The sequence below is a fragment of the Cellulomonas sp. HD19AZ1 genome, assembly GCF_004535805.1.
Taxonomy (GTDB): Bacteria; Actinomycetota; Actinomycetes; order Actinomycetales; family Cellulomonadaceae; genus Cellulomonas; species Cellulomonas iranensis.
Genome location: NZ_SPHX01000001.1, coordinates 228,114 through 285,784, shown reverse-complemented (window position 1 = coordinate 285,784; position 57,671 = coordinate 228,114). Strand labels below are relative to the sequence as shown.

Annotated in this window: 47 protein-coding genes (2 of these 47 cut by a window edge); 26 read left to right on the top strand and 21 right to left on the bottom strand. The window is 77.0% G+C overall.

The genetic code is table 11. The features are described from left to right. Positions 1-715, top strand: partial view of a LacI family DNA-binding transcriptional regulator gene (locus E4A51_RS01325; RefSeq protein WP_046528798.1) — the 3' portion only. 326 nt of this gene lie to the left of the window's left edge; the window shows 715 of its 1,041 coding nt (coding positions 327-1,041); the start codon falls outside the window, past its left edge; the stop codon is at positions 713-715. A 93-nt stretch (positions 716-808) separates the two neighbouring features. Then, complete coding sequence (locus E4A51_RS01320) at positions 809-2,095, top strand: Glu/Leu/Phe/Val dehydrogenase (protein ID WP_070320277.1); 1,287 nt, start codon at positions 809-811, stop codon at positions 2,093-2,095. Positions 2,096-2,224: 129 nt separating this feature from the next. Here E4A51_RS01320 and hemQ read toward each other — a convergent pair whose 3' ends face one another. Further along, entirely contained in the window at positions 2,225-2,938 is a 714-nt protein-coding gene (gene hemQ / locus E4A51_RS01310; protein ID WP_070320276.1) for a hydrogen peroxide-dependent heme synthase, read from the bottom strand. Positions 2,939-2,987: 49 nt separating this feature from the next. Then, positions 2,988-4,157, bottom strand: coding sequence for a ferrochelatase (locus tag E4A51_RS01305; protein ID WP_240696333.1), 1,170 nt, complete (start codon positions 4,155-4,157; stop codon positions 2,988-2,990). Positions 4,158-4,490: 333 nt separating this feature from the next. On the opposite strand from E4A51_RS01305, the gene E4A51_RS01300 reads away from it, so the two are divergent. Beyond that, positions 4,491-5,372, top strand: coding sequence for a serine/threonine-protein kinase (locus tag E4A51_RS01300; protein WP_070320275.1), 882 nt, complete (start codon positions 4,491-4,493; stop codon positions 5,370-5,372). A gap of 72 nt (positions 5,373-5,444) precedes the next feature. Here the strand turns inward: E4A51_RS01300 and E4A51_RS01295 are convergent, their stop codons facing one another. After that, complete coding sequence (locus E4A51_RS01295; RefSeq protein WP_070320274.1) at positions 5,445-5,972, bottom strand: flavodoxin domain-containing protein; 528 nt, start codon at positions 5,970-5,972, stop codon at positions 5,445-5,447. A 119-nt stretch (positions 5,973-6,091) separates the two neighbouring features. Next, positions 6,092-6,625: a MarR family winged helix-turn-helix transcriptional regulator gene (locus tag E4A51_RS01290; protein WP_134850678.1), complete on the bottom strand. Its 534-nt coding sequence runs from the start codon at positions 6,623-6,625 to the stop codon at positions 6,092-6,094. 137 nt (positions 6,626-6,762) lie between these two features. On the opposite strand from E4A51_RS01290, the gene E4A51_RS01285 reads away from it, so the two are divergent. Further along, the gene (locus E4A51_RS01285) at positions 6,763-7,326 is read left to right on the top strand and encodes an NYN domain-containing protein (RefSeq protein ID WP_046528804.1); all 564 of its coding nucleotides are present in this window, start codon (positions 6,763-6,765) and stop codon (positions 7,324-7,326) included. Between the two features lie 43 nt (positions 7,327-7,369). Here E4A51_RS01285 and E4A51_RS01280 read toward each other — a convergent pair whose 3' ends face one another. After that, positions 7,370-8,179 (bottom strand): hypothetical protein, encoded by an 810-nt coding sequence (locus E4A51_RS01280; protein ID WP_070320273.1) that lies wholly within the window; start codon positions 8,177-8,179, stop codon positions 7,370-7,372. Between the two features lie 148 nt (positions 8,180-8,327). Between E4A51_RS01280 and E4A51_RS01275 the strand changes: the two genes are divergently transcribed. Together E4A51_RS01275 and nhaA are read left to right on the top strand one after the other, a co-directional pair. Then, the gene (locus E4A51_RS01275; protein WP_134850677.1) at positions 8,328-8,774 is read left to right on the top strand and encodes an HIT family protein; all 447 of its coding nucleotides are present in this window, start codon (positions 8,328-8,330) and stop codon (positions 8,772-8,774) included. Positions 8,775-8,862: 88 nt separating this feature from the next. After that, on the top strand, positions 8,863-10,245 hold the full coding sequence (gene nhaA, locus E4A51_RS01270) for a Na+/H+ antiporter NhaA (RefSeq protein WP_240696332.1): 1,383 nt from the start codon (positions 8,863-8,865) through the stop codon (positions 10,243-10,245). A gap of 45 nt (positions 10,246-10,290) precedes the next feature. On the opposite strand, the gene E4A51_RS01265 is transcribed toward nhaA, so the two are convergent. From E4A51_RS01265 to E4A51_RS01240, 6 genes are all read right to left on the bottom strand, one after another. Next, positions 10,291-11,178 (bottom strand): SDR family oxidoreductase, encoded by an 888-nt coding sequence (locus E4A51_RS01265; RefSeq protein WP_134850676.1) that lies wholly within the window; start codon positions 11,176-11,178, stop codon positions 10,291-10,293. Positions 11,179-11,236: 58 nt separating this feature from the next. Continuing rightward, positions 11,237-11,767 (bottom strand): thioredoxin domain-containing protein, encoded by a 531-nt coding sequence (locus E4A51_RS01260; protein WP_240696331.1) that lies wholly within the window; start codon positions 11,765-11,767, stop codon positions 11,237-11,239. A gap of 74 nt (positions 11,768-11,841) precedes the next feature. Beyond that, on the bottom strand, positions 11,842-12,873 hold the full coding sequence (locus E4A51_RS01255; RefSeq protein WP_134850675.1) for an NAD-dependent epimerase/dehydratase family protein: 1,032 nt from the start codon (positions 12,871-12,873) through the stop codon (positions 11,842-11,844). A gap of 23 nt (positions 12,874-12,896) precedes the next feature. Further along, a complete protein-coding gene (locus E4A51_RS01250) occupies positions 12,897-14,093 on the bottom strand; it encodes an alcohol dehydrogenase catalytic domain-containing protein (protein WP_134850674.1) in 1,197 nt (398 codons plus the stop codon). 123 nt (positions 14,094-14,216) lie between these two features. Further along, entirely contained in the window at positions 14,217-14,765 is a 549-nt protein-coding gene (locus E4A51_RS01245; RefSeq protein WP_046528810.1) for a DUF1697 domain-containing protein, read from the bottom strand. A 40-nt stretch (positions 14,766-14,805) separates the two neighbouring features. Then, on the bottom strand, positions 14,806-15,324 hold the full coding sequence (locus E4A51_RS01240) for a methylated-DNA--[protein]-cysteine S-methyltransferase (RefSeq protein ID WP_134850673.1): 519 nt from the start codon (positions 15,322-15,324) through the stop codon (positions 14,806-14,808). Positions 15,325-15,533: 209 nt separating this feature from the next. Between E4A51_RS01240 and E4A51_RS01235 the strand changes: the two genes are divergently transcribed. Then, on the top strand, positions 15,534-16,142 hold the full coding sequence (locus E4A51_RS01235; RefSeq protein ID WP_070320855.1) for a hypothetical protein: 609 nt from the start codon (positions 15,534-15,536) through the stop codon (positions 16,140-16,142). Positions 16,143-16,167: 25 nt separating this feature from the next. Here E4A51_RS01235 and E4A51_RS01230 read toward each other — a convergent pair whose 3' ends face one another. Further along, positions 16,168-17,460, bottom strand: a complete 1,293-nt coding sequence (locus E4A51_RS01230; protein WP_370297449.1) for a mechanosensitive ion channel family protein — start codon at positions 17,458-17,460, stop codon at positions 16,168-16,170. A 506-nt stretch (positions 17,461-17,966) separates the two neighbouring features. Here E4A51_RS01230 and E4A51_RS01225 point away from each other — a divergent pair. From E4A51_RS01225 to E4A51_RS01210, 4 genes are all read left to right on the top strand, one after another. Beyond that, positions 17,967-18,899, top strand: a complete 933-nt coding sequence (locus E4A51_RS01225; protein ID WP_233421242.1) for a DNA-3-methyladenine glycosylase — start codon at positions 17,967-17,969, stop codon at positions 18,897-18,899. Between the two features lie 118 nt (positions 18,900-19,017). Further along, entirely contained in the window at positions 19,018-20,007 is a 990-nt protein-coding gene (locus E4A51_RS01220) for a DUF4349 domain-containing protein (RefSeq protein ID WP_134850672.1), read from the top strand. 158 nt (positions 20,008-20,165) lie between these two features. Beyond that, the gene (locus tag E4A51_RS01215; RefSeq protein WP_046528812.1) at positions 20,166-22,076 is read left to right on the top strand and encodes a DUF4914 family protein; all 1,911 of its coding nucleotides are present in this window, start codon (positions 20,166-20,168) and stop codon (positions 22,074-22,076) included. Between the two features lie 186 nt (positions 22,077-22,262). After that, positions 22,263-24,992: an HAD-IC family P-type ATPase gene (locus tag E4A51_RS01210; RefSeq protein WP_134850671.1), complete on the top strand. Its 2,730-nt coding sequence runs from the start codon at positions 22,263-22,265 to the stop codon at positions 24,990-24,992. A gap of 38 nt (positions 24,993-25,030) precedes the next feature. Here the strand turns inward: E4A51_RS01210 and E4A51_RS01205 are convergent, their stop codons facing one another. From E4A51_RS01205 to E4A51_RS01195, 3 genes are all read right to left on the bottom strand, one after another. Next, a complete protein-coding gene (locus E4A51_RS01205; protein WP_134850670.1) occupies positions 25,031-25,345 on the bottom strand; it encodes a hypothetical protein in 315 nt (104 codons plus the stop codon). Between the two features lie 89 nt (positions 25,346-25,434). After that, the gene (locus tag E4A51_RS01200) at positions 25,435-25,845 is read right to left on the bottom strand and encodes a VOC family protein (RefSeq protein ID WP_070319887.1); all 411 of its coding nucleotides are present in this window, start codon (positions 25,843-25,845) and stop codon (positions 25,435-25,437) included. Positions 25,846-25,855: 10 nt separating this feature from the next. Continuing rightward, positions 25,856-26,305, bottom strand: a complete 450-nt coding sequence (locus E4A51_RS01195) for a helix-turn-helix transcriptional regulator (RefSeq protein ID WP_087510413.1) — start codon at positions 26,303-26,305, stop codon at positions 25,856-25,858. A gap of 118 nt (positions 26,306-26,423) precedes the next feature. Between E4A51_RS01195 and E4A51_RS01190 the strand changes: the two genes are divergently transcribed. The 3 genes from E4A51_RS01190 to E4A51_RS01180 all read left to right on the top strand — a co-directional run bounded on the left by E4A51_RS01190 (position 26,424) and on the right by E4A51_RS01180 (position 30,631). After that, positions 26,424-28,001, top strand: a complete 1,578-nt coding sequence (locus tag E4A51_RS01190) for a bifunctional phosphatase PAP2/diacylglycerol kinase family protein (protein WP_134850669.1) — start codon at positions 26,424-26,426, stop codon at positions 27,999-28,001. A gap of 201 nt (positions 28,002-28,202) precedes the next feature. Continuing rightward, a complete protein-coding gene (locus tag E4A51_RS01185) occupies positions 28,203-29,612 on the top strand; it encodes a hemolysin family protein (RefSeq protein ID WP_134850668.1) in 1,410 nt (469 codons plus the stop codon). After that, entirely contained in the window at positions 29,609-30,631 is a 1,023-nt protein-coding gene (locus E4A51_RS01180) for a hemolysin family protein (RefSeq protein ID WP_134850667.1), read from the top strand. The genes E4A51_RS01185 and E4A51_RS01180 overlap by 4 nt, the downstream gene beginning before the upstream one ends. Before the next feature lie 65 nt (positions 30,632-30,696). Here the strand turns inward: E4A51_RS01180 and E4A51_RS01175 are convergent, their stop codons facing one another. Continuing rightward, positions 30,697-31,404 (bottom strand): FadR/GntR family transcriptional regulator, encoded by a 708-nt coding sequence (locus E4A51_RS01175; protein ID WP_134850666.1) that lies wholly within the window; start codon positions 31,402-31,404, stop codon positions 30,697-30,699. A 251-nt stretch (positions 31,405-31,655) separates the two neighbouring features. Here E4A51_RS01175 and E4A51_RS01170 point away from each other — a divergent pair, with 251 nt between their 5' ends. From E4A51_RS01170 to E4A51_RS01155, 4 genes are read left to right on the top strand one after another with little or no spacing between them, the layout of a single operon-like run. After that, positions 31,656-32,570: an ABC transporter substrate-binding protein gene (locus E4A51_RS01170; RefSeq protein ID WP_046528817.1), complete on the top strand. Its 915-nt coding sequence runs from the start codon at positions 31,656-31,658 to the stop codon at positions 32,568-32,570. Positions 32,571-32,587: 17 nt separating this feature from the next. Beyond that, positions 32,588-34,159, top strand: coding sequence for an amino acid ABC transporter permease/ATP-binding protein (locus tag E4A51_RS01165; RefSeq protein ID WP_134850665.1), 1,572 nt, complete (start codon positions 32,588-32,590; stop codon positions 34,157-34,159). Between the two features lie 2 nt (positions 34,160-34,161). Further along, positions 34,162-34,632, top strand: coding sequence for a RidA family protein (locus tag E4A51_RS01160; protein WP_206119933.1), 471 nt, complete (start codon positions 34,162-34,164; stop codon positions 34,630-34,632). Continuing rightward, positions 34,629-35,768 (top strand): acetamidase/formamidase family protein, encoded by a 1,140-nt coding sequence (locus E4A51_RS01155; RefSeq protein ID WP_134850664.1) that lies wholly within the window; start codon positions 34,629-34,631, stop codon positions 35,766-35,768. Before E4A51_RS01160 ends, E4A51_RS01155 begins: the two co-directional genes overlap by 4 nt. A 101-nt stretch (positions 35,769-35,869) precedes the next feature. Here the strand turns inward: E4A51_RS01155 and E4A51_RS01150 are convergent, their stop codons facing one another. Continuing rightward, positions 35,870-37,363, bottom strand: coding sequence for a glutamate synthase subunit beta (locus E4A51_RS01150; protein WP_134850663.1), 1,494 nt, complete (start codon positions 37,361-37,363; stop codon positions 35,870-35,872). Positions 37,364-37,683: 320 nt separating this feature from the next. Between E4A51_RS01150 and E4A51_RS01145 the strand changes: the two genes are divergently transcribed. The 5 genes from E4A51_RS01145 (at position 37,684) to recD (ending at position 48,386) form a co-directional block, all read left to right on the top strand. After that, on the top strand, positions 37,684-38,430 hold the full coding sequence (locus E4A51_RS01145) for a cyclopropane-fatty-acyl-phospholipid synthase family protein (protein WP_134850662.1): 747 nt from the start codon (positions 37,684-37,686) through the stop codon (positions 38,428-38,430). Between the two features lie 110 nt (positions 38,431-38,540). Beyond that, positions 38,541-39,350 (top strand): glycerophosphodiester phosphodiesterase family protein, encoded by an 810-nt coding sequence (locus E4A51_RS01140; protein WP_070319881.1) that lies wholly within the window; start codon positions 38,541-38,543, stop codon positions 39,348-39,350. 86 nt (positions 39,351-39,436) lie between these two features. Beyond that, positions 39,437-42,871, top strand: coding sequence for an exodeoxyribonuclease V subunit gamma (recC, locus tag E4A51_RS01135; protein ID WP_240696329.1), 3,435 nt, complete (start codon positions 39,437-39,439; stop codon positions 42,869-42,871). Next, positions 42,868-46,245 (top strand): UvrD-helicase domain-containing protein, encoded by a 3,378-nt coding sequence (locus tag E4A51_RS01130; protein ID WP_307417105.1) that lies wholly within the window; start codon positions 42,868-42,870, stop codon positions 46,243-46,245. Before recC ends, E4A51_RS01130 begins: the two co-directional genes overlap by 4 nt. Before the next feature lie 86 nt (positions 46,246-46,331). Further along, on the top strand, positions 46,332-48,386 hold the full coding sequence (gene recD / locus E4A51_RS01125; RefSeq protein ID WP_240696328.1) for an exodeoxyribonuclease V subunit alpha: 2,055 nt from the start codon (positions 46,332-46,334) through the stop codon (positions 48,384-48,386). A gap of 60 nt (positions 48,387-48,446) precedes the next feature. On the opposite strand, the gene E4A51_RS01120 is transcribed toward recD, so the two are convergent. Next, entirely contained in the window at positions 48,447-50,000 is a 1,554-nt protein-coding gene (locus E4A51_RS01120; RefSeq protein WP_070319883.1) for a GAF domain-containing protein, read from the bottom strand. Positions 50,001-50,280: 280 nt separating this feature from the next. After that, entirely contained in the window at positions 50,281-50,847 is a 567-nt protein-coding gene (locus tag E4A51_RS01115; protein WP_134850661.1) for a hypothetical protein, read from the bottom strand. A 166-nt stretch (positions 50,848-51,013) separates the two neighbouring features. Between E4A51_RS01115 and E4A51_RS01110 the strand changes: the two genes are divergently transcribed. Then, the gene (locus tag E4A51_RS01110; RefSeq protein WP_070319885.1) at positions 51,014-51,409 is read left to right on the top strand and encodes a Fur family transcriptional regulator; all 396 of its coding nucleotides are present in this window, start codon (positions 51,014-51,016) and stop codon (positions 51,407-51,409) included. A gap of 22 nt (positions 51,410-51,431) precedes the next feature. Here the strand turns inward: E4A51_RS01110 and E4A51_RS01105 are convergent, their stop codons facing one another. Beyond that, positions 51,432-52,325, bottom strand: coding sequence for a LysR family transcriptional regulator (locus E4A51_RS01105; RefSeq protein ID WP_070319886.1), 894 nt, complete (start codon positions 52,323-52,325; stop codon positions 51,432-51,434). Positions 52,326-52,495: 170 nt separating this feature from the next. Between E4A51_RS01105 and E4A51_RS01100 the strand changes: the two genes are divergently transcribed. Beyond that, positions 52,496-55,957 carry a bifunctional proline dehydrogenase/L-glutamate gamma-semialdehyde dehydrogenase gene (locus E4A51_RS01100; protein WP_134850660.1) on the top strand — a complete coding sequence of 1,154 codons (3,462 nt, stop codon included), beginning with the start codon at positions 52,496-52,498 and terminating at the stop codon, positions 55,955-55,957. 40 nt (positions 55,958-55,997) lie between these two features. Here the strand turns inward: E4A51_RS01100 and E4A51_RS01095 are convergent, their stop codons facing one another. Further along, complete coding sequence (locus E4A51_RS01095; RefSeq protein ID WP_070319963.1) at positions 55,998-56,696, bottom strand: NUDIX domain-containing protein; 699 nt, start codon at positions 56,694-56,696, stop codon at positions 55,998-56,000. An 80-nt stretch (positions 56,697-56,776) separates the two neighbouring features. On the opposite strand from E4A51_RS01095, the gene E4A51_RS01090 reads away from it, so the two are divergent. Further along, positions 56,777-57,671, top strand: the 5' portion of a protein-coding gene (locus E4A51_RS01090) for an SPFH domain-containing protein (protein WP_062101469.1). 110 nt of this gene lie beyond the right edge of the window; the window shows 895 of its 1,005 coding nt (coding positions 1-895); its start codon is at positions 56,777-56,779; its stop codon lies off the right edge, out of view.

Here is a 57,671-nt window from a genome sequence, read left to right as displayed (position 1 = left end):
CATCCAGGTCGTCCTCGTCATCGCCCGCCCGGGCGAGAGCGAGCGCACCATCCGCTACCTGCGCAACGGCCACGTCGACGGCGCGATCGTGGTGTCGCACCACCGCGACGACGAGCTCGACCGCGCGCTGCTCGCGTCCGCCGTGCCGAACGTGTTCGTCGGGCGCCCGCTGTCGGCGCCGGACGAGCACGTGCAGTACGTCGACACCGACAACACCGAGGGCGGACGCCTCGCGACGCAGCACCTCGTCGACCGCGGCTGCCGTCGCATCGGCACGATCGCCGGTCCGCAGGACATGTCCGCCGGCATCGACCGCCTCGCGGGCTGGCGGCAGGCGATGTCCGCGGCCGGGCTCGACCAGTCCGCCGTGGTGCACGGCGACTTCACGATCGCCTCCGGCGCCACCGCGGCACGCGAGCTGCTGGCGGCCCACCCGGACGTCGACGGCATCTTCATCGCCTCGGACCTCATGGCGGCCGGCGCGCTCGGCGTCATCACCGAGCTCGGCCGCGACGTGCCCGGGGACGTCAAGGTCGTCGGCTACGACAACCTGGGGGTCGCGGCGTCCACGAGCCCGCCCCTCACGAGCGTCATCCAGCCGGTCATCGCCATGGCCCGCGCCGCCGGCGCGCGGCTGCTGGACCAGCTCAACGGCGCACCCGCGGGCGACCCGCTGATCTTCGCGCCCGAGCTCGTGGTGCGCGCCTCCGCCTGAGAGACGGCACCTGGGACGACGCCGGTGGCGACGGGCCGTCGCCACCGGCCACGACGACGCGACCGTGCGGCGCGCCCGTGCCAGGGTGGGCCCATGCCTCACGACTACCGCTCCCCCGAGCCCGACGACCCTCCCGCCTCGTCCGCCCCGCTCGCGACCGCGCAGCACCAGCTGGCGCGCGCGGTCGAGATCCTCTCGTACGACGAGGGCCTCCACGAGGTCCTCGCGACGCCGCGCCGCGAGATGCGCGTCGCGGTGCCGCTGCGCCGCGACGACGGCCGCGTGCAGGTCTTCACCGGCTACCGCGTGCAGCACAACATCTCGCGCGGGCCCGGCAAGGGCGGGCTGCGCTACGCGCCCGGCGTCGACATCGACGAGGTCCGGGCGCTCGCGATGTGGATGACCTGGAAGTGCGCGGTCGTCGACGTGCCGTACGGGGGCGCCAAGGGCGGCGTCACGATCGACCCGCACGCGCACTCGGCGGCCGAGCTCGAACGCGTCACGCGGCGCTACACGAGCGAGATCATGCCCATGATCGGACCCGAGCGGGACATCATGGCGCCCGACATCGGCACCGACGAGCGCACCATGGCCTGGGTCATGGACACCTACTCGGTGAACCGCGGCTTCACGATCCCCGCGGTCACGACCGGCAAGCCGCTCGCCGTCGGCGGGTCGCTGGGGCGCCCGACCGCGACGTCGCAGGGCGTCGTCCACACCGCGCGCGCGGCGCTGCGCGCGGACGGCGTGGAGCTGGCCGAGGTCAGCGCCGCCGTGCAGGGGTTCGGCAAGGTCGGCTCGCACGCCGCGCGGCTGCTGCACGAGGCAGGCACTCGCGTCGTCGCGGTGAGCGACCAGTACGGCGGCGTGCAGCGTGCCGACGGGCTCGACGTCCCGGCGCTGCTCGAGCACGTCGCTGGCACCGGCACCGTGACGGGGTTCGGCGACGCCGACGCCGTGAGCAACACCGACCTCCTCGCGCTGGACGTCGACGTCCTCGTGCCGGCGGCGGTCGAGGGCGTGATCGACGGCGACACGGCCGGGCGCGTCAAGGCGCGGTGGGTCGTCGAGGGCGCCAACGGGCCGACCACGAGCGAGGGCGACCGCGTGCTCGCCGAGCGCGGCGTCGTGGTCGTCCCCGACATCCTCGCGAACGCCGGCGGCGTGGTCGTGAGCTACTTCGAGTGGGTGCAGGCCAACCAGGCGTACTGGTGGACCGAGCAGGAGATCGCCGAGCGCCTCGAGCAGCGGATGCTCGCGAGCCACGCGTCCGTGTCCGCGCTCGCCCGCGCGGAGTCCGTGACGCTGCGCGAGGCGGCGCTCACGATCGGCGTGCGCCGGGTCGCCGAGGCGCACCAGATCCGCGGGCTCTACCCGTGAGACGGGGACGGGACGGTGCCGTCGCCGCACGCGTGCGGGTGGCACCGTCCCGTCCTGCACCGTCCCGTCCTGCACCGTCCCGTCCAGCACCGCGGCGCCCGGGACCTCCCGGCGACGGCCGGTCCGGGGTCAGACGCGCGGCAGGCGCTCGACCCACTCCCCCAGCGCGACGCGCGGACCCGTGTAGAACGGGACCTCCTCGCGCACGTGCAGACGCGCCTGCGTCGCCCGCAGCTCACGCATGAGGTCGACGATGCGGTGCAGCTCGGACGCCTCGAACGCCAGCAGCCACTCGTAGTCGCCCAGCGCGAACGACGACACCGTGTTGGCACGCACGTCGGCGTAGTCGCGTGCCGCGGCGCCGTGCTCGTGCAGCATCGCGCGACGCTCGTCGTCCGGGAGGACGTACCACTCGTAGGAGCGGACGAACGGGTAGATGCACATGTAGTCCCCCGCGGGCTCGCCCGCGAGGAACGCGGGCACGTGCGCGCGGTTGAACTCGGCGGGGCGGTGCAGCCCGACGACCGACCAGACGGGCGTGAGGTGCGCGCCGAGCGCGCTCGCACGCAGCCGGTGGTACGCCGCCTGGACCTGCTCGACGGTCTCGGCGTGCCACCAGACCATGAGGTCCGCGTCGGCGCGCAGCCCCGCGACGTCGTACCAGCCGCGGACGACCAGCTCGGCGTCCGCGCCGACCGCGCGCTCGGCGTCCGCGACGACCGCGGCGCGGACGGCCGCGTCGGCCGGCAGGGGGGCGTCCACCGCGAACACCGACCACATCGTGTAACGGATGGTCGCGTTGAGCGTCTCGGCGTCGGGCGTGGGCGTGGGCGTGCTGGTCACGGGGTCTCCGTCGGGTCGTGCGGGCGGTCGGGTGGTGGGCTCGGCGCCGTCAGGACCAGGGGTCCTCGGAGCACGCCGCGGGCAGTCCGGAGTCGACGCCCGCGCGCTGCCGGCAGCAGCCCGGCGCGCAGATCGAGCGGAACGGCGGCAGCGCGCCGACCGTCTCCTGCGCGGGGCGGGGCTCGCCGGCGTCGTCGGCGCGTGCGATCGCCGCGCGCTCGAGGAGCAGGTCGACCAGGCCGCGCACGAACGGCTCGCGCACGCCGACCGAGTCGGCACGCACGGCCGTCATGCCGAGCTCTGCGGCCGTCTCGAGCGCCTCGGTGTCGAGGTCGAACGCGACCTCCATGTGGTCGGACACGAAGCCGATGGGTGCGAGCACGACCGACGTGGTGCCGGCCGCGGACAGCGCCTCCAGGTGGTCGTTGACGTCGGGCTCGAGCCACGGCTGGCTCGGCGGGCCCGAGCGCGAGCAGTAGGCGAGGTCCCACTCGACCTCGCGCCCGAGCCGCTCGGACGCCGCGGCGGCGACGCTGCGCGCGACGTCGAGGTGCTGCTCGCGGTACGACGCGCCGGCGACGACCGACGCCTCCTCCATCGTCTCGGGGATCGAGTGCGTGACGAACACGAGACGGGGCCACGCCGCGTCGGCGTCGAACCCCGCGTAGGCCTCGACCACGGCGTCGGTGTTCGCCTGCACGAACCCGGGGTGGTTGAAGTACGAGCGGCACTTGTCGACGTCGACCAGGTGCGTGCCCTCGGGTGCGCCGACCTGCACGCTCAGCGCGTCCAGGGACGACCACAGGTTCTCGCGGTACTGGCGGCACCCGGAGTACGACGAGTAGGCGGACGTGACGAGCGCGACGGCGCGCTGCGCGCCCGCGGCGTGCAGCTCCGCGAGCGCGTCGCGCGTGTACGGCTCCCAGTTGCGGTTGCCCCACACGACCGGCACGTCGAGGCCACGACGGTCGAGCTCGGAGCGCAGCGCGGCCTGCAGCGCAAGGTTCTGCTCGTTGATCGGGCTGCGCCCGCCGAAGTGGTGGTAGTGCTCGGCGACCTCGGCGAGCCGCTCGTCGGGGATGCCCTTGCCCGCGGTCACGTTGCGCAGGAAGGGCAGCACGTCGTCGGGACCGTTGGGGCCTCCGAACGAGAACAGCAGGACGGCGTCGTAGGGCGCGAGGCCGGCCGTCGTGGTCAGGGCGGTGGCGGGGGGCGTCACGGGGGGCACGGTCCGATCATCGCACCGCGCCGCGGGCCGGTCAGGTCGACCGGGCCCGCTCACCACGTGACGTTGTCGCGACGCCGTGTCACCTCGTCGGCCCGGCCGTCGGCGGCCCGACGCCCCTCGGACGCGCCGCGTCTCACCCGCCCCTCGCCACCGCCGCGCGGGCACCTCCGGGTGCAGGGCCGCCCGGCGGGTCCTACCGTCGTTCGTGGTGCCCCGCGCACCGCGCACGACCTCGCCCCGGCACGACGCCGCCGGGCGCGACCGCACCCGGACGACCGACCGGCCGGACACCGAGAGGCAGACCCCGAGAGCGATGACCACGCCGTGACGCGCACCGGACGCCACGCGGCACCGCGCCTGGCGCGGCGCTACGTGCTCGGCACCCCGCTGGGCCAGGGGGGCTCCGCGCAGGTGTTCCGCGCGCTGGACGTGCGGCTCGACAGACCGGTCGCAGTCAAGCTGTTCCGGCTCGCCGACGCGGACCCCGACCAGGTACGGCGCTACGCGCAGGAGGCACGCGTGCTCGCCGACCTCGCGCACCCCGCGCTCGTCGCGCTGCTCGACGTGGGCGCGGACGTCCTGCCCGGCACGGGACCCGTCGCGTTCCTCGTGATGGAGCTCGTCGAGGGGCGGACGCTGCGCGAGCTGGTGACCGACGGCCCGCTGGACGTCGCGACGACCGCGGACGTCGGGCACCAGCTCGCGCAGGGCCTCGCGCACGCGCACCGCGCGGGCGTCGTGCACCGCGACGTGAAGCCGTCGAACGTGCTGGTCGCGCACACGGCGCCGACGTCGGGCCGGCGTGACGCGCCCGCGGTGCCCGTCGTGCTCGCCGACTTCGGGATCGCCGCGTCGGACGCGGGCGGCTCGCCGGACGCGACGGACGACCGCGCGACCGCGAGCTACCAGAGCCCCGAGCAGGCGCTCGGCGAGCCCGTGGGGCCCGCGAGCGACGTGTACTCCCTCGGCCTCGTGCTGCTCGAGTGCCTCACGGCACGGCGCGCCTACCCGGGCGACCCGCTCACGGCCTCGCTCGCACGGCTGCTGCACGGGCCACGGATCACGGACGACCTGGACCGCGACATGGCCGCGCTGCTGCGCGCGATGACGCGCACCGACCCCGCGCAGCGGCCGTCGACGGCCGCGGTCGCGGCGGAGCTGCGCGGCGTGCGCCGTCAGCGGGAGCACGCGGTCCGCGCGTCCTGACGGACGCCGGGCTCGGACCCCGAGCACGACGGCCGAGCACGGACGCCGAGCGCGCCCGCCGGGTGCCGGCCCTCAGACCGGGTGGCTGATCGCCTCGGGGAGGTCGACGGCGAGGGTCGCGAGCTGGTCGGCGACCTCGTCGGCCCACGCGGCCACGGCCGTCATGTCGCGGTGGTCGCCCTCGCGGGCACGCCCGCCGGCGATGATCGCGCGCTCGGTGAACGAGAGCACCGAGCGGTCCAGGCGGCCACGGAAGTGCCGGTGCCCGCGGGCGCCGACGCGGTCGCGCAGCGCGGCCACCTCGAGCGGCGAGTTCGCCGAGTTCGCGGGCTGGGTCGCCAGACCCGACGAGAACAGCCACACCGGCCGCTCGCGCAGGCCGTCCGCGCACCGCGCGGCCAGGTCCCGCGCCACGGGGAGCCAGTGCGCCGTGTAGACGGCCGACCCGAGCACGACGGCGTCGTAGCCCGTCACCGTGTCGACGTCCTCGGGTGCGCGCTGGTCCACCGCGTGCCCCCGGGCACGCAGCCGGTCGGCGATCACCTCGCCGATCTCCCACGTGCCGTGGTGACGTGACGCCACTGCCAGCAGGATGCGCATCGTCCCCTCCTTCGCCGCTCGGTTGCGGACCGGGGTCCCCTTGCGACCGGTCCGTCCACCATGCTTCCTGGCGAGAGCGGCCGCGGCGTGGGCCGGAGGTCCCCACACGCCCGCGCAGGTCAGAGGTCGGACGGCGCGTCCGGCGTCGTCGCGCCGGGGTCGGGCAGGTCCTGCTGGGCGACGCGGAGCTTGGTGCACAGGCGCTCGAGCGTCGCGAGCTCGTCCGGCTCGAGAGCGCCGCCGACGAGCGCGGCGATCGAGCGCACGTGCCGGCGCCCGACCTCGCGCTGACGGCGAGCGCCGGTCTCGGTGAGGTGCACGGCGGTCCCGCGGCGGTCGCCCTCGACGGGGCCGCGCCGCACGAGGCCGTCGGCCTCGAGCCGGTCGACGAGCCGCGACAGGCTCGGCTGGGTCAGCAGGCTGGACGCCGCGAGCTCGCGCAGACGCAGGGCCCGGCCCGGCGCACGCGACAGCGTGAACAGCACGTCGTACTCGCGCATGGACAGGTCGCCCCAGACGTCGTCGCGCGCGAACCGCCGCACGAGCGTCACCTGCGCGCGGAACAGCGCCTCCCACGCCTCGGCGGACGCGCGGACGTCGGGCCCGGCGTCCGCACCGAGGGCGGGCGCACCGTCGCGACGCTCGTCGTGCACCGTCCACCCCCTCGCACCGACCGCGCGGCGTCGGCGCCCGCGGCACGGGGGCGCTCCTCGCCGCGCGAGGAATCATGTCACCCCGGCCGCGTGCGCGGCGCGCGTGCCGGGCGGGGCGGCACGTCTACGCTGGGACGATGAGCGCGACGGGGACCACCTACCTGCTGGTGGACGGCGAGAACATCGACGCGACCCTGGGGTCGTCGATCCTCGGCGGTCGCCCGACGCCCGAGCAGCGCCCGCGCTGGGAGCGCGTGCTGACGTTCGCGCAGCAGGCGTGGGACCAGCCGGTCAAGGCGCTGTTCTTCCTCAACGCCTCGAACGGCTCGTTGCCGATGTCGTTCGTGCAGGCGCTCACGGCGATCGGGTTCGTGCCGATCCCGCTGTCGGGCGAGTCGTACGAGAAGGTCGTCGACATCGGCATCAAGCGCACGCTCGAGGCGATCGCGCTGCGCGAGGGCGACGTGCTGCTCGCGAGCCACGACGGCGACTTCGCGCCCGAGGTGACGCACCTGGTCGACGCGGGGCGGCAGGTCGGCCTGCTCGCGTTCCGCGAGTTCACGAGCCAGGCCCTCGCGGGGCTGACGGCACGCGGCCTGCAGACGTTCGACCTCGAGACCGACGTGCAGGCCTTCAACGTGCAGCTGCCGCGTCTGCGGATCATCCCCCTCGACGAGTTCGACCCGCTGCGCTACCTGTGACGCACGACCGGGCCCGGCCGCGACGCCGGGCCACGCGCGGGGGTCAGCCCGTCGCGCCCGTGGCGAAGCCCTGCTCGAGGGCGGCGTCGATCGTCGCGCGGACGTGGTCCGCGTGCGGGGCGTCGGGCGCGAGGAGCTCGATGCCGTGCGCGGTGCCGGGCACCTCGGTGACGACGGACGACGCGTCCTGCCGGGCGACCAGCGCGCTGTCGGCGGCGGCCACCTGCGGGTCGTCGGTCGACGAGAACACCTGCAGCGGACCGGTGAAGTCGTTCGAGGCCGCCCGCGCGTCGACGCCGCCGTTCTCCGACGGCGGGCTGAGCGCGACGACGGCGACCGCGTCGAGGTCGTCGGCCAGGCCGGCCGCGAGCGTGCCGCCGGCCGAGGCACCCACGAAGGCCACGTCCGGGGCGCCGGTGGTGCGCAGGACGTCGAGCGCCGCACGGAACCCGATCTCGCCCGCCTTGCCCCAGTCGAAGGTCGCGACGAGGTAGCCCTCCCCCGCGAGCCGCACGAGCTCGGCGGCCCACTGGCACACGTCGCCGCGCACCTGCGGCGCGAGCAGCACGCCGCGCGGGCCCGAGCCCGCCCAGGCGACGCGGCTCGCGGCCATGCCCGTGCCGACCTCGGCGTACGCGACGCCGTCCGGCAGGCAGTCCGGCGGCTCGGCCGCCGTCATCTCGACCGGCGGGCTCGCCAGCACGGTCGGCGTCGTCACGTCGCCCGGCGCGGGCTCGGTGCCCGCCGCGCAGGCGGTCAGCAGACCGAGCGCGAGCGCGACGGCGCCGACGAGCGCGCGGGCGCCGCGTGCGGCCGAGGGGCGGGTGGACCGGGGTGTGGGGTGGAGGCGCACACGGGATTCCTAGGGGCCGGTCGCGCGCACCACAAGGGACCGCCCACTACTGAAGCGTTTCGCACGGCGTGTCGCGGGCCCCGGAGGCCCGGCCCGACGCGTCCGCACCGCACCGGCGCACGCCAGTGGCACGCGCTAGCGTGAGCGCATGCCGACGCTGTTCACGCGCATCATCGACGGCGAGCTGCCCGGACGCCTCGTCTGGGAGGACGACCGCGCGGTCGTCCTGCTCACCATCGCCCCCATCACCGACGGCCACGCGCTGGTCGTGCCCCGCGCCGAGGTCGAGCAGCTCACCGACGCGCCCGACGACCTGCTCGCGCACCTCACGTCCGTCGCCAAGGCCGTGGGACGCGCGCAGCAGGCCTCGTGGGGCGCGCCGCGCGCGGCGCTGCTGGTCGCGGGCTTCGAGATCCCCCACCTGCACCTGCACGTGCTGCCCGCGTGGGACGAGTCGAGCCTCACGTTCGCGAACGCCCGCCAGGACGTCCCCGCCGCGGAGCTCGACGCGGCCGCGCAACGCCTGCGCGACGCGCTGCGCGCGGCCGGGCACGGCGCGCACGTCCCCGCCGACCCCGAGGTCACGGCCCCGTGACGGCCACCCGACCCGCCGCACGACCCGCACCCGCGCCGCGGCGGCGACGCTGAGCACGCCCGCGCCGCGGCCGACGCTGCGCGACCGCGTGCTGCGCCGCGCCGACGCGTCCCACCGGGCCCACCCGCCCCTGCGCGAGAAGGTCTCGACGCTCGCCCCGGCGATGCGGACGTTCCTCGCCACGGAGGCCGGCAGCGCGGTCGTGCTGCTCGCCGCCACCGTCGCGGCGCTCGTCTGGGCGAACTCGCCGTGGCGCGACGCCTACACCGCCCTGTGGCACACCCCCGCGGGCGTCGTGGTCGGCGACGGCGGCCTCGTGATGGACCTCCAGCACTGGGTCAACGACTTCGCGATGGCCGTGTTCTTCGCCGTCGTCGGGCTCGAGATCAACCGCGAGGCCACGCGCGGCGACCTGCGCGACCCCCGCGCGGTCGCCGTCCCCGCGCTCGGCGCGCTCGGCGGGCTCGTCGTGCCCGTGCTCGTGTACCTCGCGTTCAACGGCGGCACCGACGCGGCGCACGGCTGGGGCGTCGTGATGTCGACCGACACCGCGTTCCTCGTCGGCGTCCTCGCGCTGTTCGGGCCGCGCTGCCCCGACCGGCTCCGGCTGTTCCTGCTGACGCTCGCGATCGTCGACGACATCGGCGCGATCCTCGCGATGGCGGTGTTCTACACCGACGACGTCGACGTCGTGGCGCTGCTCGTCGCGGGCGCGCTCACGGCCGCGCTCGTGGTGCTGCGCGTGCGCGGCGTCTGGCGCCTCGCGCCGTACGTCGCCGTCGGGCTCGCGCTGTGGGTCGCGGTGCTCGCGTCGGGCGTGCACGCGACGATCGCGGGCGTGCTCGTCGGCCTCCTCGTGCCGACCGCCGTCCCGCACGAGAAGCGCCGCCGGGCCGTCGCGGTGCACACGCGGCGCTTCCTCACCGCGGGCGGCGCCGACCGCGAGCACGCGGCCGAGGTCGCGGGCCGCGCGGCGGTGCCGACCGGCGACCGGCTGCAGCGCGTGCTGCACCCCTGGAGCGCGTACGTCGTGGTGCCGCTGTTCGGCCTCGCGAACGCGGGGGTCCGGCTGGACCCGGCGACGCTCGCCGACGCGTTCGGGTCACGCCTGACCGTCGGCGTCGCGGTCGCCCTGGTGGTCGGCAACGCGGTCGGGATCACGGGCGCCGCGACCCTCGCGCTGCGGCTCCGCCTCGGCGACCTGCCCGGCCTCGTGCGCTGGGGCCACGTGCTGGGCGGCGCCGTGCTCGCGGGCATCGGCTTCACCATCTCGCTGTTCATCGCGCAGCTCGCGTTCGACGACCCCGTGCAGCTCGAGCGCGCCAAGATCGGCGTGCTCACGGGCTCGCTCGTCGCGGCCGTCGCCGGGTCGCTGCTGCTGCGCTGGCTCGGGGAGCGGCTGCCGCTGTGCTCGCCGCCGCGCCTGCCCCCGACGCTGCCGCCGCTGCCGTGGCGGTCGCCCGCGGCCTGACACGCCCGACGCCGGCACGCCCGCCCACAGGGACGCCGGGACGGCTCAGGCGACCGGGTCGTCCGGCCCCCACGTCGCGAGCCGCAGCGTGCGCGCGTCGGCGTCGAGGATCGCGGGCGTCGCGGCACGCAGCGACGCGACCGTGTCGACCCCCGCGCGCACGAACCGGCCCGACAGGTCGTCGAGCTCGCCGCGCGCGAACGCGAGGACGAGCGCCGCGACGTCCGCCGGGTCGGTCCACTCGCTCCGGCCGTCGTGCACCGGCATCGCCGCGGTCATGTCGGTCGCCACGACGCCGGGCGCGAGGTCGAGCACGCGCAGCCCCGCGGCGGCGTACTGGTGGTGCAGCTGGGTCGTGAACCGCGCGAGCGCGCCCTTGCTGATCGCGTAACCCGTGTACGTCGGCAGCGCGCGGTGGCCCGAGCCGGAGTTCACGTTGAGCACGCGCCCCCCGCCGCGCGCGAGCATGCCCGGCAGCACCGCGTGCGTGACCAGCAGCGGGCCGCGCACGTTGGTCTCGACGACGCGCCACACGTCCTCGACGTCGTCGGCCGCGAACGGCAGCTCGGCGCGCTCGATGACGCCGGCGTTGTTGACGAGCAGACCGAGCCCGCCGTGCGCGGTGAGCGCGTCCTCGACGCGCCCGACCGCGTCGGCGACCGCACCGGCGTCGACGAGGTCCGCGACCGCGACGGTCACGTCCGCACCCAGGGCGCGCGCCTCGTCGGCCACCTCGTCGAGCCGCGTCCGCGTGCGCCCGACGAGTCCGAGCGCCCAGCCGTCGCGCGCGAGCGCGAGGGCGAGCGCGCGGCCGATGCCGCGGCCGGCGCCCGTGACGAGCGCGGTGCGAGGGACGGGCCGGGCACCCGCGGGGGCGGACGGCTCGGCGTCGGACGTGGCGGCGGACGTGGGGGCGGGCTGCGCGTCGGTCACGCGACCATCGTCGCCCACGACGCGCCCCGGCACGGTTCCACGACCCGCCGGGCCCGGCTCACACCGCGGAGACGACCGCTCGCAGCTTCTCGAGCTCGACGCGCCCCCGGTACCGCACACCGTCCACGAGGATCGTGGGCGTGCCCGGCACGTCGAGCTCGATGCCGCTCTCGTAGTCGGCCTGCACGGGCCGCGCGTACCGGTCGGCGGCCTCCCCCACGACCTCCTCGGGGTCCAGGCCCAGCTCGCCCGCCCACCGCACGAGGTCCTCGTCGCCCAGCGCGTCCTGGTGCGCGAACAGCAGGCGCTGCATCTCCCAGAACCGGCCGTGCCCCCCGGCGGCCTCGGCCGCGAGCGCCGCCGCGAGCGCGTGCGGGTGCACCTGGAACAGCGGGAAGTGCCGCCACACGAGCCGGACCCGCCCGTCGGACTCCTCGACCAGCCGGCGCAGCACGGGCTCGGCGTCCCGGCAGTACGGGCACTCCAGGTCCCCGTACTCGACGATCGTCACGGGTGCGTCGGGGTTGCCGAGCACGTGCCGGTCGGGGTCGGTGCTCACCTCGGGCGACGGGGCCGCTGACGACATCATGCGCCCAGCGTGCCGCGCGCGCCGCCGCGACGCACGCCGACCGACGCGCCGGCCCCGGGGCGCGCGCAGGGCCGTCAGACGCGGCGCCCGCGCAGCGGCGGGCTCGCGGTGCCCGCGCCGGACGCCATGCCCCGGACGGCCTCGTGCACGGCCTCGACGCCGCTGCGGGCGGGCCGCCACGCGAGCTCGCGCTCGGCGCGCCCGGTGTCGAGCAGGGGCGCCGACATGCCCATGTCGAGCCACCCGGGACCGACCGGCGCGACGCGCGCGTGCCACGCGGACCACAGCGCGGCCCGCGCCGCCGCCGGCGGCACCTCGCGCAGCCGCGCGCGCGACACGAGCGCCGCGACGTCGGGACCGCGCACCACCCCGGGACCCGCGAGGTTGAACGCGCCGCGCACCTGCCGCACGACCGCCTCGCGCACCGCGTCCGCGAGGTCGTCGGCGTGCACGGCCTGCAGCCGCAGCCCGCGCGGCCACGGCAGCACCGGCACCTCGCCGTCCAGCAGGCGCGTCGGCACCAGCGGGCCCAGGAAGTACCGGGACTGCTCGGCGCCCGCGGCGCGCTGGAACACCAGGGCCGGCCGCAGGCGCGCCACGACGAGGTCGGTGGTGGCCTCGGCCTCGTCGAGCAGCCGCTCGACGGCCGCCTTGTCGACGCTGTACGACGACGAGCGCACGCCGTCGGTGGGCCACGACTCGTCGCGCGGCTCGTCCCCCGGCGACGGCGCGTAGGCGCCCACCGACGACATGACCACGACGTGCGGGACGCCCGCGCGACCCGTCGCGGTCAGCACGCGCCGCGAGCCGACGACGTTGGTGGCCCGCAGCCGCTGCCGGTCGTGGCTCGGCTGGATCGCCCACGCGAGGTGCACGACCGCGTCGGCGCCCGCGCACGCGTCCGCGAGGGTCGTGACGGTCGCGGCCTCGTCGTCGGCGCCGACGTCGCACGCGACCCACGTCGCCGCGTCGTACGGGGCGGGCGGCGGCCGTCGCGGCGTGCGGCGCGCGACCGCGACCAGGGAGGTCACCGTCTCGTCGGCCGCGAGCCGCCGCAGCACGGCCGTCCCGACGTTGCCGCTGGCACCGACCACCACGACCCTCATGCGTGCCTCCGTGTCCGGGCCGCTCAGGCGGCCGGGTCGAGGACGACCTTGATGCAGCCGTCCGCCTTGCGCTGGAACACGTCGTACGCCTGCGGCGCCTGCTCGAGCGGCACGCGGTGCGTGCGCAGGTCGTGCACGCCCAGCGGGTCGGACTCGTCGGCGACGAGCGGCAGCAGGTCGTCGTACCAGCGCCGCACGTTGGCCTGGCCGAACCGGAACGACAGCTGGCGGTCGAACACGTCCATCATGGGGAACGGGTCGATCGCGCCGCCGTAGACGCCCACGACCGACACGGTCGCGCCGCGGCGGGCGACGCCGATGGCGGTCTGCAGCGCGGCCATGCGGTCGACGCCGGCCCTCTCGATGAAGGGCCGCGCGAGCGCGTCGGGCAGGAACGACGCCGCCCGCTGCCCCGCCGCCGCGACGGGCGAGCCGTGCGCCTCCATGCCGACGGCCTCCACGACGGCGTCGGCGCCGCGCCCGTGCGTGCGGTCCCGCACGGCGGCCACGACGTCGGCGGTGCGTGCCGCGTCGATCACCTCGACGCCGTGGCGGGCCGCCATGAGCAGGCGCTCGGCGACGATGTCGATCCCGACGACCCGCCCGGCGCCGCGGTGCAGCGCGATGCGGGCCGCCATCTGGCCGACCGGGCCCAGCCCCACGACCACGACGGTGCCGCCCGGCGGCACGGCCGCGTACTCGACGGCCTGCCACGCGGTCGGCAGCACGTCCGACAGGTAGAGGTACGTCTCGTCGGGGCGGCCGTCGTCGGGCACGACCAGCGGGCCGTACTGCGCCTGCGGCACGCGCAGGTACTGCGCCTGACCACCGGGCACGCTGCCGTACAGCGACGTGTAGCCGAACAGCGCCGCGCCCTTGCCCTGGTCGCGCACCTGCGTGGTCTCGCACTGGCTCTGCAGGCCGAGCGCGCACATGTGGCACGTGCCGCACGCGATGCCGAACGGCACGACGACCCGGTCGCCGACCCGCAGCCGGCGCCCCGCCTCCTCGCCGACCTCCTCGACGACGCCCATGGCCTCGTGGCCGAGGACGTCACCGGGGCGCAGGTAGGCACCGAGCACCGAGTACAGGTGCAGGTCGGACCCGCACACCGCGGTCGACGTCACGCGGATCACCGCGTCGGTGGGCTCCTCGACCCGCGGGTCGGGGACGTCCTCGACCCGCACGTCCTCCCGGCCCTGCCACGTCAGCGCACGCACGCGCACCACCACCTCGTCGTCGGCTCGCGTCGCCCGGCCGGGCGCCCCGCCACCGTCGCACCGGTGCGCGCCCGCCGCATCCCGGCGGGCGCTCCGCGACGCCGGCTGACGCGCGGTCGCGCGTCAGCCGGCGCGGGTCGTGGCGTCGAGCTCGTCCGCGAGCGCGGCGAGGGCCGTCACGGTGCGCAGGTTGCGCGCCGTGCCGACGGGCCGCGCGCCGGTCGTCAGCCGCGCGGCGAGGCGGCTGCGACCGACGCCGTGCGGCAGGTGCAGGTACAGCTCGCGGCCCGCCGCGGCGAGGTCCTCGGGCGGCTCGACGGGCACGTCGGGCACCCGGGCGGGCGCGTCGCCGGGCAGGAGCACGACGTGGTGGTGCGTGGGGTCGTCGTCGCGGTCGAGGAACGGCCAGGCCGCGAGCACGGCGTGCAGCTCGTCGCGCGTGCGGACCACGACGTCGGGCTGCACGGGGAACGCCGCGGCGCACGCGTCGCGCAGCGTGCGGGCGACGCGTGCCGGGTCGTCGTCGCTCGTCAGCAGCACGTTGCCGCTGTTGAGGTGCGTGCGGACGTCGCCGTACCCGGCGTCCGCGACGACGCGCCGCAGGTCCGCCATGGGCACGCGCGTGGCACCGCCCACGTTGACCCCGCGCAGCAGGGCGACGAGCACCGTCATCGCGTCACGCTCCCCTCGTCGTCCCGTCCGTCCCGCCGGCTCAGAACAGCGTGCTCGCGCCGGTCGCGACGCGCGCCTCGAGCGCGAGCAGCGCGCGCTTGCACTCGAGCCCGCCGGAGAACCCGGTGAGCGTGCCGTCGGCGCCGACCACGCGGTGGCACGGCAGCACGACCGGCAGCCGGTTCGCGCCGTTCGCCGCCCCGACCGCGCGCGCGGTCGTGCGTGGGTCGAGCCCGACGGCGGCCGCGAGCGCGCCGTACGTCGTCGTCGTGCCGTACGGCACGCGCGCGAGCCCCTCCCACACGCGCTGCTGGAACGCGGTGCCGCGCGGGCGCAGCGGGAGGTCGAACGTGCGCAGCTCGCCCGCGAAGTAGGCGGTGAGCTGCCGCACCGCGGCGCCCAGCACGGGGTCGTCGCCCGGGTCCGCGGGCTCGCCGAGCCCGTCGGTCGCGGCCGAGCCGTCGGGGTGCGGCAGCCGCACGTCCGTCACGGCGCCGTCGGCGACCGCCACGGCCACGTCGCCGACCGCTGACCCCACCACGGCGTACCTCGTCGTCATGCCCTCATCCTCCCGCCGGCCACCGACACGCGTCGCGCGCGCCCGTCGAAGCAGACGCGCGGGGCGGGCACCACGTGAGGTCCCGCGCCCGGCCGGCCCCGCGGGGCGCGGACGGGCGCCACCTCCGCCGTCCGGAGGAGACGCCGCCCGCACGACCGTCCGTCCGCCGGACGACGGTCGCGACCGTCGCGCGCTGGACTGGCCGCACCATGGACGACGACGACGCGACGCCCCGCCCCGACGACACCGGCCCGGCCGCGACGTTCCGGCCCGTGACCGGCTGGTCCGCGCTGTGGCGCGGCGCGTTCGGCACGCACCACGCCGGCAGCCACTGGGTGGTCGACGTGCACTACCTCGACCTGGACGAGAGGCTCCGGCTCTACCGCGACGGCCGGCTGGTCGAGGAGCGCCGCTCCCCCGCGCGCTTCGCGCTGGACGACGGCGCGAGCGTGCGGGTCGCGCTCAGCACGTTCGGCGTGCGGCACGCCCACCTCGAGACCGCCGCCGGGCGGCGGGACCTGGACCCGCTGCCGGGCACGTCGGAGGCGTGGCGCGACCGCATGGACCGCGAGCACCCGACCGCGAGCCGCGCGGTCGCGGCGGTCGCGTGGCTCGTGCTCGTCGTGGGGCTGCTCGCGCAGGTGCCGCCCACGCTGCGGCTCGTCGAGGTCGCGCTCGCGCACGTCGACGTCGCGTGGCGGGCGCCCGCCCTGTGGGAGGCGCCGGACGCGTGGGGTCCGTGGCTCGGGGGCGCGGCCGTGCTCGCGGCGGTCGACCGCGCGCTGCGCCGACGCTGGACGCCGTGGCTCGACGACTGACGGCGTCCCGGCGGTCGACGCCGGCTCAGCGCTCGCGCGGCGCGGCACCCGCGCGTCCGGCGTCCGCGCCGACCGCGGACGCGGCGTCGGACACGGCACCGGGCGCGGCGTCGGAGGGCTCGTCGGCGGGGCCGTCGGACGCGTCGTCGCCCCGGGCACGCTCGGCGAGCACGTCCGGGCCCGGGCCCGCGAAGGCCTGCGAGCGCGCGACGGCCTCGACGCTGCCGGTGAAGAGCCGCGCGTCGCCGCCGTCCGGGCCGGCCACCCGCGCGGCGGGCACGGGGTGCGGAGCGGGAGCCACGGGCGCGGCGTCGTCGGACTCCAGGCGCGTGCGCGGCAGCGCGCCCGGCGCCTCGCGCTGCAGCCACGCGACCAGCCCCTCGCGGACGTGGCAGCGCAGGTCGAACAGCGTGGGCGCGTCGGACGCCGACGCGAGCGCCCGCACCCGGACGAGCCCGCCGACGGCGTCCGTGACCTGGAGGATGCCGACGCGGCCGTCCCACAGGTCCGTGACGGACAGCAGGCGCGCGAGCTCGGCCCGCATGGCCTCGACCGGCACGCGCCAGTCGACGTCGATCTCGACCGTGCCCAGCAGCTCGGCCGAGCGGCGGGTCCAGTTCTCGAAGGGCGTCGTCGTGAAGTACGTCGACGGCAGGATCAGGCGCCGGTCGTCCCACACGTGCACGACGACGTACGTCAGCGTGATCTCCTCGATGCGTCCCCACTCGCCGTCGGCGATGACGACGTCGTCGACGCGGATCGCGTCGGTGAACGCGAGCTGCAGCCCCGCGAACACGTTGGCGAGCGAGCTCTGCGCCGCGAGGCCCGCGACGATCGACAGCAGCCCGGCCGAGGCGAAGATGCTCGCGCCGAACGCCCGCGCGCCCGGGAACGTGAGCAGCACCGCGGCGACCCCGACGAGCACGAGCACCGCGACCGTGATGCGCCGCAGCACCTGCACCTGCGTGCGCACGCGGCGCGCGTGCCGGTTGTCGCGCACGTCCACGCGGTAGCGCTGCAGCGCGACGTCCTCGAGGACGAACGCGAGCGACCCGACGAGCCACGTCAGGGCGACGATCAGCGCGACGAGGAGCACGTGCTCGACCGGGGGACGCCACGGGGACGCCGCGTCGGTCGACACGCGCAGCGCGAGCCACACCGCGGCGACCAGGAGCGTCGCGCGCAACGGGCGCCGCGACCGGCGCGACAGGTCGGCCGCCACGGGCGCGCGGTGCGCGACCCGGCGGACGAGCGCCGCGACGGCGGCGGCCGCGAGGTACGCCGCCACGACGGCGACGACGACCGCGACGACGGGCAGCAGGGCGCCGCCGACGTCACGCGCGACGGCGGCGACGGCGGACTCGGACGGGCTGGGGGTGGGCGCCGCGACGGCGGTCGGCGCGCCCGGAACGGGGTGCGTCACGCGACCACGGTAGGCACGGGCCGGCGGGGGTCCGCGAGCGGGGACGGGCAGATCGCGACGAACGTCACACCGCCCGGGAACGACCGGTCCCGCCTCCGCGGACGGAGGCGGGACCCGGTGCAAGAGCCGTCTCGCCGGCACGAGGCGTGGCAGGCTCCCTGGCCCCGAGGGGCCGGTCCGGCTCTCGCCGGACCCTGTGGCGTTGCGGACGTGACGTGAATCTGATGACCCGCCGGCGGCCGGTCGCGGTGGACCGCGATCGGCTGCTGACCGACAGCATGGCACCGTCGTGTGACCGGCGCATCTCGAACGTGCGACCAGGACGCTACCGACGCTTTGCCGAGCGCGGCCCGGGACGTCGGCCGCCGAGCGCTGTCGGACCCCGTCGTTACCGTGGTGTGGTGCCCGTCCTCCCGTCCGTCGGCCCCGCCGCGCCCACGCCCGTGCTCGCCGGCACGTCGACGACCCCACCCACGGGCGAGGCCCGCGGGTCGGTCGTCGAGCTGGCCGTGCGCGTGCCCCTCGACCCCGCACCCGTGCTCGCGTCGACGGCCGCGCGCGCGGTGCCGGGCGTCGAGAGCGTCGGGGACGGCGCGGTGCGGCGCCTGGTCGACCTCGGCGGCGGTCACGTCGCCGTGACCGCCGCCGTGACCGCCGAGGGCGTGGTGCTGCGGACCGACGCCCCGGTGCCGGCCGCCGCGCTCGCGCGGCTCGCGGACCGCTGGTTCGGCCTCGCGGACGACCTCGCGCCCGTGCACGCCGCGCTCGGGGCCGACCCCGTGCTCGGTCCGCTGCTCGCGGCCCGCCCGCTGCTGCGCGTCGCGGGGCACCCCGACGGCTTCGAGACGGCCGTGCAGGCCGTGCTCACGCAGCAGGTGTCGCTGCGCGCGGGCGCGACGACCGGCGGCCGGCTCGCCGCGGCCTACGGGCGCCCGCACGCGTCGGGGCTGCGGACGTTCCCGACGCCCACCGACGTGGCGGACGTCGACCCGGTCGCGCTGCAGGCCGTGCTGCGCGTGCCGCACGCCCGCGCCCGCGCCGTGCACGCGCTGGCCGTGGCGTGCGCCGACGGGCTGGTGCTGGCGCCGGGCGTCGACGTGGCCGCGGTGCGCGAGCGCCTGCTCGCGGTGCCCGGCGTCGGGCCGTGGACGGCCGACGTGGTGGCGCTCCGCGCGCTCGGCGACCGCGACGCGTACCCCGCGGGCGACCTCGTGCTGCGCCGCGCGCTGGGCGTCGAGCACCCGCGCGACGCCGCCGCCGCGGGCCGCACGTGGGCGCCGTGGCGCGCGTTCGCCGCGACGCACCTGTGGGCGTCGCGCGCCGTGCCGGTCTGACGGCACGCGCGGCGGACGGCGCCGCAGGGTCACCGGGCGGTGCCGGTCCGGTGACGGCAGGGTCACGATCGGGCGGAACCACCACGGACGAGTCCGACCGTCCCTACCGTGGCCAGGCATGACGCCACTGCCGCAGGGTCCCGCCCGTCGCCCCTCCCCGCGCCGCGGCCGCGCCGCGCTCCTCGCGCTCGTGCTCGCGGCGCTCGCGCTCGGGGGCTGCAGCTCCGCCGACGACGGCGGCGCCTCCGAGGCCGCGCCCGCGGCCGACGGCGGCGCCGTGCGCGCGGGCGACGACACGGGGGTCGACACCGCCGACGTCGCCGCCGACGGGACCGCCTCGGGCCAGCAGGTCGTCCAGACGGCGCACGTGACGATGCTCGCGCCCGACCCGGTCGCCGCCGGTCACGCGGTCGTCGCGCTCGTCGAGCGCGTCGACGGCCGCGTCGACGCGCGCTCCGAGCGCTCGGGCGACGACGCGGGCGACCCCGGCTCCGCCGAGCTGACCGTGCGCGTGCCCGCGAGCGCGATGTCGACGATCGCCGACGACCTGCGCGAGATCGGCGACGTGCGCGACTTCCAGCTCGAGACCGAGGACGTGACGGGCGCCGCGCAGGACCTCGACGCCCGCGTCGCGGCGACCGAGCTGTCGGTCGCACGCATGTCGGACCTGCTGGCCCGCGCGACGACGAACGCCGACGTCATCTCCGCCGAGCAGGCGCTGACCGAGCGGCAGGCCACCCTCGAGCAGCTGCGCGCGGAGCGGGCGCGGCTCGCCGACCGGGTCGCCCTGTCCACGGTCTCCCTCGTCATCTACGCGCCCGACGCCGCGCCGGAGCAGACCGCCCCGGCGACGTTCCTCGACGGGCTGGGGACCGGCTGGTCGTCGTTCACGGCCGCCGTCCGCGGCGCGCTGGTCGTGCTCGGCGTGCTGCTGCCCTGGGCCCTCGCGGGCGGCGTGGTCGTCGGGCTCGTGCTCGCGTGGCAGCGCCGCCGCCGGGCGCCCGCGGCGGGCACGGCGGGCGCGCCGACGCCCGGAACCCCCGCCCCCGCGGCTCCCGGCGCGGCACCCGCGGCGGGTCCGGTGCCGCCCGCGCGCGACCGTCCGTGACCCGCGGGGAGGCCCGAAGGTCCCTTCGTCGCCGTCTCCGCCGGTCGTAATCTCCTGGCAAAGAGCAGCCCGCAGGCGGCACCACGTCGCCCCCGCGGTGCGGCTCGCCGGGCACTCGCACGCCGTCGCCCGGTCCCCCCGAAGGCGAAGGAGCTGCCGTGAGCGCCACCGTGACCGGTCCCCTGGCGGACGTGTCTCTCGCACCCGAGGTGCGTGCGGCCCTCGAGGCCAGTCCGCGACTCGTGATCCCCGCGACCCGCGAGGAGCTGTACCAGCTCGCGCTCGGCCCCGACGGCGGTCCCGTGTTCACGGTCGAGTACGACGTGAACGGCACGATGGTCCCCGAGGCGACCGTCACGCGCTGCCGCAACGGCGTGGCCGTGAACTACCCCGAGGACTACATGCGCCGGCGCGACCCGGACTGCATGCGGATCGCCGACGACCTGCCGACCGACAAGCCGCGCTACCGCGACGTGTTCGGCGCGGAGTTCGACCCGACGCGCGCCGAGACGCTCGAGTGGCTCGGCACGCAGGAGCTCGTGGTCGTGCCGTTCAAGGCCGGCGGCCCGCACTTCGGGTACCCGTCGCTCGCGATCGTGCCGCTCAACAGCGCGTTCTTCGCGCTCACGCTCGTCGACCTGCAGGGCTGGGTGACGTTCGACGAGATCGGCGCGTTCACGCCCCGCTCGATCCTCTACGTCGCGCCGCCGTTCCGGCACACGCACTTCGACAGCCGCCAGGTCGTCGTGCACAACCGGTCCGAGGTGCTGCACGAGGTCTGGGCGTACAACCTGTACCCGGGCCCGAGCGCCAAGAAGGGCGTGTTCTCGGTCCTGCTCGACATCGGCGAGCACGAGGGCTGGCTCACGGCGCACGCGTCGAGCGTGCGCGTGACCACGCCGTACGAGAACGAGACCGTGATCATGCACGAGGGCGCGTCGGGCGGCGGCAAGTCCGAGATGTGCCAGGAGATCCGGCGCGAGGGCGACGGGCGCATCCTCGTCGGCACGAACGTCGTGCGCGACGAGCCGTACCACATCACGCTCGGCGAGACGTCGAAGCTCGCGCCCGTGACGGACGACATGACGCTGTGCCACCCGTCCATCCAGAAGGGCAACGGGCGGCTGTCGGTGGCGGACGCCGAGGCCGGCTGGTTCGTGCGCGTCGACAACCTCACGAGCTACGGCGAGGACCCGGCGTTCGAGCGGGCCGTCATCGAGCCGCAGGAGCCGCTGCTGTTCCTGTCGATCGACGGCGTGCCGGACGCCACCGCGCTGCCGTGGGAGCACACGCTCGACTCCAACGGCAAGCGGTGCCCCAACCCGCGCGTCGTGATCCCGCGGACGTTCGTCAAGAACGTCATCTGCGAGCCCAAGGAGGTCGACGTCCGCACGTTCGGCGTCCGGATGCCGCTGTGCACGCGCGAGGCGCCGACGTACGGCGTCATGGGCATGATGCACATCGTGCCGCCGTCGCTCGCGTGGGTGTGGCGCCTGATCGCGCCGCGCGGCGACAAGAACCCGTCGATCGGCGAGAGCAAGGACGTCAAGAAGGCCCTCAAGCACGGTGGCATGGTCGCCGAGGGCGTCGGGTCGTACTGGCCGTTCTCGACCGGCACCAAGGTCGCGGCCGCGAACCTGCTGCTGCGCCAGATCGTCGAGAACGACCGCACGCGGTACGTCCTGACGCCGAACCAGCACATCGGCGCGTACAAGGTCGGGTTCTCGGCCGAGTGGCTGACCCGCGAGTACCTGGCGCGGCGCGGCGGCGGGCGGATCCTGCCCGAGCAGCTCACGCCGGCCCGGTGCGCGCTGTTCGGCTACCGGCCCAAGGAGATCAAGCTCGACGGCCAGCAGATCCGGCCCACGCTGCTGCAGCCCGAGTACCAGTCGCAGGTCGGTCTCGACGCGTACGACGCGGGTGCGCGGATCCTCACGGACTTCTTCAAGTCCGAGCTCGAGCAGTTCCTCACCGAGGACCTCGACCCGCTGGGCCGCAAGATCATCGAGGTGGTCCTGCGCGACGGCACGGTGGCCGACTACGAGGAGCTCACGCCGCTGTACGTGTGACGATCCCGCCGGGCCCGCCCGGCACCCGAGGGGCCGCGTCCTGCGACGGACGCGGCCCCTCGGCGTCCCCGCCGCGCGCCGTGCTCCCCGCCCGCCGTTCTCCCGGCCCGCCGTTCCCTGCGCGCGCCGCGCGTGCCACGATGCCAGGAGGGTGATCGCCGGACCGACGCAGCGACGGGGTGAGCGATGTCGACCATCACGCCCGACCACGAGCGCCCCGGCGCGGCGCGGCAGGACGCGCTGCTGCCGTACGCGCGCCAGGCCGACGACGTGCTCGAGGCGCTGGGCAGCGCACGCGCGGGCCTGACGTCCGACGACGCGCGAGCCCGGCTGGCGACGACGGGACCCAACCGGCTGCCGACGCCGCAGCGCCCGCACGCGGTCGTGCGCTTCGCGTCGCACTTCGACGACGTGCTCATCTACATCCTGCTCGCGGCGGCCGTGCTCAAGGCGTTCCTCGGCGACTGGGTCGACTTCGCGGTGATCCTCGTGGTCGCCGTCGTCAACGCCCTGGTGGGGTTCCTGCAGGAGGGGCAGGCCGAGCGCGCGCTCGACGGGATCCGCACGATGCTGTCGCTGGACGCGACCGTGCGTCGCGACGGCGCGTGGACCGACGTCGACGCCGAGACGCTCGTGCCCGGCGACGTCGTGCGCGTGCGCTCGGGCGACAAGGTCCCGGCCGACGTGCGACTGCTCGCCGCGACGCACCTGCAGGTCGACGAGTCCGCGCTCACGGGCGAGTCGGTGCCCGCGGCGAAGGACGTCGCGCCGGTCGGTGCCGACGCGGGCGTCGGCGACCGCGCCAGCATGCTGTTCTCGGGCACGATCGTCGCGACCGGGACCGGCCGGGGCGTGGTCACCGCGACGGGGGCCGGCACGGAGATCGGGCGCATCCAGTCGCTCATCGCGGACGTCGACCCCCTCGAGACACCGCTCAAGCGGCAGCTGGGCCGCCTGGGCACGCTGCTGTCGCGCGGGATCCTCGTCATGGCGTTCGCGATGCTCGTCATCGGCCGCGTCGTGCACGACTTCGCGCTGCCCGAGCTGGTGTCGGCCGCGATCGGCTTCGCGGTCGCGGCCGTGCCCGAGGGTCTGCCGGCGCTCGTGACGATCACGCTCGCGCTGGGCGTGCAGCAGATGGCGCGTCGGCAGGCGATCACGCGCAAGCTCCCCGCGGTCGAGGCGCTGGGGTCGGTGACGACGATCTGCTCGGACAAGACCGGGACGCTCACGCGCAACGAGATGACGGCGCGCACGGTCGTGACAGCCGAGCGCACGTACGACGTCGAGGGCCTGGGGTACGAGCCGACCGGCGGCGTCACGCTCGACGGCGCGCCCGCGCCGCTCGCGGACCACCCCGACCTGCACGCGCTGGTGCGGGCGGCCGCGCTGTGCAACGACGCGCGCGTGACCCCCGACGAGGCCGGCCGCTGGCGCGTCGTCGGGCAGCCCACCGAGGGTGCGCTCACGACGCTCGCGCTGAAGTCCGGTCTCGGCACCGCGGGGGCGCGGCGCCTCGCGGCGGTGCCGTTCGAGTCGGCGACGAAGCTCGCGGCGACGCTCGACCGGCTCGCGGAGGACGACGTGCGCATCCACGTGCTGGGCGCGCCCGACCGCCTCCTGGACCGCGCGGCGACGCAGCGGGCGCCCGGCGGCGGGACGGCGCCGCTCGACGCGGCCACGTGGGAGCGCACGGTCGACGCGCTCGGCGCGCAGGGCCTGCGGGTGCTGGCGGCGGCCGAGCGACGCGTCGACCCCGCGACGTCCGCGCTCACGCTCGCGGACGTCGACGAGGGGCTCACCTTCCTGGGGGTCGTGGGGATCGTCGACCCGCCGCGGCCGGAGGCCGTGACCGCGATCGCCGACTGCCACCGCGCGGGCATCGCGGTGAAGATGATCACGGGCGACCACGCGGGCACCGCCGTCGCGATCGCGCGCGAGCTGGGCATCGTGCCCGCGGGCGAGCAGGTCGAGGCGCTCACGGGTGCCGAGCTGGAGGCCATGAGCGCCGAGCAGCTGCGCACGCGCGTGCGCGACGTCGACGTGTACGCGCGCACGAGCCCCGAGCACAAGATCCGGATCGTGCGTGCGCTGCAGTCGCACCACGAGGTGGTCGCGATGACCGGCGACGGCGTCAACGACGCGCCCGCGCTCACGCGGGCCGACGTGGGCATCGCCATGGGGGTCAAGGGCACCGAGGCCACCAAGGAGGCGGCCGAGATCGTGCTCGCGGACGACAACTTCGCGACGATCGAGCGCGCGGTCGAGGAGGGGCGCCGGATCTACGACAACATCCGCAAGTCGGTGGTGTTCCTGCTGCCGACCAACGGTGCGCAGTCGCTCGTCATCCTCGTGGCCGTGCTCTTCGGCCTCGCGCTGCCGCTGACGCCCGTGCAGATCCTGTGGGTCAACCTCGTCACGGCGGTCACGCTGTCGCTCGCGCTCGCGTACGACCCGGCGGAGGCCGGGATCATGGACCGGCCGCCGCGGTCGCCGAAGGAGGCCGTGCTGTCGCGCCCCGCGCTCGTGCTCGTGGTGTGGGCGTCGCTGCTGATCGGCGGCGCGACGCTCGCGACGTACCTGGTCGAGAAGCAGCTCGGCGCCGGCGACGGCGTCGCGCAGACCGCCGCGGTGACGATGCTCGCGCTCGGGCAGACCGCGTTCCTGTTCTCGTGCCGGTTCCTCACCGGGTCGAGCCTGACGTGGCGCGTGCTCACCGGGAACCGCGTGGTGTGGATGGCCGTGGGCGCGCTGCTGGTGCTGCAGCTCGTGTTCACGTACGCGCCGTTCATGCACGACTGGTTCGACTCGGCGCCGATCGGTGCGCGCGAGTGGGGCCTGACCGCGGCGTTCGCCGTCGCCGTGTTCCTGCTCGCGGAGCTCGGGAAGGTGGTCGCGCGGCGCGTGCGCGCGTGACCGGGCACCACCGGTCCCGCGGTCGGGTCGACGTGCGGTCAGGCCGGCGTGCGCTCGGGCGGGACACGCTCGGGCGGCACGAACCAGCTCACGGACCGCGCGACGTCGCCCGCGCGCAGCCAGGTGTGCCGCTCGGACCGCGGGTCGTGGTCGTGCTCGCGCCACGCGACCATCACGTGCGTGCGCGTCCACCGGATCGCGCGCGCCGCGCGCCACTCCTCGGTGCCGTCGGACCACACGAGCCGGACGACGACCGCGACGTCGCCCTGCGGGCGCGTCGGGATGCCGTCGGGGACCTCGCTGTTGGCGACGTCCCGGGCGGGCGGGCGCGGCGGGGTCGGGCGGTCGGGCATGGACCCATCGTATCGAACACGTGTTCGACCGCATCACGCTGGTGCGATCTTTCACCCGGACCGGACGGCGCCGCGCCCCGGGGGCGCCGTCACGCGACCTGGTGGATCCGCACCATGTTCCCGGCGGGGTCGCGGAACGCGCAGTCCCGCACGCCGTACGGCTGGTCGGCGGGCTCCTGCACGACCTCGGCGCCACCGGCCTGCACCTGCGCGAACACCGCGTCCACGTCGGACGTGCCGAGCACGACCGCGCCGTACGAGCCCTTCGCCATGAGCTCGGCGATCACGCGTCGCTCGTCCTCGGTGACGCCCGGGTCGGCCGCCGGCGGGTGCAGCACGACCGACGTGAGCGGCTGCGCGGGCGGGCCCACGGTGATCCAGCGCATCGCGCCGTGGCCGACGTCGTTGCGCACCTCGAACCCGAGCACGTCGCGGTAGAACACGAGCGACGCCTCGGGGTCGTCGGCCGGCAGGAACGCGAGATGGAGGAACAGGTCCATGCACGCCACGCTAGGCCGACGCGCCCGCCGCGGACTTCTCGGATCCTGACGGGTCCCGGCGCGGCCGCATGACCTGCTTGACGACGCACCCGGGGAGCCCCGCGCCCTGCCCGGCCGCGAGGCGCCGGTAACGCCCCGGCGAGACGCCGACGAGCTCGGTGAACCGCGTCGTGAACGTGCCGAGCGACCCGCACCCGACCGCGAAGCAGACCTCGGTGACCGACAGGTCGCCGCGCCGCAGCAGGGCCATCGCGCGCTCGACGCGACGCGTCATGAGGTACGCGTACGGCGGCTCGCCGAACGCGGCGCGGAACCGCCGGCTGAGGTGCCCGGCGGACATGTGCACGCCCCGCGCGAGCGCCTCGACGTCGAGCGGCTGCGCGTAGTCCCGGTCGATGCGGTCACGCACCGTGCGCAGCAGCCGCAGCTCGCGCAGCCGCGCGTCCGCATCGGTCGTCATGGCACCAGCGTGCCCCTCCCGCGTGCGTGTGACCAGCGCCACGACGCACGACCGGCGCCCCCGGGAGCCGCGTGCGACGCTGGGCCGGACGTGCGCGCCGCGCACCGGGAGGGGTGCCATGCCGAGGGTTCACGAGGGCCGCGCGCGCGGTGTGCTGCAGCCCCACGTGCGGTCGACGCTCGTGCGGCGCCTGGACCGCGCGGCGCACGACCGCACCGCCGCGCGCCGGCTCGGCCCGCGCGCCGACGCCGCGCTGGTGCGGCTCTCGACCGCCGCGGACCGCTCGCGCCTGTGGTGGGCGGTCGGCGCGGGCCTGGCGCTGACGGGCGCGCGCGGGCGGCGTGCCGCGCTGCGCGGCCTGGGGTCGGTCGCGGTCGCGAGCGCACTGGCGAACCTGCTCGGCAAGGTCGTGTTCGGCGGGGCCCGCCCCGACGCGACGACGCTGCCGTGGGTGCGCCGGCTCGCGCGGCAGCCGACGTCGGGCTCGTTCCCGTCGGGGCACAGCGCGTCGGCCGCCGCGTTCGCGACCGGCGTCGCGCTCGAGTGGCCCGCCGCGGGCGCGGCCGTCGCACCCGTGGCCGGGGCCGTCGCGTACTCGCGCCTGCACGTCGCCGCGCACTGGACGTCCGACGTCGTCGCCGGCGCCGCGCTGGGGGCCGGGGTCGCGCTCGTCGGGCGACGGCTCGTGCCGTCCGGCGACCTGCCCGGCCCGGACGTCCCCGCGGGCCCGCCGGCCGTCGTGCCCGCGCTGCCGGAGGGCGAGGGGCTCACGGTCGTGGTCAACCCGCGCTCGGGCGCGTCGAGCGTGCGCCTGCGGCCCGTGACCGAGCAGGTGCGCGCGGCGCTCCCCCGCGCGCGCGTCGTCGAGCTCGCCGACGGCACGTCGGCCACCGACCTCGTGGCGCGGGCCGTGGCCGCCGGTGCACGCGCGGTCGGCGTCGCGGGCGGCGACGGCACGGTCGGTGCGGTCGCGCACGCGGCGCGCGCGCACGGTCTGCCGCTCGCGGTCTTCCCGACCGGCACGCTGAACCACTTCGCGCGCGCCGCCGACCTCACGTCGGTCACGGCCACGGCCCGCGCGGTCGAGACCGGCACGGCCGTGACGGTCGACGTCGGCGAGCTCACGGTCGGCGACGACGCCCCGGTGACGGTCCTCAACACGTTCTCGGTGGGCGTCTACCCCGAGCTCGTGACGACCCGCGACCGGCTCGCGCCGCGCCTGGGCAAGCCCGTCGCCGCGCTCGTGGCGGCCGCGCGCACGCTGCGCGCGGCCGAGCCCGTCGCGCTCGTCGTCGACGACGAGGACGGCCGCTGGTGGTCGGTCTTCGCGGGCGTCGACCGCTACCACCCGACGAGCCTCGCCCCCGTCGCGCGCCGCCGCCTCGACGACGGGCTGCTCGACGTGCGTGACGCGCGCGACGGGACGGCGCACAGCCGGCTGCGCACGTTCCTCGAGGCCGCGGGCGGCGACCTGGGGGCGCGCCTCGCGCACGCCGTGCCACCCGTGCGGCGGCGGCTGGTCGTGCGGCAGCGCGGCGCGACCGCGCTGCGCGTGCGCGCGCGGGACGACGGGCAGCCCGTGGTGCTCGCGCACGACGGCGAGACGACCGACCTGCCGGCGGGTGCGACCGCGCACCTGCGGCTGCTGCCCGCGGCGCTCGTCGTCTACGCGCCGCACGAACCGCGCGACGGCTGACACCGCGACACCTGGGCGCACGGGGCACGCACGGGCGCGTCCTCTACGATCGTCGACGCCGCGGGAACACGGCGACCCCTCGCGACGTTCCCCACGCGTCCCCCTTCACCGACCCGGAGATCCGATGGACCCCGACAGTCCCGGGCACAGTCCCGTGCCCCGCCCCTGCTACGCGACGACGCGACGGGGGGTGGGGCACCGATGTGGGTGATCACCCTGCTGCTCGGCGTGCTCGTCATCCTGGCGATCACCGCCGCGACCGCGTACTTCGTGGCGCAGGAGTTCGGCTACATGTCCGTCGACCGGTCGCGGCTCGCCGCCCGGGCCGAGGCCGGTGACGCCGGTGCGCGCAAGGCGCTCGAGGTCACGCGCCGCACGTCCTTCATGCTGTCGGGCGCCCAGCTCGGCATCACCGTCACGGGCCTGCTCGTCGGGTACGTGGCCGAGCCGCTGGTCGGCGAGTCGATCGGCGAGGCCCTCGGCCTCGTGCACGTGCCGACGGGCGTCGGCATCGCGGTCGGCACCGTGCTCGCGCTGCTGTTCTCGACGTTCGTGCAGATGCTGTTCGGCGAGCTGTTCCCCAAGAACCTCGCCATCGCGCGCCCCGAGCCGACGGCCGTGCGGCTCGCGACGTCGACCATCTGGTACCTGCGCGGGTTCGGCTGGCTCATCCGCGTGTTCGACGCGGCGTCGAACGCGCTGCTCAAGGTGCTGGGCATCGAGCCCGTGCACGACGTCGAGCACTCGGCGACCGCGCGCGACCTCGAGCACATCGTCGCGGACTCGACCGACCTGCCGCGCGAGCTGTCGGTGCTGCTGGACCGCATCATCGACTTCCCGCAGCGCGACGTCGAGCACGCGATGGTGCCGCGCTCGCGCGTCGACACGGTGACCCCCGACACGGGCGTCGCGCGCCTGCGCGAGCTCATGTCCGACGGGCACTCGCGCTACCCGGTGCTCGACGACGAGACCGTCACGGGCGTCGTGCACCTGCCCGACGTGCTGCGCTGCACCGACCCGTCGGCGACCGCGGCGCGCCTGCAGCGCCCCGCCGCGCTCGTGCCCGAGTCGATGGCGCTGACGGACGCGGTACGCCTGCTGGTCGGCTCGGACAACCAGCTCGCGGTCGTCATCGACGAGTACGGCGGCTTCGCCGGTGCGCTGTCCCTCGAGGACGTCGCCGAGGAGCTCGTGGGCGAGATCCACGACGAGCACGACCCGCTCGACGCGGCCGACGCGACCGAGCAGGACGACGGCTCGTGGCTCGTCGCGGGCGACGTGCACGTCGACGAGGTCGAGCGCGCGCTCGGCCGCGACCTGCCGCGCGACGACTACGAGACGATCGCCGGCCTGGCGATCGACGCGCACGGCGCGCTGCCCCCCGAGGGCACGGTCCTGCAGGTGCCGCTGCCGCCCGACCCGGCGCTGCTCGCCGAGGCGGGCGAGCCGCCCGCCGAGGTGCTGCGCATCGAGGTCCTCGACGTCGAGCGGCACGTGCCCTCGCGCGTCCGCCTGAGCGTCGAGCAGGCCGAGCCGGACGGGCAGGACGAGGGGGCCGAGCAGCACGAGGACGAGCCCGCGGACGCCGCGGACCAGGAGGTCGAGCGATGAGCACGTGGGTCGTCGTCGTCGTGACGGTCGCGATCATCGCGCTGTCCGCGTTCTTCGTCGCCGTCGAGTTCGCGATGCTGGCGGCACGCCGCCACCGCCTCGAGGACGCCGCCGGCTCCAGCCGGTCGGCACGCGCCGCGCTGCGCAGCTCGCACGAGCTGACGGTCCTGCTCGCGGGCGCGCAGCTCGGCATCACGGCGTGCACGCTCGCGCTCGGCGCGATCACCAAGCCCGCGGTGCACCACTGGCTCACGCCGCTGTTCGCGTCGTGGGGCCTGCCGGCCGTGCCGGCCGACGTGCTGGGGTTCGTCCTCGCGCTCGTCGTCGTGACGTTCCTGCACCTCGTGGTCGGCGAGATGGCGCCCAAGTCGTGGGCCATCGCGCACCCCGAGTCGTCGGCGCAGCTGCTCGCGCTGCCGATGCGCGCGTTCATGTGGGCCGTGCGGCCCGTGCTGCGGGCGCTCAACGAGACCGCCAACCGGATGCTGCGCCGCGTGGGCGTCGAGCCGGTCGACGAGATGGCCGCGGGCACCGACCCGGCGTCGCTGCGCCACCTGGTCGAGCACTCCGCGAACGTGGGCGCGCTCGACGCGGCGTTCTCGCGGCAGCTCTCGCAGGCGCTCGACCTGCAGCGCATGACGGTCGGCGACCTCGCCGACCCGAGCGCGGCGCCGGTGACGGTGCCGACGGGCGGGACGGTCGAGGACGTGCAGCGCGTGTCGCTCGAGAGCGGGCACCTGCGCATCCTCGTCGGCGACGGGGACGCGGTGTCGGGGGTCGTGCACGTGCGCGACACCCTCACGAGCCCGCCCGAGGCACCGCTCGCGCCGTTCGTGCGGCCCGTGTACGAGCTGCCGGCGGACACGCTGGTCGCGACCGCGTTCGCGGGCATGCGCGAGGGTCGCCACCACCTCGCGGTCGTCACGGGCGGCGAGCGCGCGCTCGTCGTGACGCTCGCCGACGTCGTGGAGCGGCTGCTGCCGCGCGCGACCGGCGCACCGGCCCCCGCGGGGGTCTGACGCACGAGGTCCACGGGCCCGTCCCCTCACGGGGGCGGGCCCGTCGTCGTGCACGACGGACGGCGTCAGTGCGCGCGGCGTGCGATGAGCCCGCGCACGGACCCGAGGTGCTCGGCCATCGCGCGGCGCGCGCCCTCGGCGTCGTGCCGCTCGATCGCGTCGTAGACGGCGCGGTGCCCGTCGAGGGACGTGCGGCGCCCCTCCTTGGTGGTGTGCGAGTGCCGGCGCACCCCCATGGTCCAGTCGGTCATGAGCGTGTGCAGCGTGCTGACCAGCGGGTTCCCGGCCGCGCGCGCGACGAGCAGGTGGAACTCGATGTCGCACTCGAGCGACCCCTCGGCACGCGCCTGGCCGGCCGTGCGGTCGAGCACCTCGCGGAGCTGGAGGAGGTTCGCCGCGGTCGCGCGCTGCGCCGCGAGCCCGGCGACGGCGGGCTCGACGATCTCGCGGAGCTCGGCGGCGTCGCGCTCCTCGCGCGACGGCGCGTCCGGCGCCGACAGGTCGAGCAGCTCGCGCTCGGCACCGGTGCGCTCGACGACGACCGTGCCGCGCCCGGGACGGCGCTCGATGAGGTGCTTGTTCTCGAGCTCGTGCATGGCCTCGCGCAGCGTCGCGCGGGACACCTGGAGGGTCGCGGCGAGGTCGCGCTCGGCCGGCAGCCGGTCGCCCGGCGTGAGGCTGCCGGTCGCGATGAGGCGCTCGAGGTGGGCGGCGAGCACGACCGAGATGTTCTCGGTCCTGCGGGACAGGGGCGGGATCTCGACCGGGCTCACCTGGGTGCTCCTTCGCCACGGCGTCGGCGGACGGCCGGACGCTACCACGGTCGCGGCCTGTTGGTCTGACCATCCGACCGCCTGTTTCGGCCCTGTGAACTTGCCGTAACAGTCTCTCGACGTCGAGCGACCAGGCCTGGACGGGCGTCTAGCGTCAGCCGCACTTGGTCAGACCATCTGGCCGAGAGCCTCCCCCGGCGACCGGCTCGCAGTCCCCCGGCGAGCCCCGCCGCACGACCGAGAGGACCCCCATGACCCCGTCCCGCCGCGCTGCCGCACCCGCCGCAGCCGCCACCCTCCTCCTCGCCCTCGCCGCGTGCACCAGCACGAGCGACGCCGCCGAGGCACCCGCCTCGCAGTGGTCCGACCTCGCCGACTCCGCCGCGTGCGCCGACCTCCGCGAGGCGCACCCCGACCTCGTCGGCACCACCCAGACCAACGCGATCAACCCGCACACCCCCGGCTACGAGGTCATCGACCCCGAGAACCCCGACCGGTTCATGGGCTTCGACATCGACCTCGGCGAGGCCATCGGCGCGTGCCTCGGGTTCGACGTCGACTACGTCGCCGTCGGGTTCTCCGAGCTCATCCCCACCGTCGCGTCCGGCCAGGCCGACTGGATCGTCTCCAACCTGTACGCGACGCAGGAGCGCGCCGCCGGCGGCGTCGACTTCATCTCCTACTCCAAGGTCTTCGACGGCGTCCTGGTGGCGAAGGGCAACCCCGAGGGCATCACCGGCATCGACACGTCCCTGTGCGGCCTGACCGTCGCCCTCAACAAGGGCTACGTCGAGGTCCCGCTCGTCGAGGCCGTCGCCCCCGACTGCACCGCCGCGGGCCTGGCCGCGCCCGAGGTCGCGCTGTTCGACTCGAGCGCCGACTGCGTGCAGGCCATCCTCGCCGGCCGCGCCGACGCCTACATGAACGACATCAACACCGTGAACCGGTTCATCGCCGAGCACCCCGACGACCTCGACTCCGCCGAGACCGTCATGCTCGACTACGAGATCGGCATCGGCGTGCTGCAGGGCGAGCACGAGTTCCGCGACGCCGTGCAGGCCGCCCTCACGGTCGTGCAGGACACCGGCCTGCAGACCGAGCTCGCCGAGAAGTGGGAGCTCGACGCCAACGCCGTCGCCGAGCCGACCGTCCTCTCGGTCGGCTGACGGCGGGGGCCCACGACATGACGGACTTCCTGCACTACCTCACGCTGCCCTACCTGCTGCAGGGCATGGGGTTCACGCTCCGCCTGCTGGCCATGGGGTTCGTCGGCGGGCTCGCGCTCGGCCTGGTGCTCGCGTCGATGCTGCTGTCGCGGCACCGCGCGGTCGCCGCCGTCGCCCGCGCCTACACGACGCTCTACCGCGGCACGCCGCTGATCCTGCAGCTCGTGTTCGTGTTCACCGTGCTCCCGCACGCGGGGGTCACGCTCACCCCCGTGGTCGCGGGCGGTGTCGCGCTCGCGATGAACGAGGCGACGTTCTTCGCCGAGATCATCCGGTCGGCGGTGCGCGAGGTGCCCGCCGGCCAGCGGGCGGCGGGCCGGGCGCTCGGGCTCGGACCCGCCGGGCTGCTGCGTCACGTCGTGGGCCCCCAGGCCTTCCGCTCGATGGTCCCCGCGCTCGGCAACGAGGCGGTCGCGACCATGAAGAACTCGGCGCTCGCGTCGATCATCGCGGTCCCCGAGCTCACGCTGCGCACGCAGCAGCTCGCGTCGGCGACGTTCGACTACTTCGAGATCTACTTCGCCACCGCGGTCATGTACCTGCTGCTCACGGCCGCCATCACGGGCCTGCAGCTGCTCGTCGAGGCGCTCGTCGACCCCGACGGCGTGCGCCGCCGCGGCTGGCTCGCGCTGTGGCGCCGGCGGCCCGCGACGGCCACCCCCGCCCCGCCCCCAGGGCACGCACCGGCCGCACCGGCGGACGTCCCCGTCCCCGACGACCGGCGCACGCACGCCGACCCGCCGCCGCGCTCGTTCGGCGAGGCGATGGTCGAGGCACGTGGCCTGCGCCGCTCCTACGGCGACACCGAGGTGCTCGCGGGCATCGACCTCATGGTCCGCGAGGGCGAGGTCGTCGCGCTCCTCGGCCCGTCGGGCTCCGGCAAGAGCACGCTGCTGCGCACGCTCAACCACCTCGACGGGCTCGACGGCGGCTCGGTGCTCGTCAACGGCACCGCCATCGGCTACGACTGGCAGGGCCGCGAGCTGCCCGAGCGGCGCACCGCCCGGCAGCGCGTCACCGCGGGCGTCGGCATGGTGTTCCAGAGCTTCGACCTCTTCGAGCACCTCACGGTCCGCGAGAACGTCGCGGCACCGCTGCGGTGGGTCCACGGCCTGGGCCGCGACGAGGCGTCGGCCCGCGCCGACGAGCTCCTCGCGCAGGTGGGCATGAGCCACCGCGCCGACGCGCTGCCCCGCCACCTGTCGGGCGGTCAGCAGCAGCGCGTCGGGATCGCACGGGCCCTCGCGCCCCGCCCCCGCGTGCTCCTGCTCGACGAGCCGACCAGCGCGCTCGACCCCGAGAAGGTCGCCGAGGTGCTGCAGGTCATCCGCGACCTGGCCCGCACGTCGGGGCTGACGATGGTCATCGCCACGCACCAGCTCCGCTTCGCGCGCGAGGTCGCCGACCGGGTCGTCTTCATGGCCGGCGGCGTGGTCGTCGAGGAGGGCCCCGCGGACGACGTCCTGCTGCGCCCGCAGCACGCGCTCACGCGCTCCTTCGTGGGCGCCATGGACTCAGCGGAGGTGTGAGCGTGCACCACGACCGCACCCCCGCCCTGCCCGAGCGCGAGGCGCTCGTCCTCACCGGTCACCCCGGCGTCCCGACGCAGGTCGGCCCGTTCGCGCACGCCGTGCGCTGGGGCGACACGCTGTGGGTGACCGGGCAGATGCCCACCGACCCGCGCACGGGCGCCATCGTCGGCGACGACGTCGTGACCCAGACCCGGCAGGTCATGCGCAACCTCGAGGCCGTGCTGCACGCCGCGGGCGCGCGGCTCGCGGACACCCTCATGGTTCGCGCCTACCTCACGGACTTCGACGAGTACGCGGCCTTCAACGCCGAGTACGCCACGTGGTTCCCCGCCGGGCTGCCGGCCCGCACGTGCGTCGGCGTCACCGGGCTCGCCGTCGGCGCCCGCGTCGAGGTCGACCTCGTCGTGGGCCTGCGCCCGCACCGCAGCACCGAGCAGGACCCGTCCGCACCCGAGGGAGCCGCACGATGACCGCCACCACGACCGCCCCCGCCACGTCCGTCGTCCTGCAGCCCGGCGAGGGCCCGGTCCTCGGCGAGCACTACCTGCCCAGCCGCGCGCACGAGGTGCGGTGGGGCTGGCTGCCGGACCGCACGAGCGCACCCGTGCTCGCGGTGCCCGACGGCGCGACCGTCACGATCGACACCCTCAGCCACGAGGGCCTGCTGGCCGACCAGGGGCGCGACCCGCGGCGGTACCTCGCGCAGTTCGGGGTCGCCGACGTGCTCGCCGACGCGGTCGACCTGGCCGCGTCGCCGCTGGTCAACGGCGGTGACGACGGGCCGCACGTCGTCACCGGGCCGATCGAGGTGACCGGTGCCCGCGCGGGCGACGTGCTGCGGGTCGACGTCCTCGACCTCGCGCGGCGCGTGCCGTACGGGTTCGTGTCCAACCGGCACGGGTACGGGGCGCTGGCCGGCGAGTACCCCGAGGACCTCGACTCGACGCCCACGCGGCACGTCGACGCGATGGTCGGCGACGGCACCGTGAGCCACTTCGCGTGGGTCGGCGAGCACGAGGGGCGCGACGTCGGGTACATGGACGCCGGCGGCGGGCGCACCGTGCGGTTCGGCCTCGCGCCGTTCCTCGGCCTCATGGGCGTCGCCCCCGACACCGACGAGCCCGTGCCGTCGGTGCCGCCCGGCCCGCACGGCGGCAACATCGACGTCAAGCACACGACGGTCGGCTCGACGCTCTACCTGCCGGTCGCGGTCGACGGTGCGCTGTTCTGCGCGGGCGACCCGCACTTCGCGCAGGGCAACGGCGAAGTCGCGCTCACCGCGCTCGAGGCGTCGCTGCGCGCGACGCTGCGGCTGACCGTGCTGCGGCCCGCCGACCGCACGGCCGTGCTCGGCGCGGCGGCCGGACCCGTCGTCGAGACCCCGACGCACTGGGTGCCGACGGGTCTGCACCCCGACCTCGACGAGGCGATGCGCGCGGCCGTGCGCAACGCGGTCGCGTTCCTGCACGGCCGGTTCGGCGTGCCGCGCGCGGTCGCGCTGGCCTACCTGTCGGCCGCGGGCGACTTCGAGGTGAGCCAGGTGGTCGACGCCGTCAAGGGCGTGCACTGCATGATCGCGAAGGCGGACTGGACCGCCTGGACGTGACGCGCAGGCCTCCCGGCGCCGGCTGGGGGCGGTCGGGGCGGGGGCGGTCGGGGCTGCGGCGGTCGGGGCGGGGGCGGTCGGGGCGGGGCGGGTGCGCGCGGTCAGCGCGTGCCCGCCCCGTCGCGCACGCCCATCGCGACCGTGCTCGCGCGCACGGGCGCGGGCAGCGCCGTGCTGCCGGACAGGAACCGGTCGACGGCCGCGGCGGCGGCCCGGCCCTCGGCGATCGCCCACACCACGAGCGACTGCCCGCGTCCGGCGTCGCCCGCGACGAACACGCCGGGCGTCGTCGTCGCGTAGTCGTCGTCACGCTCGAGCGCGCCGCGGGGACCGCGCGCGACGCCCAGCTCGTCGAGCAGCGCGCCCGGCTCGGCGCCCGTGAAGCCCAGCGCGAGCAGCACGAGGTCGGCCGGCAGCTCGCGGCGCGTGCCCGCGACCGGCACGAACCGGCCGGCGACCTGCTCGACGTCCTCGACCTCGACGGCACGCACGGCGCCCGCGCCGTCGTCGAGGAAGCGCACCGTGCTCGTGGCCCACACGCGCTCGCCGCCCTCCTCGTGCGCGCTGGCCGTGCGCAGCACGCGCGGGTACGTCGGCCAGGGCTGGTCGGCGGGGCGCTCCGTCGGCGGCGTCGGCAGGATCTCGACCTGGGTCACCGACCGCGCGCCCTGGCGCAGCGCCGTGCCCAGGCAGTCGGCGCCGGTGTCGCCGCCGCCCACGACGACGACGTCGAGACCGGTCGCGACGAGCTGGTCCGGGACCGTGTCGCCGACCGCCGCGCGGTTCGCCTGCGGCAGGTACGTCATGGCCTGCTCGACGCCGCGCAGGTCGCGCCCGTCGACCGGCAGGTCCCGCGGGACCGTCGAGCCCGTGGCCAGCACGACCGCGTCGTACCGCGCTCGCAGCTGCGCGCCCGTGACGTCGACGCCGACGTCGACGCCCGTGCGGAACCGCGTGCCCTCGGCGGCCATCTGCGCCAGCCGCCGGTCGAGCACGCGCTTCTCGAGCTTGAACTCGGGGATGCCGTACCGCAGCAGGCCGCCCGCGCGGTCCGCGCGCTCGTGGACCACCACGGTGTGACCGGCGCGCGTGAGCTGCTGCGCGCACGCGAGCCCCGCGGGCCCGGACCCGACCACGGCGACCGTGTGGCCCGAGAGCCGCTCGGGCACCTGCGGCGCCAGCAGCCCGCGGTCGAACGCCTCCTCGGCGACCGCCACCTCGACGTTCCGGATCGTGAGCGGCTCACCGTTGATCCCCAGCACGCACGCGGCCTCGCACGGCGCCGGGCAGATGCGGCCCGTGACCTCGGGGAAGTTGTTGGTCGCGTGCAGCCGGTCGCACGCGTCGGCCCACTGCCCGCGCCACGCGAGGTCGTTCCACGCGGGCATCTCGTTGCCCAGCGGGCATCCGGAGTGGCAGAACGGGATGCCGCAGTCCATGCAGCGCCCCGCCTGGCGGCGCACGAGCGCGACGTCGTCGGGGTGACCCGCACGGTGCGCGTGCACCTCGCGCCAGTCGAGCAGGCGCACGGCCACGGGACGGTCGGCGGGCAGCTCGCGCCGCCGCGTCGTGAGGAAGCCGCGGGGGTCTGCCATGGTCGCTCCCGGGGTGGCACGGCGGTGGACGCACGCACGGGCGGCGGCGCGGCCGCACGCAGGCGCAGCGTGCACGCTAGGCCGCGCGCGGGCGGTCGCCGGGGGTCGGAGGTCCCGACCGGGCGGGACCTCCGCAAAGGCGTGGCCCGCAGGGCCGTGCCGTCCTAGCGTGCGACCGGGCTCGCACGGAGCCCCGCCGCGCGCGACGCGACGGCGCTCCCCCGGAGAGGCGTGACGACGGATGACGGTCCCGATGCGGGTGGACGGCCACGTCCACCACCGAGCAGCCCACCACTCCCACCGGAACCAGGAGCACCGTCGTGTTCGACCACCGTCTCTTCTCGATCCGTGAGTCCCGCCACCGCATCCACAACCCGCTGACCGCGCCGCAGCTCGCGACGCTCGGGGCCGCGCTCGACCTGCGCCCCGGCGCGACCGTGCTCGACCTCGCGTGCGGCTCGGGCGAGCTGCTCGCCACGTGGGCCCGCGACCACGCCGTCACCGGCCTCGGCGTCGACCTCAACCCCGACTTCCTCGCGCACGCCCGCGCGCGTGCCGACGCGCTCGGGGTCGGCGACCGCGTGCGGTTCGTCGAGGCCGACGCGAGCGGCTGGGTCGCCGACGCACCCGTCGACGTCGCGGCGTGCGTGGGCGCGACGTGGATCGGCGGCGGCGTGCCCGGCACGCTCGAGCTGCTGCGGCGCAGCCTGCGGCCCGGCGGGCTGCTGCTGGTCGGCGAGCCGTACTGGCGCGCCGTGCCGACGACGCCCGGCGAGCTCGCCGCGTGCGGCGTCCCGTCCGCCGACGCGTACCGCACGCTGCCCGGGCTCCTGGCCGGGTACGGAGACCTCGGGTACGACGTGGTCGAGATGGTGTGCGCGACCGAGGAGTCCTGGGACAGGTACCAGGCGTCCCAGTGGCTCACGATGCGCCGCTGGGCCGACGCCCACCCGCAGCACGACCTGCACGACGAGGTGCGCCGGCTGCTCGCGGAGGAACCCGCCCGGTACGCCGCGGGCACCCGTGCGTTCTTCGGCTGGGCCGTCGTCGCGCTGCTCGCGCGCTGACCGCGCGTCGGGGCGGCGGGTGCGCCCACCGCCCCGGCGCGGGCACCCGCGTGGGTGACGACCGCGCGTCCCGGGCGGGACCACCGCCCGGGACGCGCGAGGATGGGGCCGTGAACGCGCGCCGGGACCTTGAGGACGGGCCCGCGCGGGCACGGCACGCGTACTTCGACGACCCGTCGGGCGTCGTCGCGCTCGCGCACCGCGGCTTCGCGCTCGACGGGCGCGAGAACTCGCTCACCGCGTTCGGCACCGCCGTCGACCTCGGCTTCCGGTACGTCGAGACCGACGCGCACGCGACGTCCGACGGCGTGGCGGTCGCGCTGCACGACGACACGCTGGACCGCACGACCGACGCCGAGGGCGTGGTGTCGGAGCTGCCGTGGTCGGTCGTGCGGCGCGCCCGCATCGGGGGCGTCGACCCCGTGCCGCGGCTCGACGACGTGCTCGGCACGTGGCCTCACCTGCGCGTCAACGTCGACGTCAAGAGCGAGCGCGCGGTGCTCCCGGTCGTCGCGGCGATCGAGCGCACGCGCGCGCACGACCGCGTGTGCGTCGCGTCGTTCTCGGCGGCGCGACGGCGAGCGACGGTCGCGCGGCTGAGCCGACCCGTCGCGACGTCGGCGGCGACGGGCGAGGTCGCGCGCTTCCTCGCCGCGCACCGCGCGCACCTGCCCCGCCTCGCGGCACGCGCCCTGCGCGAGGTGGACGCGCTGCAGGTGCCGGCCGCGCAGGGCCGGCTGCGGGTCGTCGACGCGGGCACGGTCGCCGCCGCGCACGCCGCGGGCCGCGGCGTGCACGTGTGGACCGTGAACGACCCCGCCGAGATGCACCGGCTGCTCGACCTGGGCGTCGACGGGATCGTCACCGACCGCGCGGACCTGCTGCGCGACGTGCTGCGCGCGCGGGGCACCTGGGTCTGAGCGGACGGTCCCGCGCGGCGAGCCCCGCCGACCCGGACCTGTGGACGGGCGCGTCGGCGTCGGCGGCGTGGGCTAGCGTGCAGCGCGTGACGGCGGGGTTCGACGGGGCGGGCGCGCGGGGCCGGCTGCGCGTGCACACCTCGCCGCGTGCCGACGTGCTGGTCGACGCGCTCGCCGACGTCCTGGCCGACGTGCCGCCCGGCACCGACCCGTTCGCGCGCGAGGTCGTCGCGGTGCCGACCCGGGGCGTCGAGCGGTGGGTCGCCCAGCGGCTGTCGCACCGCCTGGGCGCGGGCCCTGACGGCGAGGCCGGCGTGTGCGCGCGGATCGACTTCGACCCGCCCGCGCGGCTCGTGCGCGACGCGGTCGCCGCGGCCACGGGCACCGCGCGCGACGACGACCCGTGGGAGCCCGAGCGGCTCGTGTGGCACGTGCTGCGCGCGGTCGACGCGGCCGTCGCGGCGGGCGAGGAATGGGCGCACCCGCTGGCCCGCCACGTCACCGACGAGCCGGGCGCGCGCGACGCCGTGCGGCGGGGCCGCCGGGTGCGGCTCGCGCAGCGTCTCGCGGGCGCGTTCACGGCGTACGCCGCGCAGCGCCCGTCGCTCGTGACGGCGTGGGCGGCGGGCGACGACGAGGACGGTGCGGGCGCGCCGCTGCCTGCCGACCTGGCGTGGCAGGCGCCGCTGTGGCGCGCGGTGCGCGCCGAGCTGGGCGTGGCGAGCCCGGCCGAACGGCTCGCGGACGCCGTGCGCGCGCTGACCGCCGACCCCGACGTCGTGGACCTGCCCCGGCGGCTGTCGGTGCTCGGGCCGACGCGGCTGTCGCGCGCGCACGTCGACGTGCTCGCGGCGCTCGCGGTGCACCGCGACGTGCACGTGTGGCTGCCGCACCCGTCGGACGCGCTGTGGCGCCGCGCGGCCCGCGGGGTCGAGCCCGCCGCACCCGCGGCGCCCGCGCCGCGGCGCCGCGACGTGCCCGCTGTCGCGGTGCACCCGCTGCTCGCGTCGACCGCGCGCGACGCGACCGAGCTCGGCGCGCGCCTGACCGCCGCGGGCGCCGACGTGACGCACCACGCCGCGCCCGCTCCCCCGCCGACCGTGCTCGGCGCGGTGCAGGCCGCGCTGCGCGCCGACGAGCGGCCGGCCGTGCCCGCCGCCGTGGCGCCGGGCGACCGGAGCGTGCAGGTGCACGCGTGCCACGGGCGCGGACGGCAGGTCGAGGTGCTGCGCGAGGTCGTGCTCGGGCTGCTCGCGGACGACCCGACGCTGCAGCCGCGCGACGTCGTCGTGCTGTGCCCCGACGTCGAGGCGTTCGCCCCGCTGGTCGCGGCCGCGTTCGGCACCGCGGCGGGCGTCGACGCCCCGGACGTCGGCGGCGCGGACCACGGCACCCACCCGGGCCGCACGCTGCGCGTCCGGCTCGCCGACCGCGCGCCCGCGCGCACCAACCCGCTGCTGCGCGTGCTGTCCGACCTGCTCGCGCTCGCGGGCTCGCGCGTCACGGCCTCCGCGGTGGTCGACCTCGCGGGCCTGCCCGCGGTGCGGCGACGGTTCGGGTTCGACGACGCCGCCGTCGAGCGGCTGCGCGCGTGGGCGCTCGAGTCCGGCGCCCGGTGGGGCGAGGACCAGGCGCGGCGCGCGCGGTACGGGTTGGGCGCGGTCGCGCAGGGCACGTGGCGCACCGCGACCGACCGGCTCCTGCTGGGGGTCGCGATGGCCGAGGAGGACCACCGCTTCGTCGGGTCGGCGCTGCCGCTCGACGACGTCGACTCGACCGACGTCGACCTCGCGGGCCGGTTCGCCGAGCTCGTCGACCGGGTCACCGGCCTGCTGGCCGGGCTCGACGGCGAGCGGCCCGCGAGCGCGTGGCTCGCGACGCTCGAGCGCGCGCTCGTGCTGCTGACCGCCGCCGACCCCGACGACGCGTGGCAGGAGGTCGGCGCGCGGGCCGTGCTCGGCGACGTGCGCGCGTCGGCCGCGGGCACCGACGTGCCGCTGCGGCTCGCCGACGTCGTCGCGCTGCTCGAGCCGCGCCTCGCGGGCCGGCCCACGCGCGCCGGGTTCCGCACGGGTGCGCTCACGGTGTGCTCGCTCGAGCCGATGCGCGCCGTGCCGCACCGCGTGGTGTGCCTGCTGGGTCTCGACGACGGGGCGTTCCCGCGGGCGGGCACGCCCGACGGCGACGACGTGCTCGCGCGCGACCCGCTGGTCGGCGAGCGCGACCGCCGCACCGAGGACCGGCAGCTGTTCCTCGACGCGGTGACGGCCGCGGGCGAGCACCTCGTGGTCGTGCACAGCGGGGCCGACGAGCGCACCGGGGCGCCGCGCCCGCCGGCGGTGCCCGTGGGCGAGCTGCTCGACGCGGTCGACGAGGCGGTCGACCTGCCCCGCGGGGCGCGGGCCGCGCTCGTCGTGCACCACCCGCTGCAGACCGTCGACGAGCGCAGCTTCACGCCCGGCGCGCTGGGCCGCCCGGGGCCGTTCAGCTTCGACGACGTCGACCGGCGCGCGGCGCTCGTCGCGCGCGGGCCGCGGCACGTGCGCCCGCCGCTGCTGACCGCACCGCTGCCGCCGCTCGACCAGCCCGTGGTCGAGCTCGACGACCTGGCTGCGGTGCTCGAGCACCCCGTCAAGGCGTTCGTGCGCCGCCGCCTGGGCGTCGTGGTCCCGGGCGAGGCCGACGACCTCGACGACCGGCTGCCGCTCACGCTGGGCCCGCTCGACGAGTGGGCGACGGGCGACCGGCTGCTCACGGCGGTGCTCGACGGCGTGGACCTCGCGCGCGCGGCCGCGGCCGAGCGTCGGCGCGGCCGCGTGCCGCCGGGCCAGCTGGGCGGTGCCGTGCTGCAGGACGTCGCGACGCGCGCGGGCGTGGTCGCGGAGGCCGTGGTGCCGCTGCTGGGCGCCCCGGCGACGGCGGTCGACGTGACCGTCCCGCTGCCGGGCGGCCGCACCCTCACGGGCACGGTGCCGGGGCTGCGCGGCGACGTCCTGGTGCGCGCGGTGTACTCGCGGCTCGGCGCGAAGCACCGGCTGCGCGCGTGGCTGCACCTGCTGGCCCTCGTGGCGTCGCCCGGCGCCCCGCCCGTGCGGGGTGCCGCGACCGTGGGCCGGGGCCCGGGCCGCCGCCCGTCGGCCGCGACGTCGTGGCTGCGCGCACCCGGCCCGGACGACGCACGACGCGTGCTGGGCGACCTGCTCGCGCTGCACGACCGCGCGCTGCGCGCGCCGCTGCCGCTGCCCGTGGCCGCCGGCGGCACGTACGCGCAGCGCCGCCACGGGCACGACGACCCTGCGGGTGCGCTCGCGGACGCCGAGCACACCCTGCGTGCGCGGTTCGAGCACACCGACGAGCACCACGTGCTCGCGTGGGGCGACGGGTTCACGCTGCTGCAGGTCGCGGGCGACCCGACGCCCGCGGACCGCGCCGCGTGGCCCGACGAGCCGACGCTGCTGGGTGCGCTCGCGCGCACGGCGTGGGACGCGCTGCTCGAGCACGAGGGGCAGGTGCCGTGGTGAGCGCACCCGTGTTCGACGTCTGCGGGCCGCTGCCCACGGGGACGACCGTGCTCGAGGCCAGCGCCGGCACGGGCAAGACGTTCACGATCGCGGCGCTCGCCGCGCGGTACGTCGCCGAGGGCCACGCGCGGCTGCCCGAGCTGCTGCTCGTGACGTTCGGCCGCATGGCGACGGGCGAGCTGCGCGAACGCGTGCGCGCCCGGCTGGTCGCGACCGAGCGCGCGCTGCGCGACCCGGGCGCGCGGACCAGCGACGACCCCGTGGTCCGGCACCTCGCGGCGGTCGACGACGCCGAGCTGCACCGGCGCCGCGCGCGGCTCACCGTCGCGCTGTCCGAGGTCGACGCCGCGACGATCACCACCACGCACGGGTTCTGCCAGCAGATGCTGCGCACGCTCGGCACGACCGCGGGCGGCGGGGTCGTCGAGCCCGGTGCGACGCTGCTGCCGGACGTCGCGGACCTCGAGGCCGAGGTGGTCGACGACCTGTACCTCGCGGCGTACGCGGGCACCGACGCCCCGGTGCTCGACGTCGACGACGCGCGGGCCGTCGCGCGCGCCGCCGTGAGCGACCACGCGGCGGTGCTGGCCCCCGACGAGGCACCGCCCGGGACCCCGCCCGACCACCGCGTGCGGCTCGCGCGCGCCGTGCGCCGGGAGATGGTGCGGCGCCGCCGCGCCGCGCACGTCGTCGACTACGACGACCTGCTGACGCTGCTGCTCGCGGCGCTCACCGACCCGGTGACGGGCCCGCCGGCCGCGCAGCGCGTGCGCGCGCGGTTCCGGGTCGTCATGGTCGACGAGTTCCAGGACACCGACCAGGTGCAGTGGCAGATCCTGCGCACCGCGTTCCACGGCCACCGCACGCTCGTGCTGGTGGGCGACCCCAAGCAGGCGATCTACGCGTTCCGCGGCGCCGACGTGCACACCTACCTCGAGGCGCGCGACGTCGCGACGACCGCGACGCTCCACCGCAGCTGGCGCACCGACGCCCCGGTGCTCGCGGGGCTCGGTCACCTGCTCGGGGGCGCGGCGCTGGGCGACCCCCGCATCGTCGTGCACCCCGTCGAGGCCGAGCACGCCGGCCACGGGCTCGACGGCGGCGCACCGGTCGTGCTGCGCCGCGTGACGCGGCGCGCGGTCGGCGCGGTGGGCGCCGTGCCGCCCGTCGCGGCGGTGCGCGCGCTGGTGGCGCGGGACGTGGCCGCGCAGACCGTCCGGACGCTGACCACGGCCCGCCTGCGCGACGGCGACGGCTGGCGCGCGGTGCTGCCGGGCGACGTCGCGGTGCTCGCGCGCCGCAACGCCGACGCGCTCGCGGTGCGCGACGCGCTCGCCGACGTCGGCGTCCCCGCGGTCGTCTCGGGCCTGTCGAGCGTCTTCACGACGCCCGCCGCGCGCGACTGGCTCGTGCTGCTCAGCGCGCTCGCGGCGACCGGCGACCCCGCGCGCGTCGCGGCGGCCGCGCTGACCCCGTTCGTCGGGTGGGACGGGGCGACGCTCGCGGTGGCCGACGACGCCGCGCGCGAGGACCTCGCGGACCGGCTGCGCGCGTGGTCGCACGTGCTGGCCGCGCAGGGCGTGGCGGCGCTACTGCAGGCCACGGCCGCCGCGGGCCTGCACGAGCGGCTCGCGGCGCGCGTCGACGGCGAGCGCACGCTGACGGACGTGCGCCACGTCGGCGAGGTGCTGCACGCGGCGGCGCGCGAGCACGGCCTCGGGGCCGCGGCCCTCACCGAGTGGCTGCGCAGCCGGATCGACGAGGCGGGCGGCGACTACGCCGAGGAGCGCAGCCGACGCCTGGAGACCGACGCCGCCGCGGTCCAGGTCGTCACGGTGCACGCCGCCAAGGGGCTGGAGTTCCCGGTCGTGCTGGTGCCGTACGCGTGGGACCGGTGGGTCGACACGACGCCCGCGGTGCTGCGGTACCACGACGACGACGGCACGCGCCGGCTGCACGTCGGCGGGCGCGGCAGCCCGGGCTACGAGGACGCCCGCGAGCGCGACCAGGCGGAGCAGGCGGGTGAGGAGCTGCGGCTCGCGTACGTCGCGCTGACGCGCGCGGCGCACCAGGTGGTCGCGTGGTGGGCGCCGAGCAAGAACTCCGCGACCGGCGCGCTGTCGTGCCTCGTGCTGGGCGCGCGCGACGCCGAGGGCCGCCCGCCGGCCGCGGTACCGGTGCCGCGCGACGACCATGCCGCGGCGGCCTTCGACGCGCTCGCGGCGGGCTCGGGCGGGACGGTCGTTCACGAGGTGGTCGACGGGCCCGCGCCGGTCGTGCGGTGGCAGCCCGCCCCGGCCCCGGCCGTGCCGCTCGAGGTCGCCGCCTGGCGTCGCACCGTCGACGCCGCGTGGCGGCGCACCTCGTACTCGGGTCTCACGGCGGCCGCGCACGACGCGGCCCCGCACCGGGCGGGCGTCGCCGACGAGCCCGAGGACCCGGGCGTGCAGGACGAGGCGGACGGTCCGGTGGGGACCGGCTCCCCCGCCGACGCCGACGGTGCGCTGCGTGACGTGCCGTCGCCGCTGGCCGACCTGCCGGGCGGGACGGCGTTCGGCACGCTCGTGCACCACGTGCTGGAGCACGTCGACACCGCTGCTCCCGACCTGGCCGCCGAGGTGCAGGCCCGCTGCGCCGAGGCCGCGGGTGCCGGTGCGGCGCTCGGCCTCGAGCCCGACGCGCTGGCCGCCGCGCTGCTGCCGTCGCTGCGGACGCCCTGCGGCCCCCTGCTGGGCGGGCGCGCGCTGGCGGACGTCGCACCGGGCGACCGGCTCGCCGAGCTCGACCTGGAGCTGCCGCTCGCGGGCGGCGACCTGGCCGCGCGGCGTGCCGCGACGCTCGACGACGTCGCGCACCTGCTGCGCACGCACCTGGCGGGCGACGACCCGTACCGCGCCTACGCCGACCGGCTCGCGGCGCTGCACGCCGACGAGCGCACGCGGCCCGGCGCGCTGCGCGGGTACCTGACCGGCAGCATCGACGCGGTGCTGCGCGCCGAGGTCGACGGCACCACCCGGTACGTCGTCGTCGACTACAAGACCAACCGGCTCGCCCCGCCCGACGAGCCGCTGACCGCGTGGCACTACCGCCCGGCCGCGCTGCACGCCGCGATGCTCGACGCGCACTACCCGCTGCAGGCCCTGCTGTACCAGGTGGGGCTGCACCGGTTCCTGCGGTGGCGGCTGCCCGGGTACGACCCCGAGCGGCACCTCGGCGGTGCGGCGTACCTGTTCGTGCGCGGCATGGCGGGGCCGGGCACGCCCGTGGTGGACGGGTCGCCGTGCGGCGTGGCGTCGTGGCGTCCGCCCGCGGCGCTGGTCGTCGCGGTGTCCGCGCTGCTCGACGGCGCACCGCCAGCGGGGGCGGCACGGTGACGGCGCGGCCGGGCGGCGGTGGGCTGCCTGGGCAGGGGGCGGGTGCGGCGGACGCGAGCGGGACCGGTGCGCCGACGGACGGCGCGGTGGTGAACGCGGCCACGGTGGACGGGACGGCGCCGGACCGCACGGCGCCCGGCGCGACGACCGCCGCGGTGGTCGCCCCCGCACCCGATCCTGGCGACCCCCGGCGGCCGTGGCGCGCGGGCCCGCTGCTCGCGACGTTCGCCGCGGCGGGCGTGCTGACGTCGGCCGACGTGCGGGTCGCTGAGCGGCTCGGCGCGCTGACCGGCGAGGACGACGCGACCGTGCTGCTCGCCGCGGCCCTCGCGGTCCGCGCGGTGCGGGCGGGATCGGTGTGCGTCGACCTCGCCGACGCGCCGTCGCTCGTGGCCGAGGGCTCGCCCGACGCACCCGACGTGCCGCCGCCCGACGTGCCGCTGCCGTGGCCCGCGCATGACGCTTGGACGGCCGCGGTGCGGCGCAGCCCGCTGGTCGCCGACGGCCCCGACGGGCCCGCGGACCGGCCGGTGCGCTGGGTCGACGGCCGCGTCTACCTCGACCGGTACTGGCGCGACGAGCAGGTGGTGCGCCGCGAGGTGGACGCCCGACTGGGCGGCGTGCTGCCCGTCGACGACGCCGCGCTGCGGGCCGCCGTGGCCGCGCGGTTCCCCGGCCCCCGGGACGCGCGCCAGCGGGTCGCGGCCGCGACGGCGGCGCTGTCCCGGCTCACGGTGCTCACGGGCGGTCCCGGCACGGGCAAGACGACGACGGTCGCGCGCCTGGTCGCGGTGCTGCGCGACGTGCACGGCCCCGGGCTGCGGGTCGCGCTCGCGGCGCCGACGGGGCGCGCGGCGGCCCGGCTGCAGGAGGCCGTGACGGCCGAGCTGGACCGGCTCGCGCGCGAGGACGACGTGCGCGGCGGCGCGCAGGTGGACGAGGTCGCGGCGCCCGTCGCCGCGGCGACCGCGCGGCTCACCGCCTCGACCGTGCACCGTCTGCTGGGCTGGCGGCCGTCGAGCACGCGGTTCGCGCACGACCGCACGCACCGGCTCCCGCACGACCTGGTCGTGCTCGACGAGGCGTCGATGGTGTCGCTGCCGCTGCTGGCGCGCGTGCTCGACGCGCTGCGCCCCGACGCGCGGCTCGTGCTCGTCGGCGACCCCGACCAGCTCGCGTCGGTCGAGGTCGGCGCCGTGCTCGGCGACCTCGTGGCGCGGCCGGCGCCGCCCGGTCCGCTGCCCGCGCGGCTCGCGACGCTCCTGCCGGACGACGTCCCGACCGCACCGCCACCGGGTCGGGCCGCCGGGTCGCCGGACCCCTCGGACCTCCCCGAGCCGCAGGTCGACCACGCGCGCGACGCGGCGGCGCTGCACGCGGGCGTCGTGCGGCTCGTCGTGCCGCACCGGTTCGGCCACGACCTGGGCGTCCTGGCCGACGCGGTGCGCCGCGGCGACGCGGACGCGGCGCTCGCGCTGCTGCGCACGCCCGGCGCGCACTGGTCGCTCGTCGAGCCCGCGGGCGACGTGCCGACCGACGCCGAGGTCGCGGCCGTGCGCGACGCCGTCGCGACCACGGGGGCGCGCGTCGTCGCGGCCGCGCGGGCCGGGGACGCGGCGGGCGCGCTCGCGGCGCTCGGCGAGCACCGCCTGCTGCTCGCGCACCGGCGCGGGCCCGCGGGCGTCGCGCGCTGGGCGGCGCTCGCGCAGCGGTGGGTCGAGGACGCGACGCACGACCCGGCCCCGGGCGCGTGGCCCGCGGGGCGGCCGCTGCTCGTCACGACCAACGACCGCACGACGGGCCTGTCGAACGGCGACACGGGCGTCGTGGTGGCCGCCGGGCACGGCGGGGTCGTCGCGGCGTTCGGCGACCCGGCCACGCCGCGGCTGGTGCGCCCGCACCGGCTGCCCGCGGTCGAGACCGTGCACGCGATGACGGTGCACCGCGCGCAGGGCAGCCAGCTCACGTCGGTCACGGTGGTGCTGCCCCCTGCGTCGTCACCGCTGCTGACGCGCGAGCTGCTCTACACGGCGATCACGCGCGCGCGGGAGCACGTGCGGGTCGTCGGGTCGGGCGACGCCGTGCGCGCGGCCGTCGAGCGGCCCGTGCGCCGTGCGAGCGGGCTGCGGTTCGACCGCTGACGCGCGGCGGCCGCGGGGACGCCCGGTCCGCCGCGCGAGGACGCCGTCCGAGGCCCCCGGTCAGCCGAGGATCGAGCGCGTCACCGCGACCTGCTCGGTGAGCACCGCGCCGATGACCTGCTGCGTGCCGTTGATCTCCTCGACGATGCTGCGGATCCCCGCGAGCGCGGTGACGGTCGCGGCGACCTGGCGCTGGATCTCGGCGACCCGGCTGCCGACCTCGGTGGTCGCGCGCGCCGTCTGGTCGGCGAGCTCCTTGACCTCGTTGGCGACGACCGCGAACCCGCGCCCGGCGTCGCCCGCGCGCGCGGCCTCGATGGACGCGTTGAGCGCGAGCAGGTTGGTCTGCGCGGCGACCGTGCCGATGGTCCGCACGACCTGCCCGATCTCCTCGCTGGACCGGCCGAGCCCGGCGACGTCGTCGTCCGCGGCCTGCACGAGGCGCTGCCCCTCGCCCGCGACCGTGGTCGCGGCCAGGACGTTGCGCTCGACCTCCTCGATCGACGCGACGAGCTCGCGCCCCGCGGTCTGCAGCTGCTCGGCAGCGGTGAAGCGCGTGAGCGCCTGGCCGATGAGGTAGGCGGTGTCCTGCAGGGCGGCCCGCCGGCTGGGCGTGAGGTCGACGCGCTCGAGGACGAAGAAGTCCATGGTGCCGAGCACCTGGCCGTCGACCACTATCGGCAGGCACACGCCGGACTGCACGCCGGCGGCGCGCGCGACGGGCGCGCGGACGCAGTCGGCGACCTCGGCGAGGTCGGGGACGAACACGAGGTCGCGGGACCGCCAGGCGCGGCCCGCGAGCCCGACGCCCTCGGCGAACGTGGCCTCGCGCGTGACGCGCCGGAACTCGGCCCCCGCGTCGCCGGACTCCTGCACGAACCGCAGCACGCGGTCCTTCTCGTCGACGGCCCAGTACGAGCCGTAGGCCCAGCCGAAGCCGGTGCGGATCGTGTCGAGCGCGCCCGCGAGCGCGTCCTGGGCGGTCGAGGCGCCCGAGACGGCGTGCAGCACGGCGGTGCTGGCGTTCGTGTCGGCCTCGGCCTCGGTCTGCCGGCGCGCCACGACGACGCGCTCGAGTGCCTGCGACGCGACGACCGCGACGGCCTCGAGGACGGCGCGCCGCTCGGCGGTGAGCTCGAGCACCTCGGTCGAGAAGAAGTCCATGGTGCCGATGACCTCGCCCTCGGCGAGCAGCGGCACGCACACGGCCGACCGGACGCCCGCGGCCCGCGCGACGGGTGCGCGCACGCAGTCGGTGAGCTCGGCGAGGTCGTCGACGGCGACGAGCCGGCGCTCGCGCCACGCGCGCCCGGCGAGCCCGACGCCCTCGGGGAACGTGGCCGTGCGCGTGACGCGGCGGAACTCCTCCCCGGCGTCGCCGGACTCGGCGACGAACCGCAGGGCCCTCACCTCGGCGTCGACTGTCCACGCCGACGCGTACGCCCAGCCGAGCTGCTCGCGCACGACGGTGACGGCGGCGGTGAGGCCCGCGGTCACGTCGCGGACGCCCGCGAGCGCGTCGACCAGCCGCGTGATCGCGCGGACGTCGGCGCGGGCGGCCTCGGCCTCGGCGGCGAGCCGGGCGGTGTGCGATCGGGTGGCGGAGCGGATCATGGCGAGTCCTTCGGGCGTCGGCCGGGGCTGGGCGACGCCGGGCTGAGGCGACCCGCGCGCGCCCGGTCGGGTGCTCGTGCGCGCTGGTGGCGGGTGCGCCACGGGTGGGGCGCCCGGTCAGGATGCGCTGTGCACACCGGGTCGGCCTTCCCACGCACGTCCCGGCCCGGAGTTTCCACCGCTCGGCCGAACGCCGGGAGGTGCGCGACCGGGCGGAACCACCGCAAGCCGGCCGCGCCGCACACGGACGGGTCACACGGGTCACGCGGGGCGAGACGTCTCAGGCCGCGCGGGGTCTCACCCGCCGGTACCGCACGTGACCCGGGCGTCGCGTCCCGGCCGCGGTGCCCGCCGCCGCGAGCGCACGCACCGCACCGGGCCCGAGGGGCGCCAAGGCGGCCGCGCGCCCCGGCAGGGGGCGTGCGACGCCGACCAGCAGGGACACCCGGGTCGCGCCGGCGCGCAGCACCACACGCGCGTACTCGGTCCCCGTCCGCCAGACGAGGTCGTCGACCTCGTCCCACGCGACCCGCAGCGTCCGGTCGCCGATCGCGACCACCAGCGCGTCCTCGCCGGCCGTGGCGGTGCACGGCACCGTGCGCCACCGGAACGGCAGCGTCACGGCGGCGACGAGGGGCAGGCAGAGCAGCAGCGCGCCGGCGACGACCACGAGGCGCCCCGCGGCGGAGTCGCGCCCGGCGAGGAGCACGGCCGCGGCGGTCAGCACCGCACCGCCGGCGAGGACGGCAGCGGCGACCGCGAGCGCGAGCGTGCGTAGGCGCGCCGGCACGGCGGCGAAGCGCAGGACGTCACCGGCCGGCGTCGGCTCCCAGCCGGTTGTCGGCACGGGGCGCTCCTCTCGTCGTCAGGTCGTGGTCGAGCGCGCAGCCTACGGTCGCGCCGTCCGGCACGGGCGGCGCACGTCGGCGACGTCGGAATTCTCAACTACGGTGTCTCGTTGAGAACGGTTCCGGGCGGCGGCAGGGTCCGGGCCACGATCGGGAGGTGCACGGATGATCGGCCAGCGGGTCACGCGCCAGCGCGTGGCGATCTCGGAGCTGCTCGAGGACGTCGAGGAGTTCCGCAGCGCGCAGCAGATCCACCAGCTGCTGCAGCAGCGCGGTCACGAGATCGGCCTGGCCACCGTGTACCGGACGCTCAACGCGATGGCCGAGCAGGGTGCGCTCGAGGTCATGCTGCAGCCCAACGGCGAGCACACCTACCTGCGGTGCGAGCCGCGCAGCGAGCACCACCACCACCTCGTGTGCCGGGTCTGCGGGCGCACGGTCGACGTCGCGGCGCCCGAGCTCGAGCAGCTCGTCGAGGCGCTCGCCTCGACGCACGACTTCACGGACGTCGAGCACTCGATCGACTTCCTCGGCACGTGCCGGGAGTGCGCGGCGGTCTGAGCCGCCGGCGACGCGCCGTCGCTCACCCGGCCGCGACCGCCTCGAGCACCGCGCGGAACGCCTCGACCGCGGGGGCCCCGGCCGCCGCGTCGCGACGCGACGTGAACACCGTGCGGTGCGGGTCGCCCGGCAGCGGCACGAGCCGGCACGTCGTCGTCCGCTCGCGCCACACCAGCCCCGGCAGGATCGCGACGGCGTTGCCGGACTCGACGAGCCGGATCTGCGCCTGCAGGTCGGCGGTCTCGTACCGCACGTCGGGCTCGAACCCGGCCGCGCGGCACGTCTCCTCGGCGAAGTGCCGCGACGCGGTGCCGCGCGGCTCCATGACCCACGGCACGCGCGCGGCGTCGGCGAGGTCGCGGACGCGCTCGCGCGTGACGCCGACGGGTGGCAGCGCGAGCCGCAGCGGGTCGGTGACGAGGTCGCGGCGGTCCAGGCCCGGCAGCCACGGCGCGGCGTGCGCGGGGTACTGCTCGGCGACGACGAGGTCGAAGTCGCGCGCCCACGTGTCGTGCAGCGCCTGCGCGGGCTCGCGCTGCACCATCTCGACCCGCACCTGCGGGTGCTCGTCCGCCGCGCGGCGCAGCGCGGCGGGCATGAGCGCGAGGGCGGCGGACTGGAACACCGCGACGCGCACGGTGCCGCGCACCTCGGTGAGCGACGCCGCGAGCGCGGCCTCGGTGCGCTCGACGGTGTCGAGCAGGGCCTCGGCGGCCTCGACGAGCACGAGCGCCTGCGGGGTCAGCCGCACGCCCCGGCCGACCTTGCGCAGCAGGGGCACGCCGGCCTCACGCTCGAGCTGCGTGAGCTGTTGCGACACGGCGGACGGGCTGTAGCTGAGCGCCTGCGCGGCGGCCGCCAGCGTGCCGCGCACGGCGACCTCGCGCAGGATGACGAGACGGCGCAGGTCCAGCACGGCGGCCTCCGGCGGTGACGCGGCCCGGCGCGGGACGCCCGGGCACCGTTCAGCAGATCTGACGAGTATCGGTGAGAAACGGTCGCTTCCCCTGACGACTCACCGCTCCCGATACTGACGCCACACCCGGCCGGGCACCGGCGGGACGACGCAGCGGCAGCGAGGACACGATGACCGGCACGGCGACCCACCCCGACGGCACGACCGACCGCGACCCGGCCGCCGACCACGCCGACGAGGTCGTCGCGCTCGTGCGGCGCTGGCTGCGCGAGGCCGCGCGGCACCCCGTCGACCCCGCCGCGGCGCACCTCGCGGCGCTGCTGCGCGAGCCCGACGGCCTGGCGTTCGCGGTCGGCTTCGTCGACGGCGTCGTGCGGCCCGAGGACACGCGCGTCGCGGCGCGGCGGCTGCGCGAGCTGGCCGCGCGCCCGCCGCGGTTCCTCGCGCCGCACCTGCGCGCCGCGGTCCGGCTCGGCGGCGCGCTCGCCCCCGCGCTGCCGGACGTCGTCGTGCCCGTCGCGCGACGCGTGCTGCGTCACCTGGTCGGCCACCTCGTGGTCGACGCGACCGACCGGCGCCTGGGCCCGGCCGTCGCGCGGCTGCGCCGTGACGGCGTGCGCCTCAACGTCAACCTGCTGGGCGAGGCCGTGCTCGGGCGCCGCGAGGCCGAGCGTCGCCTCGCGGGCACCCGGCGGCTGCTCGCGCGCGACGACGTCGACTACGTGTCCGTCAAGGTGTCGTCGGTCGTCGCGCCGCACGCGCCGTGGGCGTTCGACGCGGCCGTCGAGGACGTGGTCGCCCACCTGACGCCGCTGTTCGAGCAGGCCGCGTCGGCTCCGACGCCCCGGTTCGTCAACCTCGACATGGAGGAGTACAAGGACCTCGACCTCACGGTCGAGGTGTTCACGCGCCTGCTCGACCGCCCGTCGCTGCGCACGCTCGAGGCGGGGATCGTGCTGCAGGCGTACCTGCCGGACGCGCTGCCGGCGATGCAGCGGCTGCAGGACTGGGCCGCACGGCGCCGGGCCGCGGGCGGCGCCGGCATCAAGGTGCGGCTCGTCAAGGGCGCGAACCTGCCGATGGAGCGCGTCGAGGCCGAGGTGCACGGCTGGCCGCTGGCCACGTGGGGCAGCAAGCAGGAGACCGACGCGCACTACAAGCGCGTGCTCGACTGGGCGCTGACGCCCGAGCGGATCGCGAACGTCCGGCTGGGGGTCGCGGGCCACAACCTGTTCGACGTCGCGCACGCGTGGCTGCTCGCGGGCGAGCGCGGCGTGCGGCACGGCGTCGAGGTCGAGATGCTGCTGGGCATGGCGCCCGGCCAGGCCGAGGCCGTGCGCCGCGACGTCGGCGGGCTGCTGCTCTACACCCCGGTGGTCGCACCCCGGGAGTTCGACGTCGCGATCGCGTACCTCGTGCGGCGCCTCGAGGAGGGCGCGTCGGGCGAGAACTTCATGTCCGCGGTGTTCGACCTCGCCGACGACGACGCGCTGTTCGAGCGCGAGCGCGAGCGGTTCCTCGCGGCGCTGCGCGACGTCGACGCGCCCGCGCCCGAGCGCCACCGGGTCCCCGACCGGCACGCCGCGGTGCCGCCGTCGGCGCCCGGCGCGTTCACGAACACGCCCGACACGGACCCCGCGGTGCGCGAGCACCGCGCGTGGGTGCGCGACGTGCTCGCGCGCGTCCCCGGATCGACGCTCGGTGCCGCGGGGGCCGACGCGGCACGCGTCGACGACGCCGGCGTGCTCGACGCGCTGGTCCGTGACGCGCGCCGGGCCGGCGAGGCGTGGGGCGCGCGCCCGGCGGCCGAGCGCGCGGCCGTGCTGGACCGCGCGGCGGACGCGCTCGAGGCGCACCGCGGGGCGCTGCTCGAGGTCATGGCGGCCGAGGCCGGCAAGACCGTCGACCAGGGCGACCCCGAGGTCTCCGAGGCGGTCGACTTCGCGCACTGGTACGCCGAGCTCGCGCGCGGCCTCGACCGTGTCGACGGCGCGACGTTCGTGCCGGCGGCGCTCACGCTGGTCACGCCGCCGTGGAACTTCCCGGTCGCGATCCCGGCGGGGTCGACGCTCGCAGCGCTCGCCGCGGGCTCGGCGGTGCTGCTCAAGCCCGCCGGGCCGGCCGAGCGCTGCGGCGCGGTGCTCGCCGAGGCCCTGTGGGACGCGGGCGCCCCGCGGGACGTGCTGCGGCTGGTGCAGGTCGACGAGGACGCCCTGGGCCGCGCGCTCGTCACACACCCTGCCGTCGACCGCGTGGTGCTCACGGGCGCGTACGGGACCGCCGAGCTGTTCCGCTCGTTCCGCCCCGACCTGCCGCTGCTGGCCGAGACGAGCGGCAAGAACGCGATCGTCGTGACGCCGTCGGCGGACCTCGACCTCGCGGTGCGTGACGTCGTGGCCTCGGCGTTCGGGCACGCGGGGCAGAAGTGCTCGGCGGCGTCGCTCGTGGTGCTGGTGGGGTCGGTCGCGACGTCGCGCCGGTTCCGCTCGCAGCTGCTCGACGCGGTGTCGTCGCTGGCCGTCGGGCTGCCGCAGGACGCGCGCACGCAGGTCGGCCCCCTGATCGAGCCGGCCGCGGGCAAGCTGCTCACGGGCCTGACGACGCTCGAGCCGGGCCAGGCGTGGGCGCTCGCGCCGCGTCGCCTCGACGACGCGGGGCGGCTGTGGTCCCCGGGCGTCGTGACCGGGGTCGCACGCGGGTCGCGCACGCACCGGACCGAGTACTTCGGGCCCGTGCTGGGCGTCATGACCGCGGCGACGCTCGACGAGGCGATCGACCTCGTGAACGACGTGGACTACGGGCTCACCTCGGGACTGCACAGCCTGGACCCGGCGGAGATCGGCACGTGGCTCGCGCGCGTGCAGGCGGGCAACCTGTACGTGAACCGCGGCACCACGGGCGCGATCGTGCGCCGCCAGCCGTTCGGCGGCTGGAAGCGTTCGGCCGTCGGCCCCGGCACGAAGGCGGGCGGGCCCAGCTACCTCGCGGGCCTGGGCTCGTGGGCGTCGGCACCCGCGGCGGCGGAGGCGACCGTCACGTCGCCCGCGGTGCGGCGCCTGCTCGCGGCGGCGCGCGCCGACCTGCCGGCGTCCGACGCCGAGCGCGTCGAGCGGGCCGCGCGCAGCGACGCCGCCGCGTGGGCCGAGCTGTTCGCCGCGCGCGACGTGAGCGGGCTGGTGGCCGAGCGCAACGTGCTGCGGCACCTGGCCGTGCCGTCGCCCGTGCTGGTGCGCCGGTCCGACGACGCGCCCGTCGCGGACGTCGTGCGCGTCGTGGCCGCGGCCGCGGAGGCCGGCGCACCGGTCGTGGTGTCGGTGCCCACGGCGCTGCCCGCGCGGCTCGCGGCCGCGGTCGCGGAGGTCGGCGCCGTGCACGTCGAGGACGACGCCGCGTGGACCGCCCGGGTCGCACGCCTCGACGGCGGTCGCGTGCGCCTGGTCGGCGGTGCGGCGGCGGACGTCGCGGCGGCCACGGGCGGGCGCCCGGACGTCGCGGTGTGGGACCACCCGGTGACCGAGGCGGGGCGCGTCGAGCTGCTGCCGTTCCTGCGCGAGCAGGCGGTGAGCGTCACCGCGCACCGGTTCGGCACGCCGCACCCGCTGACGGACGACGTGCTGCCGGTCGTGCGCTGACGGGCCCCTCCCCGGGGCCCCGGCGGCGTCCCGCGAGGCCTCAGTCGCGGCTGAGCGGCGGGTGCAGGGTCGTGACGTCGCCGCGCCGGTACAGCGCCGCGGGGCGGCCGCGTCCCTCGGCGCGCGTGCGGCCGGTGTCGACGAGCAGGCCGGGCACGCCGGTGACCTTGCGGTGGAAGTTGCGCGGGTCGAGGGGCCGGCCCCACACGGCCTCGTAGACGCGCCGCAGCTCGGCGACCGTGAACTCGTCGGCGCAGAACGCGGCGGCGAGCGGGCTGTACTCGAGCTTGGCGCGCGCCCGCTCGACGCCGTCGGCGAGCACGCGCGCGTGGTCGAACGCGAGCGGGCGCGCGAGCGCGTCGTCGACGCGGACCCACGCGGCGCCGGCGGCGTCGCTCCCGGCGCGCGGCTCGGGCAGGTCGGGCGCGAGCGCGAGGTAGGCGACGGACACGACGCGCATGCGCGGGTCCCGGTCGGGGTCTCCGTAGGACGCGAGCTGCTCGAGGTGCCCGGGGACGTCGCGCACACCGGTCTCCTCGGCGAGCTCGCGCGCGGCGGCGGCGTCGAGGCCCTCGTCGGGGCGCACGAAGCCGCCGGGCAGCGCCCACCGGCCGCGCCACGGGTCGGCGCCGCGCTCGACGAGCAGCACGTGCAGCGCGTCGTCGCGCAGCGTGAGGACGACGAGGTCGACGGTCACCGCGAACGGCGGGTAGTCGGCGGGGTCGTAGCGGGTCGCCATGCCGACACCTTATCTCGTCATGTTGACGAAAAACCACGGTCGTGTTTATCGTCAGGTTGACGACAACACGAGGAGGAGACATGGCGACCATCACGCGCTACCCCGGGGTCCGGCACCTGCGCTCGACCCCCACGACCCACGTGCTCCAGCTGCGCCGCGGACGCGTGCGACGCTCGGGCGTCGGGCTCGCGTTCTGGTTCCGGCCGCTCACCGCGGCGCTCTCGGAGGTCCCCGTCGACGACCGCGAGCTGCCGCTCGTCGCGCACGCCCGCACCGCCGACCTGCAGGACGTCACGGCGCAGGTCACCGTGAGCTACCGCTTCGAGGAGCCCGACCTCGTCGCGCAGCGCCTCGACTTCAGCATCGACCCCGCGACCGGCCGGTGGACCGGCAACCCGCTCGACCAGGTCGGGCGACTGCTGGGCGAGCTCGCCGCCGGGCACGTCATGGACGCGCTCGCCGGCGCGACCCTGCGCGAGGCCGTCACGTCGGGCGCCGGCCCGCTGGGACGCCGCGTCACCGCGGCCCTCGTCGCCGACGAGCGCGTCGCCGCGACCGGGCTGCGCGTGCTGGGCGCCCGCGTCGGGTCGGTGCGCGCCGACGCCGACCTCGAGCGTGCGCTGCAGACCCCGGCGCGCGAGACCGCGCAGGCCGAGGCCGACCGCTCGACGTACGAGCGGCGCGCGCTGGCCGTCGAGCGCGAGCGTGCCATCGCCGAGAACGAGCTGAGCAACCGCATCGAGCTCGCGAGCCGCGAGCAGCAGCTCGTCGCGCAGGAGGGCACCAACGCCCGGGCGCGCGCCGACGAGGCCGCCGCGGCCGGGCTCATCGAGGCCCGCGGCCGCGCCGAGCGCCGCCACCTGCAGGCCACGTCGGACGCCGAGGCCACGCGCCTGCAGGGCGAGGCGGACGGCGCCGCCGAGCGCGCCCGCATGGCCGCGCTGGCCGAGGTGCCGCAGGGCGTGCTGCTCGCGG

Excerpts from the sequence above, each read along its gene's own strand:
- E4A51_RS01320 (WP_070320277.1), top strand. The coding sequence starts at position 809 with ATGCCTCACGACTACCGCTCCCCCGAGCCCGACGACCCTCCCGCCTCG.
- E4A51_RS01295 (WP_070320274.1), bottom strand. The coding sequence starts at position 5,972 with ATGCGCATCCTGCTGGCAGTGGCGTCACGTCACCACGGCACGTGGGAG.
- E4A51_RS01285 (WP_046528804.1), top strand. The coding sequence starts at position 6,763 with ATGAGCGCGACGGGGACCACCTACCTGCTGGTGGACGGCGAGAACATC.
- E4A51_RS01275 (WP_134850677.1), top strand. The coding sequence starts at position 8,328 with ATGCCGACGCTGTTCACGCGCATCATCGACGGCGAGCTGCCCGGACGC.
- E4A51_RS01260 (WP_240696331.1), bottom strand. The coding sequence starts at position 11,767 with ATGATGTCGTCAGCGGCCCCGTCGCCCGAGGTGAGCACCGACCCCGAC.
- E4A51_RS01255 (WP_134850675.1), bottom strand. The coding sequence starts at position 12,873 with ATGAGGGTCGTGGTGGTCGGTGCCAGCGGCAACGTCGGGACGGCCGTG.
- E4A51_RS01245 (WP_046528810.1), bottom strand. The coding sequence starts at position 14,765 with ATGACGGTGCTCGTCGCCCTGCTGCGCGGGGTCAACGTGGGCGGTGCC.
- E4A51_RS01240 (WP_134850673.1), bottom strand. The coding sequence starts at position 15,324 with ATGACGACGAGGTACGCCGTGGTGGGGTCAGCGGTCGGCGACGTGGCC.
- E4A51_RS01235 (WP_070320855.1), top strand. The coding sequence starts at position 15,534 with ATGGACGACGACGACGCGACGCCCCGCCCCGACGACACCGGCCCGGCC.
- E4A51_RS01220 (WP_134850672.1), top strand. The coding sequence starts at position 19,018 with ATGACGCCACTGCCGCAGGGTCCCGCCCGTCGCCCCTCCCCGCGCCGC.
- E4A51_RS01210 (WP_134850671.1), top strand. The coding sequence starts at position 22,263 with ATGTCGACCATCACGCCCGACCACGAGCGCCCCGGCGCGGCGCGGCAG.
- E4A51_RS01205 (WP_134850670.1), bottom strand. The coding sequence starts at position 25,345 with ATGCCCGACCGCCCGACCCCGCCGCGCCCGCCCGCCCGGGACGTCGCC.
- E4A51_RS01200 (WP_070319887.1), bottom strand. The coding sequence starts at position 25,845 with ATGGACCTGTTCCTCCATCTCGCGTTCCTGCCGGCCGACGACCCCGAG.
- E4A51_RS01195 (WP_087510413.1), bottom strand. The coding sequence starts at position 26,305 with ATGACGACCGATGCGGACGCGCGGCTGCGCGAGCTGCGGCTGCTGCGC.
- E4A51_RS01190 (WP_134850669.1), top strand. The coding sequence starts at position 26,424 with ATGCCGAGGGTTCACGAGGGCCGCGCGCGCGGTGTGCTGCAGCCCCAC.
- E4A51_RS01185 (WP_134850668.1), top strand. The coding sequence starts at position 28,203 with ATGTGGGTGATCACCCTGCTGCTCGGCGTGCTCGTCATCCTGGCGATC.
- E4A51_RS01180 (WP_134850667.1), top strand. The coding sequence starts at position 29,609 with ATGAGCACGTGGGTCGTCGTCGTCGTGACGGTCGCGATCATCGCGCTG.
- E4A51_RS01170 (WP_046528817.1), top strand. The coding sequence starts at position 31,656 with ATGACCCCGTCCCGCCGCGCTGCCGCACCCGCCGCAGCCGCCACCCTC.
- E4A51_RS01165 (WP_134850665.1), top strand. The coding sequence starts at position 32,588 with ATGACGGACTTCCTGCACTACCTCACGCTGCCCTACCTGCTGCAGGGC.
- E4A51_RS01155 (WP_134850664.1), top strand. The coding sequence starts at position 34,629 with ATGACCGCCACCACGACCGCCCCCGCCACGTCCGTCGTCCTGCAGCCC.
- E4A51_RS01150 (WP_134850663.1), bottom strand. The coding sequence starts at position 37,363 with ATGGCAGACCCCCGCGGCTTCCTCACGACGCGGCGGCGCGAGCTGCCC.
- E4A51_RS01120 (WP_070319883.1), bottom strand. The coding sequence starts at position 50,000 with ATGATCCGCTCCGCCACCCGATCGCACACCGCCCGGCTCGCCGCCGAG.
- E4A51_RS01110 (WP_070319885.1), top strand. The coding sequence starts at position 51,014 with ATGATCGGCCAGCGGGTCACGCGCCAGCGCGTGGCGATCTCGGAGCTG.
- E4A51_RS01100 (WP_134850660.1), top strand. The coding sequence starts at position 52,496 with ATGACCGGCACGGCGACCCACCCCGACGGCACGACCGACCGCGACCCG.
- E4A51_RS01095 (WP_070319963.1), bottom strand. The coding sequence starts at position 56,696 with ATGGCGACCCGCTACGACCCCGCCGACTACCCGCCGTTCGCGGTGACC.